The organism is Rickettsia canadensis str. McKiel, from assembly GCF_000014345.1.
Classification (GTDB): domain Bacteria; phylum Pseudomonadota; class Alphaproteobacteria; order Rickettsiales; family Rickettsiaceae; genus Rickettsia; species Rickettsia canadensis.
Map to the genome: position 1 here is coordinate 791,200 of NC_009879.1, position 57,671 is coordinate 848,870.

Below are 57,671 nucleotides of genomic sequence, written 5' to 3' on the forward strand. Positions count from 1 at the left end.
AATAGTAGAATCGCCGGCAAAGGCAAAAACAATAAATAAATATTTAGGTGACGAGTTTAAGGTTATTGCATCATTCGGTCATATAAGAGATTTACCTTCTAAGAAAGGATCAGTATTACCTGATGAAAATTTTGCAATAAAATATGACATTTCAGACAAAGCCAGTAAATATGTAGACGCAATAGTTAAAGATGCGCAAAAAGCCGATGCGGTATATCTTGCAACCGATCCGGATCGTGAGGGTGAATCTATCTCATGGCATGTTGCAGAGGTAATAAAAGAAAAAAATAAGGTTAAAGCCGCTGATTTTTTCAAAAGGGTAGCCTTTAATGAAATCACTCAAAAAGCAATTATTCATGCCGTTGAGAACCCTAGAAAACTTGACACTAATTTAGTAAATGCTCAACAAGCAAGAAGAGCTTTAGACTATTTAGTCGGCTTTACCCTTTCACCTCTTTTATGGCGTAAGTTACCCGGATGTAAATCAGCAGGACGTGTACAATCTGTGGCTCTGCGATTAATATGTGAGCGAGAAGATGAAATAGAGCGTTTTAAGGCCGAAGAATATTGGGATATTAGCCTTAAAATGCAAAATAGTAATAACGAACTATTTACTGCTAAATTAACTCATATAAACAATCAAAAACTAGAAAGATTCTCAATTACTAATAAAAAAGATGCAAAAGATTTAACCAAAAAATTAAAGTCTCAAAATTTTCATATCGATCAGATAGAAAAGAAACAACAGAAACGTCAACCGCAACCTCCTTTTATTACTTCATCGCTACAACAAGAAGCAGCACGGAAATTAGGTTTTAGTGCTAAAAAGACTATGCAAATAGCACAAAAACTTTATGAGGGGGTTGACATAGGTAAAGAAACTATAGGGCTTATTACCTATATGAGAACCGACGGTGTTACATTATCAAATGATGCAGTAGCAGATATACGTAAGTTAATCGATAAAAATTATGGCGATAAATATTTACCGAGTAGCCCTAGAATTTATAAGTCCACAGTAAAAAATGCTCAAGAAGCTCATGAAGCGATAAGACCGACAAATATAACGTATACTCCTGATAGCTTAAAAGAAAAACTAGCAAAAGACTATTATAAACTCTATGAACTAATTTGGAAAAGAACTATAGCCTGCCAAATGGAAAATGTTATAATGGATTTGGTAGTTGCAAATTTAGCTTCAGAAAATAAAGAATATTTGGCAAAAGCAAATGGATCAACTATAGCCTTTGATGGATTTTATAAGGTTTATCGTGAAAGTGTAGACGATGAAGCAGAGGAAGAAAATAAGATGCTGCCGCTTTTAAAAGAAAATGAGCAACTAAACACTAAAGAAATTATTCCAAATCAGCATTTTACAGAACCGCCTCCAAGATATTCGGAAGCAAGCTTAGTGAAAAAACTTGAAGAGCTTGGGATCGGTCGCCCATCCACCTATGCTACTATTTTATCAGTTTTACAAGATCGAAAATACGTTTCTCTTAAGAAAAAACGTTTTATGCCTGAAGAGCTGGGACGTTTGGTAACAGTATTTTTAGTTGGTTTTTTCAAAAAATATGTAGAATATGACTTTACCGCAGGTCTTGAAAATGAATTAGATGAAATAGCAGCCGGCAAGCTTGAATGGAAATCTGCCTTAAGTAATTTTTGGAGTGGTTTTAACCATAATATTAAATCGGTAAACGAACAAAAAATAACTGAGATTATTAGCTATGTACAGAAAGCCCTTGATTATCACTTGTTTGGTGAGAATCAAGAATCCAAAGCTTGTCCTTCATGTAAAACAGGTGAACTTAGTTTAAAGCTCGGTAAATTTGGAGCGTTTTTAGCATGTAACAATTACCCTAAATGTACTTTTAGAAAATCTATTGTTAGCGGTAACAATAATAACGAGAATGAGGATAAGCTTTCTACTACTCCTAATGAGGAGAATAAAGTTTTAGGCACCGATAAAGATGGAATAGAAATATATCTGAAAAAAGGACCTTACGGACCTTATATTCAACGCGGAGAACATGAAGGTACAGTAAAACTGAAACGTAGCCCCGTACCTGCTAGCCTGAACCAAAGCGATATCACACTTGATATAGCATTAAAGCTTCTAAGCTTACCGCTTAAAATTGGTACTCATAAGGATACTCACGAGGAAATTATGATAGGATACGGTAAATTTGGTCCTTACATAAAATATATTGGTAAGTTTATTTCAATCCCAAAGAAATATGATTTTCTAAATTTAAGCTTAGATGAGGCAATACAGCTAATCGAAGACAATAAGACAAAATTAGAAAAGAAACAAGCGTGATCAGTGTCATACCGTGGCTTAACCACAGGATATCCAGTACCTCTAATGTCATCCTAGCTAACTTGATCGCAGAGGATATCCATTAAGTTATTTTTTTGATACCGTGTGGTCAAGACACGCTATGGTATGACATATGTATTTTAATAATTTAAATACTACAAATAATGACAAAAGTTATAACACGATTTGCTCCGTCACCGACTGGCATGTTACATGTTGGTAATATTAGAGTAGCACTACTTAACTGGCTATATGCAAAGAAGCATAACGGGCAGTTTATCTTGAGGTTTGATGATACGGATTTAGAGCGTAGCAAACAAGAATATAAAAACGCTATAGAAGAAGATCTAAAATTTTTAAAAATTAATTGGGATCAAACATTTAACCAATTAAGCCGTTTAAGTAGATATGATGTAATCAAAAAGCTATTATTAGACAAAAAAAGATTATATACCTGCTATGAAACTCCTGAAGAGCTAGAGCTAAAACGTAAAGTTCAATTATCTAAAGGATTACCGCCGATTTATGACCGAGCTAGTTTAAATTTAACGACAGAACAAATAAAGAAATATATAGAACAAGGAAGGAAACCGCATTATAGATTTTTGGTAAATCATGAGCTGATTAGCTGGCATGATATGATTAAAGGCGAGGTTAAATATGATGGCAAAGCTTTAAGCGACCCAATAGTGATAAGAGCTGACGGTAGTATGACCTATATGCTTTGCTCGGTTATTGATGATATCGATTATGATATTACACATATTATTAGAGGGGAAGATCATGTTGGCAACACTGCTATTCAAATTCAGATGTTTGAAGCTTTAAATAAGATTCCGCCGGTTTTTGGGCATTTGAGTTTAATAATCAATAAAGACGAGAAAATTTCTAAAAGAATAGGAGGATTTGAGATTGCAACTCTTAGGAAACAAATTGGGCTTGAAGCTATGGCAATTGCCAGCTTTTTTAGTTTACTTGGTTCTTCATCACAAATCTTGCCTTATAAAAACATGGATGAATTAGCAACGCAGTTTGAGATAAGTAATTTCTCTAAAAGCCCGACTATGTATCAGCCGGAAGATTTAGTAAGATTAAATCATAAATTACTTATCAGTGTAGATTTTGATGAAGTAAAAGAGCGCCTCAAAGAAATAGATGCCACGTATATTGATGAAAATTTTTGGTTATCGGTAAGACCTAACTTGCAAAAATTACGTGATGTAAAAGATTGGTGGGATATTTGCAATCAAACTCCAAATGTAGAAAATCTAAATTTAGATAAGGAATATTTAAAGCAAGCAGCAGAGTTGTTACCACAAGGTGAAATTACTAAAGATAGCTGGCGCATTTGGACTAAAGAAATAACAAATATAACAAGCAGGAAAGGTAAGGAGTTATTTTTACCTCTTCGCCTTGCTTTAACCGGTAGAGAATCAGGACCGGAAATCGCAGGAATATTACCTTTGATCGATCGGAAAGAGATAATAAAACGATTAACATAATTCCCTTACAAGTACTTGGTTGTGTGGATTCTATGTCATTTCATGTAGGCATTGTTGTATGGATCGATTCCACATATGTCATCCCGCGCCTTGATCGCAGGATCCATTAAAAAAATCATTAGTGTTTTAAATTATTTTTTAGATACAGTGGTCAAGCCACAGTATGACCTAGAGCACATTTTTCGATCTATGCAACAAAGCGAATGCCTAGGTACAATGACGCTTTAGTATGACAAGAATTTTAGTAATACTGTATCATATTGGTATTAATAGCACCGGCAAGTTCTGCTCTATCACTGTAGAATATTATCAACAATAAGAGCAATTATGTCTGCTGTTCCTTCTACTAAACCTTCCACAGTTTCACAAGCTACATATCCTACAGTTAGCCCTACTTTTACTGTATTTTTACACATTCGATAGAATCAGACGGCAAAATTAAAATTGCTCCGACAGTCAAAGCCCTAATAAGAACCGGAAGTGTTATAGTAAGCAATACTCTCAAGACCAGCTACCATTGCTTGAACATTAGCACTGCTTACATCAGAAGCAAGGTCGAACCTACAAATTTTGTACCGTTCATCACTATTATTAGTAACATATATTATTGCTGAGTTAGCATATGTTGTGCAATCTGCTTCATCTTTGTTAACATTTTGTAAATAAATTGCAGCACTATCAAAATAGCTAGATGTTTTTTTGAGGTTTGTAATCCCGTATAGTTTTTTGAAACCATTTCCTCTTAAAATTAAATTGTGACACAAATTAAATGTTAGATTATGTTAATGGATATTATTAATAAATGATTAGGAAATTAATAATATATTAAAGTGGAGTAATATTTAGTCATTAAAAAACTTTTTAATTTTTTGCTTATCTTCTTTAGCTAGATTAGGCTTGAATCTGTATATATATCAGCACTGTCAGGTCTAAATTTAAACTCACCTTATAGTGGTTTTGATTATAATAATCTGATCAGGATCATTACCTATCAGGAAAGCCATAACGTACGACTATATCACCATTTTACAAACCTGCTTTATTAAGTGTTACTATTTGTGTCAATATTCTTTATTGTATCATTATTGACTAAAGCATCTCGATTAAAACCACGATCATATACGCCCATTTTTACTTTCTCAATCGGCAGAACTTGAGAGCTATGTCAGTTAGATCTATAGTTTTGCTTTATTCTATATATTTGTTTATTGCTTTATCTATCGCTTTTGGAACATAATTTTTAACTATTTTTTTTAAATAATTTCTTGAAAATTCTTGCTTTTTTGAGGTTATAAATAAATCAAGCATAATATTATCTAACAATTTACTCTTATTACTATCTTTAATGAGATTATCTAAATAAAGTATAAAAACAAACCCACGATAATAAGGTAATTTCTTTATACCATGATCTTTACAAAAAGTACTTTTAAAGTAGAGTGATATAACGATATTTATCTAAACCTTTTGGAATAAAGGCAGTAAAACTATTTGTTAAACCTGTTCTGCCCATATGCTGAGAGTTATCACCCTCAATTAAACTTATTAGGTAATAAGAAAAATCATTATCACTAAAAAATACCCGCTATCCTTTTTAATAATTTTATTAAGAGAATAGATAATTTCCTTATCCGTTAAATCAAACTAACCTTGCAAAAAAAGATATACCGGATTTTTCTTATAAACAATTTTGTACCCTGCTACATACAAAGTACTAAATAGCTCTTCCTTTTGAACTTTAAATTTAAAGGATTTACTGATACCATAATCTGATATTGCTTTCCAGCTATCAGAAATATTATTCCATTCAATATTAAACTCCATTTTATCATTAATACCTTCGTGGTAAGGTAAAAAGCCTATAACCCGGTACATGCATTATGTCTAATGATTGTTTCGCAGACGTTTGAACGATTGCAAGTTTTTTGGTATATCTCATAACTTAAACAAATAATATTGATTTTTCCTGTATTTAAAATAGTTTGATTCCCATTGCGATTTCTAAACTGTAACTATCCAATCGGATATTCAAGCTTAACATTATTCATAATATGAAGCACTTGCCCATGCATAAGGTAAATCTAAAATAACTTCACCATCCATAACACTGATTATTTCTATTTCAACTTTTTGAATGATTACCCGTTATAAATATCCCTGTATAAAAAATATTGTCCCGAATTATAAGCTACCAATGCTTTACTATCAGAAAACTCTATACCAAGTTCTTTTAATCCTTTATATCACCAATCTTACATAGAAAGCATACCAAATTCTCCGGTATTCATCTGTGTAAGATCATAAACTCGATAATTTGCTTTTAGATCATTTAAAACTTCTACCTACTCTTCATTAATTAATATTACATTTCGCTGTAGGCTCCAATTACTAACAATTTCTTCATAATTATCATAATTACTTTTACTTTCCTTAATTCTATCAATCAGTTGATTATAAGGTACTGCTCTAAAAGTTTTTGATTTAGGGGATAATATATCGTCTATATCAAGAAATATTAAAGTATTAGAAGATGCATTTTTTATTATTAAATCATTAACTTTTAATGCACTATCAGCAGTTGCACAATTTTTATAAGGTTTTTACTTTATATTACTAAAATCAATACCAAGCTCATCAGCCAAAATAATTATTAATTCAAGCCCTGCTCTATTTCTCCATTTTCCTTGTTCATAAAAAAAGTGATAAGGACCACTAACCGGCGACGATAACCAAATTTCTTTAGCTGCACTTTGTTTATTTATTACATATATACCTTTATCAGTATCAAGATTTAATATATCACCTTGTAAATCTACGTCTATACTCGCTTCTTTATCTTGCTCTTCTATCTTTTCTACTATATATGCAATTGTTGTTTCGGCTATTTTACTAAATTCGGCGTTATTCATAATATTCATAATCAGTATATATATCATTTGTCATGGTCAATTTCCGGCTCAGGCATTTTCATCAAACTTTTTCGATAACTTTCAACAAATCTATTATGATCATTAAGGTTATTGGAAAAATTATGCCTTCCTTTACCGCCAACTACAAAGAACAAGGCATCTGTTTTAGCAGGTTTTACTACTGCTTCTAAAGATTTTAATGAAGGACACGAAATCGGACCCGGCGGTAAACCTTTAATATAGTAAGTATTATATGGCAGTTCTTGCAATAAATCTTTTTTTGTTAAAGCTCTTGCTAATTTAAATTTTCCCTTAGTCAAAGCATATATAGTAGTCGGATCAGCTTGTAGCTTCATATTTTTCTTTAAACGATTAATGAATACTGCTGCTATAATAGGCTTTTCTGCATTTGAGCCGGCTTCTTTTTCCACTATAGAAGCTAGAGTTAATACCTCAAGTCTAGTTTTTAATGGAGAATCCGGTGGAAGATTTTGCATTACCTTATCTAAATTAGCAGACATTAAATTTCTCATTTGATCGATTATGTGTTCTTTTTGATCTCCATAAGAAAAAAAATACGTTGCAGGCATTAAAAAACCTTCCGGTATTATACCTTTTATTTCTCCAAGTAATCGACTTTCTTCATTAATTTTCTTTATAACCTCACTAACGACCGTACCTTCCGGCACAATTATCTTGTGTATTATAGATTGACCGCTTGCTAATATTCTTAAAGTTTGCAAAGGTGATATATTACGTGTAAACACATATTCACCACTTTTAAGAGGGTTTTTTATAGAATAAATTTTAGCAATTACTGTAAAAATTCTTGGATATTTAATTACCTCATTAAGATACAGTTTTGTAACTATTTGATTTATAGATAATTTAGGTTCAATAATTATCGTTTTATTTTGAGTAAGATTACCAGGCACAAAAAGATAAAATATACTAAAATTTAGTAAAGTAATAAATACAATTAGAGATACTATAACTAAAAAAAGTTTAGTTTTTAATAGATCTTTTAACATAACGACTATATTTTTTATACCACGAAATATGGTTTTTTCTTGACATTTGAAATAACATATAGTAAAGCTAACTTAAAGTCTGGTTGAAGTTAAATAGTTTTTGCTAAATAAATCAATTTTAATATTTAGTAATTAAAATATTAAAACTAGATAACCAATGGAGCAACAAAATTAATAACGCAAACCAATTTACTATAATAATAGTATACTACTATGAAATGAAAAGTTGAAATTTTTATTACAAACAAAAAATATAATTCATAGTTCATATTACTATACCGGCGTTAATACTGTATAATGTGCATTATATTATGATACAAGATCACAATACCCATCTCAAACACGAAGAGCATACTGAAAGGTTAAAAGCTTTACAAAATAAGTTAGGATACTTATCCGGTTTCTTGACAACAATGCGTTCTGATAACAATGAGGACTACAAAAAAATTTCCAATGATTTAAAAACTTTAATGAAACAAATTAATACTATAAGAAAAAACATGGAAATATATTTTATTATTATATTAATATTAATGTTTATTATAATTAAAAAAATGTTATGGACTAATGGTTTAAGTACTAAACTTTCTCTTTTTACAACTTTATTTTAGGTTCTAAGAACTCCTGTTTAATAATTTCTGCAGCTATATAAGAAGGTAATTGATTTGATTTAAATCTTAATTTTTGTAAGATTTTTTGGCTTTCTATTACCTGTTTATAAGCTTTTTTAGAACTAAACAATAACTCTTGAAGCTTATTACTAATAAGAGTAGCACGACAATTATGTTGTATAAATTCTGGAATTATTTCGCTACCGGCTATAATATTTATCAACGTAACATATTTTATTTTTATTAATGCTCTAATAATAAGAAAACTTAAAATATTAACCTTATATGCTACAATCATAGGGGTACCAGAAGCAGCTATTTCTAAAGTATTAGTACCGGATTTTGCTAGAGCCAAATCAGAGAGAGCATACGTTTTAAGTCTTTCACTTGAAAACAAATAATTAAACTTAACATTTTCTAAAAATGGTTTTATTATTACCTCATTAGCAGGATTTACAAGAGTAAATATCACTTTAAGATTCTTACAACTCTCAAATATTTCTTCTATTGAAGCAATAAAAACCGGTAAATGCCTTAGAATCTCTCCTCTTCTACTGCCAAGAGTAACACATAGAACTTTTTCATTCTCATCTATTTTAAACTCTTTACGTAAAGCTATTTTATCACTATAAAACTCTTGCTCCATAATCGGATGACCTATATATCTACAATCAAGCCCTACTTTAGTAAAATATGGAGATTCAAACGGTAATACAGCAAATAAACAATCATAAATTTTAGCGTATTTTATTGCTCTACCCTCTTTATATGCCCATACTGACGGAGCAACTATATGAATCATTTTCAGCTTTGGTAAAAGTTTTCTTACCTGCTTTGCAACACGATAAGTAAACCCGGGTGAATCTATGGTAATCAACAAATCAGCTTTACTATTTATTATATCCTCCACAGTTTTATCAATTAATTTCTTAAGCTTTAAAATATGAGGTAAAATTTCTACAAAACCTATTAAATTTATTGCAGATATAGGAAATAAGCTTTTAAAGCTACCGGCTTCTTCCATATATTTACTTCCAACACCAACAAACTGTACTCCTGTATTGTTTTTTAAATGCTGAATTATGCGTCCACCGATAAAATCTCCTGACATCTCACCAGCTATAAAGTAAATTTTTGCCATTGTGTTTAAGAATTCTAATTGTGAAGATAGTTATTTTTGAAGGTTTTCAATTTCTGCTTGTAATTGCTCTATTGCTTTTATAGATAATTCAGTAATCTCATGTATTTCTTCTATTGATCTTTTTTTAATTAATATCTTTTTTGCTATGTTTATACTTTGTATCACTTTCCCTTCTTTTTTACCTTCTTCTATGCTTCTTGCTATCCCTTGTTCTCTACCTTTTTCTTCTCAGTAGAAGCTATATAATCACGTTCTTTAAAGCTTTTATTAAATATACACTCGATAAGCTATATGCCTCTTAGACGTAACCTTAAGTATATTAAAGTCAATTTGCAACTTTCTTCATATAAGGTGATTTAAAATATTTCTTAACTTCAGAATGCTTTACTATAATACAACCCATTCATCTAACTCATTTCTTATAATATCATCAAATAATGGAACAGATATTATGCTCAAATATCCGCTATAACCTGTATCCTTAAGTATTGCTGAAATAAATCCTTCAACTATCTTGTAATCACCTTTATCCTTAAGCAAATATTTTATAGCATAATCAAAACTTATTAGTAGTACTCATATTTTTCTATCTAATCATATATTATTAAATTACATTTAACGGTAACTCAAAGCTTCCAGCAATATGCATGTTCAAGACCTTATCGGCATTCTCAAGATCAGCAATTGTACCTGCTACTCTAAGTATTTGATTATAAATAAGCCCGCATTGATAAACAAAATTTATTTTCATTCAGTAAATCTCTTCCTTCATCCACAGGCGGTATAGCGTATAATCTATTAATAACTGACAAACTGACCGCCTAATCTGTTATTTGTTTTAATATTATAACCCTCATATCTCTTATATTGAATCAAACGCATTGTCTTAACTCTTGCAGCTATATCCCTAGAATTTTCTTCAGAATTATAAGTAATGAGATCATATAAACATTAATACTAGATACTTCTATATGCAAATCCAATCTACCAATAATAGGCCCTGATACTTGCATTTGATAGTCGCTAACATATTTTGGATTTTATACATATCTTTATAAGAATCACCTAAATAACTGCATTTACAAGGATATTTTATATGGGCGTTTGATCTTGAGATTAGTTTCACCGTTTTCCATAGGCTGTCTTAATGCATCAATAACAATTTTCCGGCAATACTTGTAATCGTGCTGCATTCTAAAATTTCTTGTATAGACATTTTAGATAAAATACTTGGAATATAGCCAGCAAGACTTGATTTACTGGTTCCAGGAGGACCAAACATTAAAAGATTATACCATTTTGATGCTACAATTTCTAAAGCTCTTTTAGCAATTTTTTGACCTTTTATATCTTTAAAATCAGGATAATTTATCGACTTATCTTGCAGCTTAGCTTCTGGAGTAGTTAAAACTTGTGTGAGACATTTACTAGTCCAATGCAACAAGTATATTATCGTTACCCGACCAAGCAACTGCCGAGCTGTGTTTACTTGAACAAATAAGTCCTTTACCTCTAGCAAAAGCACTCGTTTACCGGCAAAGCTCTACTTACCGGTAAGATTGAACCTTCTAACTATAATTCTCCTATTATCAAATATTCCGATATTTCAAGCTCCGGTAAAATATTCATTGCGGTAAGTATTGAGGAGACAACTGCAAGATCGAAATGACTTCCATCCATTACTAAATCTGCCAGAGCTTATTAAAATCTTTTTATTAGGTAGTCCAAGGACTATATAGAAAATAATGTCTCTTTAACTCGTTCTTTACTCCATCTATAGTTTTATCACCCCTACTATAAAAAACAGGAGTACCAGGTGATATTTATACCTGTACGTTAACATCGATAATATCAATTCTATCAAACGTTAGACTAGCCATATGAATTAGCATGAAATTTTTCTTAAAATGCTATCCTGCAATCTTGTAAGTATTTTTGTATGACTCTCAAAGACTTCTAAGCATATCATAGCGTGGCTTGAACCACAGTATCCAGCAAAATAACTTATAATACTAATAATTTTAGTATTGTTCACTAGAACTCGTGGTCAAGCCACGTGGTAGCAGAGAAAAGAGCCATACAACAATCTTATCTCAATTATTAATCAAAAAAGCATATTATAAAATAAACTTAGCTAGGTCAAGATTAGTTATTATTTTTGATAATTGATTTTCTACGAATTGATCATCGATAGTTATTTTTTTGCCTTTCATTTCGCTAGCTTCAAAGCTTATATCCTCAAGCAAATTCTCAAGTATAGTATGCAGTCTTCTAGCCCCTATATCTTCAACTTCTAAATTAACGGTAATAGCATAATCCGCTATCTTCTCAATAGCAGAAGCAGTAAATTCAAGATGCACGTCTTCAGTACCTATTAACGCCGAATATTGCTTTATTAAACTAGTTTCAGGTTCAAGCAATATCTTAATCATATCATCTTTAGTTAACGAATTTAATTCTACTCTAATCGGTAACCTGCCTTGTAACTCTGGTAATAAATCAGAAGGTTTGGCAATATGAAAAGCACCGGAAGCAATAAATAATATATGATCGGTTTTAACCTGTCCATACTTAGTATTAACTGTCGTCCCTTCTATCAAAGGTAATAAATCTCTTTGCACTCCCTCTCTACTTATTTCGGCATTTTTTGCACCGGAACTAGGAGCAGAAGCTATTTTATCAATTTCATCAATAAAAACTATACCGTCATTTTCAGCTAAAGTGATAGCTTGCTGAATAATTTTTTCTTGGTCTATTAATTTTTCTAATTCCTCAGGTATAATAATAGCCATAGCCTCTTTAACTAGCATTTTTTTTGTTTTAGTCTTACTGCTGCCAAGCGCTCGTCCAATCATATCGCCAAGATTAAGCACACCCATTGATGATCCAGGCATGCCCGGTATTTCAAAACTTCCACCACCAATAGGTGCAGTATCAGCAACGCTAATTTCGATTTCCGTATCGTTAAGTTCACCGTTTAAGACTTTTTCTTTGAACTTTTCTCGAGTCTCACTACTAGAAGTTTTACCTACCAAACTATCTAATATCCTCTCTATTGCTTTTTCACGGGCATTAATATCTACTTCTGTTTTTGCTAAAGTTTTTTCAGTATTAACGGCTATTTCAACTAAATCACGAATTATTGATTCTACATCACGCCCTACATACCCAACTTCAGTAAATTTAGTTGCCTCTATCTTATAGAAAGGAGAATTAGTGAGCTTTGCAAGCCTTCTAGCTATTTCCGTTTTACCAACTCCGGTTGAACCGATCATTAAAATATTTTTCGGTACTATTTCATTACGCAAATTACCTTCTACTCTTTTACGACGACAACGATTTCTCAGTGCAATAGCAACAGCTTTTTTGGCCTTTTCTTGACCTACGATAAATCTATTAAGTTCATTAACTATTTGAGCAGGGGTAAGACCCATAGGGTCTTTTTTATAAGTAATTTTAGTAGCTTTCATACAACTTTTTCCATTATAATATTACGATTAGAAAATACACACAAATCTGCAGCTATATTCATAGATTTTAAAGCAATTTCTTCAGCAGTTAAATTATTCTCACAAGACATTAGGGCACGAGCAGCAGATAGTGCAAATAAACCGCCTGAACCGATTGCCGCAACATTATTTTCAGGTTCCACAACGTCACCGTTACCAGTTAAAATTAATATATGACTACGATCGGCAACAATCATCATTGCTTCAAGTCGTCGTAAATATTTATCGCTACGCCAATCTTTTGCAAGTTCAACTGCACTTCTAAGTAGATTATACGAATATTTCTCTATTTTTGCTTCAAGTTTTTCAAATAAAGCAAGCCCATCAGCCGTAGACCCTGCAAAACCGGCAATAATTTTATTGTTGGCTATAGTCCGTAGTTTCCTAGCACTAGACTTTAATATCGTATTACCATGAGAGACTTGTCCATCTGCTGCTATAATGATGTCTTCGTTCTTTTTTAAACAAAGTATTGTAGTGCCATGTAAGGCTAAATTGTCTGACATAATATAAAATTTATTGATATTAAGTTGTTAATTAAGTACTATATCCATAGTATTAGAATAAATTATATACTCCTGATAAAGGGATTAGTAGGTAAACGAGTATACTTGACTAATCCAACTTAATTAATTATTGTCCCTTGAATTTTCAAGACTTAAACTTAAATAATGCATATATACACAATATATATTAACTCTACACACAAAAATAATAATTTTATTGTTATTGAAGAAAGCTTTTCATGGACAGCTGCTCTTTTAAACATATTGTGGGCTTTATACCATAAAATGTGGTTAGTATTTGCTATTGCTACATTAGCAAATATAATTATTACAGCAATCAATATTGAAGAGTTAACGTTTACATTTAAGATAGTCGTAATATTAGGTTTCGGCTTTTTTGCTTCAGACATTAGAGAGAATTATTTAAAAAGAAATAATTACCGACTAGAAGATATTATAGTTGCAAATTCTAGCATTGAAGCTGAATTAAAATTTCTAAAACGTAATATACTCATTTAATAGGAGTGTTGTTATATGAATAGGAAAATGCCCTTAAATGTCATTCCTGCAAAAGCTAAAACCTATAAACAACTTATTTTTTGCTTTATTTTGTCAATTAATGTGTAATTTCTGTGCTAGTATTAAGGTTATTTTGGATTTCCCCCTGCAAGAGAATGACATTCGTCCATGCAATCAAGCCTTTAACAGGAGTAAATGATGTACAATAAAGAAAATGTTTTTGCTAAAATTATAGATAAAAACCTTCCGGCAGCAATAATTTACGAAGACGAACAAATTTTAGCATTTAAAGATATAGCACCTGTAGCACCTGTGCATATTATCGTTATACCTAAAAATGAATATATAGATTATGCTGATTTTATCTCTAAAGCTTCCATAGATGAAATAAAACATTTTTTTGCTAAAATTTCTGATATAGCAAATGAAGCAGGTTTAGATAAAGACGGTTATCGTTTAATAACTAACAAAGGGGAGAAATCAGGACAAACTATTTTTCATTTTCACTTTCATATTATCGGCGGCAAAAAACTCATCGGATTAATAAATAAAAATGACTAAAAAATACAATATTGCAGTAATTGGAGCTACAGGAAATGTAGGGCGTGAAACTCTAAATATTCTAGCTGAGCGTAATGTCCCCATTAATAAAATTCATGCTATAGCTTCAGATAGCTCTCTTGGACAGGAAGTAAGTTTTGGAGAAAAAATACTACAAGTTAATAGTCTAAAAAATTTAGATTTTCAAGGGTTAGATATTGCTTTTTTTTGTGCCAGTTCAGAAGTCGCAAAAGAATTTATACCGAAAGCTACTGCTAGTAATTGTGTAGTTATCGACAAATCTTCACTTTTTAGAGTTGACAATCAAGTACCATTAATTGTACCTGAAGTTAATTTAGCAACACTCAAAGAGTTTAATACTAAAAATATCATAGCTAACCCTAACTGTATCGTAATTCCGCTTGCAGTAGCATTAAAACCACTAGATAATGAAATAAAGATTAAAAGAGTAGTGATATCTACTTATCAATCGGTATCAGGAGCAGGTAAAGCAGGAATGGATGAACTATACAACCAAACGAAAGCTAAATATGTTTTTGGAGATAACGATCCTACAAAGTTTCCAAAACAGATTGCATTTAATCTATTTCCTCATATAGGCGATTTAAATAAAGATGGCTATACAAGTGAAGAAGCAAAAATTGCTTTTGAACTAAACAAAATTATAGGTGATCACTTTAAAGCTAGCGTTACTTCTGTCAGAGTACCGGTATTTATAGGTCATTCTATATCCGTGAATATAGAATTTAGCGACAAAATGGACGCTAACATCGCTGAAGAAATACTAGAAGATGCTGACGGTATTGTTACAATTTCTAATAATAACAACCTTGCTTATATCTCACCTGTTGAAGTGGTAGGTGAAGATGCAGTATATGTCTCACGCATTAGAAATGACGCAAGTAGACCTAATACGCTAAATTTATGGATCACATGTGATAACTTACGTAAAGGAGCCGCTTTAAACAGTGTCCAAATTGCTGAAGCACTAATTAATACTTATTTATAATAATAAAACTAATATGGATAATAAAAATAATAATTTAAATAAACAAACCCCGTTAGTAATAGCATTAAGCGAATGTAGAACAGCTTTTTGGATAGTCTTTTGGTTTGCTTTTGTAATTAACTTACTAATGTTAATTACTCCTCTTTACTCACTACAAGTGCTCGATAGAGTGCTTGGGAGCGGTAATCTACAAACATTATTATTTTTATCGATGATAATCGCATATATTTATTTTGTTTACGGATTACTACAAATTGCTCGTTCTTTTACACTTATAAAGGTAGGAGAATGGCTTGATAGAACAGTAGCCCCCGTGATTTTTGCTACTTCAATTTCTGCAGCTGCAACACGAGCAAATATGGGTTCTAGCCAATTATTACGTGATTTTCAATCCGTCAAAACATTCCTAACAAGTACTGGCATTAATACTTTATTCGATGCCCCATGGAGTCTCATCTATATTGCGGTTATTTTTTCAATTCATCCATATATCGGTCTTATTACCATTTTTGGTACAATTATCATAGTTTCAACCGCTTTCTTTAACGCAGTAGCTACTAATAAAATGCTCGGTGAAGCTACCGAATTTTCGATAAAAGGCATGACCCAAGCTGATATTGCAAACAGAAATGCAGAAGCAATTGAAGCAATGGGAATGATGAAGAATGTAACAAAAAATTGGCATAAATTTAATATATCAGCCCTTAATAAGCAATCGGTTGCTAGCTATCGTAACGGTGTTATTTCTAACTTTTCAAGGTTTATCCGTAACATAATGCAAATGGCTGTTACCGGTGTCGGTGCTTACATTGTTGTAAAATCTCACAGTGCAGATATGACTCCCGGTAATATGATTATGAGTTCTATTATAGTTGGTAGAGCTCTTGCTCCTTTCGATAATGCTATTGAGTTATGGAAAAGCATGAGCGGTGCTATCAAATCATATAAAAATATTAATAATTTATTTAATACTTATACTTCTAGAAATGCAGCAATGCCAATTCCGAACGTTGAGGGCCATCTTACCGTTGAAAATGTTTATTATGCTCACCCTATACCAAAATATTTACCTCAACCTCCTGTACCGAAATATATCTTAAAAGGCATTAGTTTTGCAGTACAATCAGGCGAAATTTTAGCTATTATTGGTCCTTCAGCTACAGGAAAATCAACTTTAGCTAAAATCATAGTCGGGGTATGGAAAGAGTCATCAGGTTCCGTACGTTTAGATAGTGCTGAAATTTATCGTTGGAATAGAGAAGATTTTGGTAGACATGTTGGCTATCTGCCTCAAGGAATAGAACTTTTTAGCGGTAGTATTAAACAAAATATAGCTAGAATGGAAGAAAATGCCGATCCACAAAAAGTTATTGAAGCAGCTAAAATAGCTGGTGCTCATGAGATGATATTAAGATTTCCCGATGGTTATGATTCTGATATCGGTCCCGCAGGCTCTAATCTATCAGGCGGACAGAGACAGCGTATCGGACTTGCTAGAGCTTTTTACGGAAACCCAAAACTCATCATTTTAGATGAGCCTAACGCTAATTTAGATGAGGCAGGTGAAGTTGCGCTTGCAAATGCCTTAAAACAAGCAAAACTTAAAGGAATAACAGTTCTTGTAATTTCACATAGACCTTCCGTATTATCCGTTGTTGATAAAATTCTAATATTACAGGATGGAGCCGTTGCAGTTTACGGAACAGAAGAAGAGATTCAAAAACACTTTAAAGCTTTAAAAAGCGGTACAATTCATATTAATGCCGACCAATAATGTCATATCATGGTTTGACCCTATGTTGTACAAACACGTTCAATGATGTCATTCCTGCTTCCGCATGCATGACATCACAAGCAACGCTGACAAACACTGACTAAATTATAATAACGACTAAATTTTATGCAGGATTTAAAACATAATCAACCTCAAATTACTCCAGAACAATTAAAACAATTATTATCTTTAAAAGAAGATGCGTTAAGCCTTAAAGGTCAAAGCTCTAAATGTAAAACTTTAATAAACACTACATTAAAGAAAACTTCTAATGCTATAGAATTTCTATTAGTAAAACTTGATAGGTTTGTTAATTTTATTACAAAGACAATCGATAAAGATCGTAATAACGTAGTACAAACTGCAAGATCACCTATACTTTTCGGTATTTATGTTATTATCTTTTTAGTATTGATAGGCGGATTATGGGCGGCTCTTGCACCTCTTGATAGCGGTGCCGTAGCTATCGGTATAGTAATACCAAGCACAAATAAAAAAATAATCCAACATCATGAAGGCGGAATAATTAACAATATTTACGTCAAGCAAGGTGATAAAGTCAAAGAAGGCGATAAGTTAATAGAGCTTGAAGAAACTAGAATAAAAAGTGAGCATGAAAATATTCTTGGTCAGTACCGTCATTTTTTAGCAACTGAAAATCGTTTAATTGCCGAACGTGATAATTTAGAACAAATTGAATTTTCTGATTTTCTAATGCAAGATATAAACTTGCCGGAAGTAGCTAAAATAATTCATACCCAGGAAAATTTATTTAGATCTAGAAAAGAAATATATAACTCAGAGAAAGATGCATTATATCAACGTATTGCTCAACTCGAGAAAAAAATTGAAGGTTTAGAAGCAAAAAAAGTTGCAGCTACTAAAACAACTGAAGTTTATCAAGACCGTTTAAAAGCTTTAAGAACGCTAAAAGAAAAAGGCTTTGTACAAAAAGCAGCCTTATTAGACCAAGAGGCAAAAGTTGCAGCTTCAAAAAGCGAGATTGCAACAACTGAAGCCGAAATAGCAGGAACACGTCATACTATTACTGAAAGCCAAATTAGTATTATAAACCTACAAAATAAATATACTGAAAAAACTTTAACAGAGCTTCGTGATGCACAAGTACAAACCGCAAGCCTTAAAGAAAAATATAATGCCCTGACGGATTCGCTGAATCGTGTGATAATCAGATCACCTGTTGACGGTGTAGTTAATAATTTAAAATATCACACAATTGGCGGTGTTATAGGTCATGGACAAACTATTATGGAAATTTCACCGATTAATGATCCATTAATAATAGAAGCAAAGGTATCTCAAAAAAATATTGATTCAGTACATGAGGGATTAGTTGCAAAAATACGTTTCAGTGCATTTAAATCAAGAACAACTCCAACATTTACCGGTAAAGTGGTTAGTATATCCCCTGATATAGTACAAGATGAAAGACAGCATCCGGGGCAACAACAAGATAATTATTATGTTGCAAGAATTGAAATCGATATGGATAAATTTAACAAAGTTGCTAAAGTTAAAAATCTTGCACTACACCCCGGTATGCAAGCTGAAGTACAAATCGTAACAGGTACAAGAACACTACTTAGATATTTACTTGATCCCGTTACCGATACGGCATTTAAAGCTTTCAGAGAAAAATAGATAATTTGAAAATTTCATCCAATAGTAATATATTAAGAATTTTTAATGAATATTATCATTAAAATTTCTTAATAATTTATTGACTTTTAACCAACAAAGTGTAACGCTTATTGTACAATACTAATTATATAAATGCTATGTTAGGCTATGAACAAGAACAAAGAAGTTTAAATAAAGAACAAAAACAAGCTGTTGGATTACTGTCTATAGGTACATTTCTAGAGTATTTTGATCTTATGCTTTATGTACATATGGCCATCCTTTTAAATAATTTATTTTTTCCGGAATATGATCCTTTCACTTTTTCATTGCTTACTGCCTTTTCTTTCTGTTCTACCTATTTGCTAAGACCTATAGGAGCATTAATATTTGGGTATATAGGCGATCATTTTGGACGTAAGATTGTAGTTGTTTTAACTACCTTATTAATGGCTATTACTTGTGTGATTATAGGTAGTATGCTAACATATGCACAGATAGGTATAACAGCCTCTTGGGTTCTTACTATATGTCGTATAATTCAAGGTATGTCGGCAACTGCAGAAGCACGAGGTGCAGAGTTATATTTAACCGAAAATTCAGCTCCTCCTATACAATATCCATTAGTAGCAATTATAACGGTATTTTCTGCCATAGGCACCACTGTAGCACTAGGTATTGCATCAATTTTTACTAATCAAAATATTTATCAACATGAATCAAGTTGGCGTATAGCCTTTTTCGTTGGGGCAACTATCGCTTTTGTCGGTACTATTGCAAGGACTAGTTTAAAAGAAGCAGATGCATTTTCAAATAAAAGAAATAAATTAAAACTAAGACTTCAAGAAAATAATATTATGCTTGAAGAAATTGACACAGATATTCTAGATCCAAAAGTTCCGAACGCCACTTCTATTTGGTATTTCTTTATCCAGTGTGCTAGACCTCCGTGTTTTTATTTTGTGTATATATATTGCGGTGATATATTAAAAAGAGAATGCGGATTTACTCCAAATCAAATTATAAATCAAAATTTTTGGGTATCTATAGTAGATTTACTCGGTATTATCAGTCTTGCATTCATTAGCTATAAAATCCATCCTTTAAAAATATTAAAAATAAAATTATATCTATTTTTTACCTCTCTCATTTTTTTCCCTATAATGTTAAATTATAATCCTACCCCTTTATATATTTTTATTTTTCAATGTTTAGCTGCATTATTCGTATTTGATCACGTACCAGCAGCTCCTATATTTTATAAATATTTTCCAGTTTTTAAGAGATTTACATATACTAGCATGCTAAGTGCAATAGCAAAATTATTTACTTATATTATAACGTCATTTGGTTTAGTTTATATTACTAATTATTTAGGATACTGGGGATTGTTTTTAATTTTCATACCGGTAGGTATAACTTTCTTCATGGGAGTAACTTATTTTGAGAAAATGGAAAAGCATCGAAGTTTATAAGTTTATGAAAAGCAGAGTTTATATTAAACTTTAAATTATTTTTATAACATTCAGCATACATAAGCTCTGAAACTAAAGATATTTCAAGCATTTCACTTAAAACTAGGAAGCTTTTTAATGTCTCTTTAATTATTTTATGAGCTTTTTCAGGCGATTGAGCTCCTAAAGTTTGTAAATTATGTATTCGATCGAAAAGTTTTATAAGAGCAGTATCATATCTTTTTTGTTTAATTAATAAATTAAGATTTTTTGCTGCACTAATTTTTCCACAAGGTTTTATTCTAGTTAGACCTTCTACATGCCTTGCTACTTCTTCATCAAAAATATTGCTAATCATTTCTTCAGTCAGTTCAGTATCTTCAATAGTGTCATGAAGTAATGCAGCTTGTAGCATTCTAAAAGTAAAGAGTTTAGGAACTTCTTTTGCTACAAATTCTGCTACCATAATTGTTACTGCGATTGGATGAGAATAATAAGGGTCACCCGATTGACGCATTTGCTCCCCATGATATTTACGAGCATAATAAATACCTTTTTTAACTTCTCTAATATCAACAGGTTGTTTTACTTGGGTATTTAAAAATAAAAGCCTTTCAATTAATTTATCTGAATACTTACAGCTTACAAAATTTTTTTCCCAAAACTCTATATCTTTCATAAAATCTTCCAATGCTATATTTATTTTATTGGTCTTTCTTATGATTATCTTTTATGTTTTCTTTTTTCTATTTTTAATGTTAAATAATAATTATATATTAAAAATAGTTTTTTACAAAAGGTTTTTGCTATCCTTAACTATCCCTATATTTTTCCAACAATCTGAATATCTTTATTTTGTCGTGATAAAAGACCTACATATTTAGGCATAAGCATTATACGATTTTCACAGCTTGTTATCAAGGTATGTTATCAAGGTATAATAAATATTATAGGGGTTTCTGCTATTACTTATGTCCTATTTTAATTTGCAACTAAATAAGATAATAAAAACATTATAATTTATATTAATCTCGTTAGGTTTTACTATATTTGCCTTTCATAAAGTTCTAGAATTCTTTTAACATACTATTAATATAAGTACAGTTACCATTTACTATGTATCTAAATTTTGATAAGGTAATGCCGACTTTAATAATTTTCTCTATCAGTGATTTGTATATTTTAGCAAAGAATATTACAAACTCTTTTACCAAAACAGCAAATTTTAACTGTTATTATAGCATCTTTAGTATTTGGGGTCGTACATATTTTCAAGGCGGACTAATATATATTCTTAAGTACTATATGCTGGTTCTTCTACGGTTATACATATAATACAATAGCAAAAATATTACGCTCTATGATAGTCTATTTTGGTCTAAATCTATGCCATTTAAGTTATAGAGTTTTTGTTTATTTATAAAATAAATGATAAATATAATAACTAGGTTTTATGAACAAAGACACCCCAACCAATTTATTACCTTCTAAATATAAGATAACAAGTTCAATAATGCTACTTTAACTTTATTTTTAATAACATCTCGAATACTAGTTATTTTACACTTCTTGCAAAAGGAGTATGTAATACTACTTTTGAAAGAAAAGCAGTATACACCCTACAACTTACTCGGATCAAAGCTAAAATTAATTTCTTTCCAGTGGTTAAAGCGTCCAGGATCAAGATTTTCGATAGGGCTTGCCTGCCATACCGCTCTAATTGCATTATCCGCTAAAGCTTCACAAACGCTAGCCGTAATATTAGGACAAATTTTTTCTTGAACTTTTACCTGCTCAACGTTACCCGCTTTATCTAGCGTAATGCTAATAATGACTTTTACTTTATTATTACCTCTAACCCCTGCCGGTATGTTACTCCAATGTCTTTCAATCTGTCGCTTTATTAGCGCACTTTCACTATCGGAAAGAGGCAGCCCTTCCGTATAAATACCTTTAGCTCCTTTTGCATTATCAACTTTTTTTGATCTTTTATGCTTATTGGATTTGACATTATCCCCTTCTGAAGATTGCTCTAAATTCTTAAGTAACGAATCCAGCTCATCAGTTTTAGGTTCTTTTTTCTTTACCTCCTTTGGCTTTTTTTTAGACTTCTTCTTTTCTTCTGCTTGTTTTTTTTCCTCTTTTTTAGACTTTTCTTCTTTGATCTCTTCTTTCTTCTCAGACAATAGCTCTTTTACCTCTTCAGACTTTGGGTCTTCTATAGGTTTATTCTCTTCTACTTTTGGCGTTTCTTCTAATGTTTTAGTCTCGATTTCTTGTGCTTTTTCTTCTTTAGGCGAGTCTTGTGGTTCTGCTTTAGGCTTACTCTGCTCAGACTTTTTAGCATCTTCGTTTTCTATATGTGCTTCTTTTTGTTTTGTCTGAGTGATAATATTGGATTTATCGCTAACAGGTAATATTTCAAAAGTGATAGTTTGCTCTTCTGGTAATTTTTCAAAAAGCGAGGGCATACCGAATAGAAAAAAATATAAAAGAAGTAAGTGCAGAACAATAGAACAACTAAGGAAAATCGTAAAATTATCACTATTTTTTTGATCGTTACTTTTCATTATGTTTAATATTTGAAATAAGAGCTACACGAGCAAATCCGGCAGCATGAATTTCAGCAACTATCTCTACTACCTGCCCATAAGAGATATTTCGATCGCCTCTTACAAAAATTCTAGCATCCTTTTTTTCTTTAGTGATATTTGCAAGCTTGTCGGCTAAATATGCTCTCTCTATAGGAGTTTCAAGCAAGAAAATTTCACCTTTGTTATTGATGGTAACGACTAGCGGTGCATCCTGCCCTGAAATCGGGCTAGAATTTGTATCAGGTAAATCTACGTTTATACCTGAAACTAGCATTGGAGAAGTGATCATGAAAATAATTAATAGCACAAGCATCACATCAACAAGCGGCGTAACGTTAATTTCGCTAACTACCACTCTTTTGCTTTTTCTATTACTTCCGGCAAGCTTTATAGCCATTACATTTTCTCCTGATCAATTGCCTTGGAAAGTATAGAATTTAACTCACTAATAAAATCTTCAATTTTATTGTTGATAAGAATAATACGGGAAATAAGATAGTTGTAAAAAATTACTGCCGGAATAGCTGCAAATAAACCTATAGCTGTTGCAAGTAATGCTTCGGCAATCCCTGGTGCTACTACGGCAAGAGAAGTATTTTTTGAAGTAGCGATTGACTGAAAGCTGTGCATAATCCCCCAAACAGTACCGAACAAACCTATAAAAGGACTACTAGACCCAACAGTTGCCAAAAAGCTTAAATTTTTCTCAAGCTTTTCAATTTCTCTATTCTGAGCTAAGTACATTACACCAGTTATACGCCCTTTATGATTATTTTTAAGTGCATCGGAAAGCCCTTTGCTATTTAAGCTTTTACACTCATCCATAGCTGAAACAAAAATTAAAGCTAACGGATTATTAACAGATCTTTTTATACTATCATATAACTGTTCTAGTACTCTCCCTGACCAAAACACATTTTCAAATGCCCTCATTCTTCGCTGTACTTGCATTAGCTTAAATATTTTATTCAAAATAATAGCCCATGACCAAATAGAAGCAATAAACAAAATCAACATAACCGATTTACCTATAATGTCGGATGAGCTTATTAAAGAAAAAATCGACAAATGATCTTGTGTAACGACTTCTAAACTGCCACTAATATTATTAATATCCGTACTCATAACTTCCTTAAGTAAATATATGCTAAAATAATATATAGTTATTTTCTTTTTGTCATTAGGTTATGTGAAATTTTTTAGTGGTCAATTCAGTGTTTTTGTATGGCTCTTAAAAAAACACTGCGGTGTTGTCATATTGTAGCTTGACCACTGTATCTAGAAAAAAATAAAAAAAGACTGGACCTAGTGCACAAGTCACAGAATGACATATACTGCTTTAAACTATTACTTAACCTACTTCGATCTTTTATATAAAGCGTCGCTCTTAAATTGAACTTATGGTTGCATATGGAATTAATTCAATATTTAATCTATAGCGTTTGGTCCATGACTTAATAAATACAAACAATTATTTACCTCAGAAGAAATTAGAAACTGAGATGTTTGATATAATCATTCAAGCTAAGCACCATAAACAACATTCTAATGAAGAATTAGTAATATTATCTAATGACATTATTAAAAAAAGATAAGAAGAAATAAAACCTTAAATATAAATCAATTAAAAGTTTGTCTTTAAACTATAGAGAAATTTATATTAAATCTTCTAAAAAATTATAAAGATTATGAACATTATTTTTGACACGAAGAACAAAAAGATAGATATTCAAAAATTAAAGCTTGTAATGATGTCTAAGATTAAAACTACTGAGCAAGAAAATATTTCAATTTATCAAAGCACAAATCATCAAATAATTACCAATTGCTAAAAGAAAATACTTTAAAATTGCAAAATTTATCATCTCCTTATGAATATAATACTGCATTTATAAATCTGATTTTCTAGGTTCTGTAGATAACTATTATAATTATTTTGGTGATAATTTATGAATAATCTTGAGCATGGGTGGTATATACTTGTATGTCGTTCCAGCAGAAGCAGTATTGTTAAGTGGATTGATTCTACCCCTATCATCCCACGACTTAATCGTGGGATCCTTATAATATTAAAAGTACTATAGGCTGTTTTCTAGATACTGGGATCAAGCCAAGGTATAACAACCGAACGTGTTTTCAATCCAAGCAACAATGCCTTGCTGGAATAACATCGCAGCTAGGACTATCTCAAGCAATTCTTGTTAAGTAATAACCTATTTTAAATTAAACAGTCTATTAAAATGTATTCTTAAACTTCTTTATTATTATTTTTAGAATAACCTTTTAATAGTAAAATTTTACAATCTTCTCATCACATTGTAACAGTTCTAAAGCCAAACTAATACTAAAAAAAATTTTAGGAGAGTACTATTATAGAACAGCTTATGCTTATGAGAAAACGGTATATTATAATACATCCCCCAAATATTATGAATATGCTTTCGCACTGCTACCAAACAACATACAGCAATAATAATTTATGTAATTTATGTTCTAATTATAAAATACAAGGGAAATTTAGTTTAATACAATATGTACCGGAAGGATATATAAAATACTTCTTAGAAATTTCTTACAAAAGTGAGAAGTGAATTTCAATTAATAAAAATACCTTACTCCTTCTACTCATCGCTATATGCAGGTTGCGAATATATGGAATATATGGCTTTTTATAACAAAATTTCACATAAACAAACAATTACAAAAAAAACAGCAATCAATATTAAATGAAAAACTAAAAGCACTTAGTGATTTCTCAGGTAATATACTTCTAACATTATAACTAGCCATATGTACTACACAATTTAACACGGCTTCTAATCTTTTAAAGATACTGTGGTATCAAATAAGTTAATATGGCAAGGCTCTTACAAAACTTCATAGTTACATAGAGCCAAATCATATGTTACCTCAAATAATACTCTCGAACCCAATGAATCGAACCCAATGAAAAAGTAGAAGTTCTTAAGTACTACTTTAATAGCAGATAACGAGTCTAAATTAACTGCTGAAAAATTTGAAAAGATTTTCCAAAATGTTGAAAGTGCTTTGCAAAATGAGTCTTAGAATATTCCTAAAGAAGCTAAAATTACAGTTGATAATCAAGAAGTAGCAGAGGGGGTAAGGGGGTATGGCTATATTCCTAGGTAAACATAGAGAATTCGATTATTACGGTACAATTTCTAAAAAAATTTATGATAGATTTGATAAAAGTAAAATTTTGTATTTTTGCTTCAAAAAAAGCATAATACACTACAAACACGTAGTAAACGGGATTAAGCTTATTAAAAAGAATACTGTTAAAGTTAAATATGATGGCGCAGGGGAAGTTATTATTAAATATTGATGAGTACGGTAATCATGATGAAGTAAAAAAAATTTGTTATTCATCATCAACTGGAATTTTATTATATAGCATAATATAAAACTTAAGACAATCGTTGTGTGGTATATTAATCTCACTAAAAACCAGCTCTTCTTTTTTATTTTAAATTTTAAAAAAGTTGTCTTACCTGCTCCATTACTACCTACAAGACCATATCTTTTATTATTGTTGATATACAAATTCACATAGGTAAATAATATTTATGTACCATAACTCATGGCTAAATTATTTATAATTTAGATGTTAGGTTAAATTTAGAAATGATTGAGAATATTTAATACTTCTTCAATAACTCAAGAGTTTTCGCAAAATCAAGTATATATTCTTCTTGTGTTTCTAAATCTTTAAGTTTTAAATTATTATTTGCTTGCTCTTCATCACCTATGAAAATAATAAATTTAGCATTTTCATTTAAAACACGCTGCATTCTTTTAGCTATTTTACCAGTGGGTTCTATAATAGTAGCAATATTTTTTGTTCGCAATTTATCTACAATTTCTAGAGCATAACAAATATTATTTTTACCTATAGGTAATACAACTACTAGACTTAATAAAGATACATTATATTCTCGCATTAAAGCAATTCGCTCAATACCGGCAGCAAAACCAATAGCCGGCATATCATCGTTATTACCCATGATTTTAGCAAGCCCGTCATAACGTCCGCCGGCCAGAATAGTAGATTGCGTTCCAAGCTTTAAAGTCGTGAATTCAAAAGCAGTATGGCAGTAATAATCAAGCCCTCTAACCAAACGTGGATTTATTCTATATTTTACACCTAAAATATTGAGATATTTTATTAAATCCTCAAAATATTCTTTGGATTCATCGGTATAATATTCAGACAAGATCGGAGCAGCAGCTACTATTTTTTGATCAATTTCGTTTTTAGAATCAAGAATCCGCATTGGATTTTTGATCAGCCTTACTCTACTCTCTTCTGATAACTGATTTTTAAAATCATTTAGATATTCCACCAATTTTTGTTGATAAACGCTTCTTGATTCACTACATCCAAGAGAGTTAAGCTCTAAGGTAGTATCCTGCTCTATTTCGAGTGCTTTAAGTATGTCTACCGCTAACTTTAAAGTTTCGGCATCAGTCATTGCTCCTTTAGCACCGATATATTCGTAATTGAGTTGGTGGAATTGTCTTTGACGTCCTGCTTGCGGCCTATCATAGCGAAAAATAGGGCCAGTAGAGAAGAACTTTAAAGGTAATTTATGTCGTAAGTTGTTTGAGATAAAACTTCTTATAATACCAGCCGTGAACTCAGGTCTAAGCGCTACAGATTCATTGCTTTTATCTAAAAAACTATATATTTCTTTACTGATTATGTCAGAGCTTTCGCCCATTGAACGATTGAAGACTTTAGTATACTCGAGGATAGGAGTACTCATTTGTTTATAGCCGTATAATACTCCAACATCTCTTGCTTTATTAATTATATAGTCGTGAACTTTATAATCATCCGGCAAAAGATCTTTCATGCCACGAAGTGGCTGGAGTTTATCTAGCATTTGTTTAATTTTGTTTTTGTAGTATGAGTTTTCTATATCATTCCCACAGAAGCGGTAATCCAGTAACTTTTATTGTAATCCCGTGACTTGATCACGGGATCCAGTCTTTGTTAATTTTTAACTGGATACTGTCATCAAGATACGGTATATGACATGTAACACTTAATTTTGTTTTTTTTTCATAAAAAATGATCTTACAATATATAAAACAAATATTGTAATAAACCAATATATTAATGCACGACCTGCCGTTAATAGATTAAGTTCACTGTCATATATTTGAATCAATAATAAATATGCACAAGCAATCAAAATAAACGGTACAATAATAAATACTAAAGGACATTTAAAAGGTCTTTGTACATCAGGTAACTTTATCCTAAATAATACCACTATTATTGTGACTGTGATATAATCAATAAGTGCTCCCATTGAAGTAAATTGCGTTAATAATTCCGTAGCACAAAAGCCTCCAAGGATAGCTGCAAGAGATGCAAATATTATAATCGTAATATATGGGCTATCATATTTTGGGTGTAGTTTTGCAAAACTTTTCGGTAATAAACCGTCACGTGCAATCGCATAGAAAATACGTGACGTTCCATATATATTCATCATTAACACCGTCATCATACCGCAAACAGCACCAGTTGCGACTATAGCAGAACCAATCTTGCTATGATTAATAGTTAAAGCATAAGCAAGCGGTTGATCGTTATTTAACTGATTAAAAGGCGCAATACCGGTAACAAGTCCTGCCATCGTTACATAAACTATAGTCGTTAAAACAAGTGAGCCTATAATACCAATCATTATATCACGTTTTGGATTTTTACATTCCTCAGCTGCGGTTGCAATCGTTCCAAAACCTGTGAAAGCTAAGAATAAAATAGATGCACCCACTAAAACATTACTAAAACCGAACGGTATAAAATTGTTCCAGTTAGTAGCATCGAAATGTGGAACAGCAGCAAGTATAAAGACAAATATTGCAGCCATTTTTATAAAAACTAAAATTGCATTTAGTCGCTTACTGTCTTTAGTACCTAAATATAAAATAAACCCAATAAATACTGAAATTAAAAATGCCGGTAGATTTACTATCCCCCCGTTTGTCGGTACTGTAGTTAGCTCTTTCGGTAAGTTAATTCCACCAGCCGCTAGTATTCCCTGTATGTAACCAGACCAACCAGCCGCTACTATTCCCGCAGCAACACCAAGTTCTAATATTATAACACTACCGATCATCCAGGCGAATACTTCGCCAAATGCTACATAGGAGTAAGTATAAATACTTCCGGAAGTTGGAAGCATTGCAGCAAGTTCGGTATAAACAAGTGCTACGAAAATACAGGTAATACCTGCAATCGCATAAGATAGCATTACTGCAGGTCCTGAGTATTTAGCAGCAACTATACCGGTAACAACAAATACACCGGTACCTATCATTGAACCAAGCCCTAGTAATATTAAATCGAACGCTCCAAGCGTCTTGCTAAGACCGTTTGAGCTGCTGCCTATCTCCTTTATAGATTCAAAGCTTTTCTTCTTTAAAAAACTCATTAGTTTCTCCGTACTGTTTTATTATATAATTATTAGTTTGATGTCATTCCTGCGTATGCGAGAAGCCAATTCTTTTTGGTGTCATACCGCGACTTGATTACGGGATCCAGTCTTTTTTATTTTTTTGGACCCTGTGAATCAAATCACAGTGTGATAATAATATCCCTAGTAATCCAGCCACCGCCAAGTACCCTCTCGCCATCATAAATAACGCATGCTTGCCCAGGGGCAACGGCTTTTTCTTCGGATAAAAATTTTACTTTCATTTTATCGTCACCAAGTTTACTTATTTCGGCTAAACTAGGCAGTCTTGTTGAGCGAATTTTAACGGCTACTTCTAGCTTCTCATTATCTTTAATCTCATCTGCAAGCCAATTCACATCTTTAATTATAAATTCCTGCATATTTAGTGCGGATTCCGGTCCTACATATACTATATTATTATTAGGATCAATCTTTATCACATATAAAGGTTCATTATAAGCTATACCAAGCCCTCGACGTTGCCCTATAGTATAATTAATTATACCGCTATGCTCTCCTAGCTCAAATCCGTTTACGTGAATAATCTTACCTTTTTTACTACTACCTGGACGTATTTTATTTATTACATTCTTATAATTTCCATCAGGTACAAAACAAATATCTTGGCTGTCAGGCTTATTTGCTACCTCAAGCCCGAATTTACTAGCAAGCTTTCGTGTTTCATCCTTAGTAAACCAACCTAGAGGGAAACTTAAATAGTCTAATTGCTCTTTAGTTGTTGTAAACAAAAAATAACTCTGATCTTTTGCCGGATCAATCCCTATATGTAATTCAGCTCCGTTATCACCGTTTATTTTTCGTACGTAATGACCGGTAGCAAGCTGAGCTGCTCCAAGCTCTTTAGCTGTTTTAATTAGATCCTTGAACTTTACCGATTTATTACATTGCACGCACGGAAGCGGTGTTTCACCTTGTAAATAGCTATCAACAAAATTTTCTATTACCGACTCTTTAAATTTGCTCTCATAATCAAGTACATAATGAGGAATACCCAGCTTATTCGCTACCATTTTAGCATCGTAAATATCCTGACCGGCACAACAGGCATTTTTTTTGCCTACTGCCATACCATGATCATATAACTGCAAGGTAATACCTATTACGTTATATCCTTGTGCATGCAGCATTGCTGCAACTGCCGCACTATCAACACCGCCAGACATTGCAACAACTATGATAGACTGCTTATCACCTAAATTAATCATAAGAACCTAAAATAAACAAGGAGTTATACTAGATTTATAATTAAATTACAACACTATCTTTTGATATATTAAAATGCTATAATTAGCATTGTTTAATAATTATCAATTGCATCATTGCGAGCATTTGCTCGGAGCCATGGCAATCCAGCAAAAAAATAAAAAATGTGAATTTATAGCATTTGTAACTGATGTAGCCTAAAAAATTTTAAAAAATATGTTATTTAAAATATTATACAAAACAGTTGTTACATTAATACTAATTTATTTAATACTGATTATTTTAGAATATGCACGACAAGGTTTTATTAATGACTTATCACTACAAAAAGTAGATTTATCTATTCAAAATTCTATAAAAGAACCTATTTATTTAGTTTCTTATACTGATGGCCCTGAATATATTTATCGTAATCAGAATGCAACAAATCATTATGCAATTAATAAAGGTATAGATTTCATATTTAACTATAAGAAAAAACACCTTAATCAAATATTTATAGAAAAAAACCAAGAAATTTTTAATGAACCTACAGGAGCAGGTTTATGGCTATGGAAGCCTTATATTATACTTGAAACAATGAAAAATGCACCGGAAGGAGCTATTATAGTATATTTAGATTCAGCGTTTGTTATTAAAAAGCATATCAGTAATTTAACAAATCTTTTAGGCAATAATGATGTATTACTGGTACATGATCGCAATCGTAAAAACGGTAGTTTTGTTAAAGGGGAAACTTTTGCTTTAATGGATTGTCTTACTGACGAATGCAGAAATGACGATCACATTTGGAGTGCTGTTATTATTGTGCGTAATACCGAGCTTTCTCGTTCTTTTATTGAAAAATGGCTAAAAAGTTGTGAAGATATTAGAATTCTTTCAGGTAAAAATTATAACATTTACCCTAATTATAATGAATATAAATGGCATCATGCCGATCAATCAGTACTTAGCCTTATATATCACAAAAATCCACAAGCGGTTAAAGTAATAGAGTATAAAGAAACAATGCCTTTTTTATCTTGGTTTCACCGTAAATATTCAGATAGCTCACCGTTAAAACATTGGTATAGCATATATGGTATAGAACCTATAATTAATTTTAATACTAATGGCAAAGTTTTACCTTCTACTGCTCTTATAAATACTCCGCCGATTGTTAGACTTCGTAAATGGGTTATCGAGAATATTAGATTATAAAGACTATGGATAAGCCTTCTATAGTCTAAGAGTTATCATAAAATTTCAACATCATTATCATAATTTAGCATATTAGAAATAGTTAAAAATGATTACTTATTTGTGATTCCAATAAAATTTTAGGCATCCAATTCTATTGTTTTGATTCTGTGGTATTTTTTGTGTATTACTATAACCTAAGAGATAAATTTTATAATAAGCAATATATGGACATACTTCCTGAATGTTGCCTTTATGTAGTTTCTTAATTCCTGCACTATAATATCGAAATTTAAGATTTTCATTAGAACAAATATCTTCATAAGATCTATCACTTTTTAACTCATCCCTTTTATTTAATACTTCTGGTTTAGTAAGACCTTTAAGTTAATTTTTAGATTTCTTATAAATCCAACCAATGTTTACTCATACATTTTTGTGTATATGTAAATAATTAATAATAGCCATCTTAGATATAATATATTTTGGATGTCCTGAATCATTGTTAGTTATCCATTGTGCTTTTGCAGTACTTTTAATACTCTCACATATATTTTCATAATCTATATTGTCTTCCAAGTCTTTATCTTCTATTTCTGTATCTTCTTTCATCTTTAGCACATATCTAGCAAGTTACTAAGAGACTTCTTATAGACTTCAATACAATACAACTCCTTAATTCATTAATATCTTCTCCGCTCTTCTTTTACCATACTATTAGCAAGAATAATAATTAACTTTGAGTTATTACCTTGATTTTTGTTAAATAAAATTTGTAGTAGTCATTAACATCTACATTACATCGATAGGTGGTAGCCCGATACTTAATCCATTTTTTGACCACAGGCTTAACACGTACATTATATTTGACTTTTCTTGTAAAAGATTAATATTATAACTAACTAGTGATAGAGCATTTTCTATGGAAATATTGTCTTTAGTTATACAAATCTCTTATAATTTTTAAGTTAAAATAAATTGTTTATTAATATTTTTGCCGGACAATACAAATATGCTCTAGCATTTCATACAAACTACAGTTGACTACTGCTATTTGACCCTGTGAAGGAATTTACCTCAACACCCAAAACTTTCACAGCAAATCCATCAGATATAATGTTTCCTGTAATAAATAATTTACTGACGCATTAAGATATTTTAGCATCGTGTAAAGCATTAATGGCCCCTACAATTTCAAGTGCATTAGTGCGATAAGAACATAACCGTTTTTTCATGTAATTAATTCTTGCTTCTGAAGCAACGATATAGCCCATGCGAAGCCCTACAAGACCATATGCTTTTGAGAAAGATGGTACTAAATAATGTTTTCATGAATTGCATAATTAAGAATATCACCTATAAAATCAGCACATGCCTCTAAAATCAGCAGTGGGACAGTCAAATCAGAAATTAATTCACTTAGATTATTAGGGTTGCATATATGTATTAGTGCAATATCCAGTTCTAGTCCCGTAAATAAGTCTTTTAAATCTAAAGTGAAATCAGTTTTAAGCAGAATAGTTTTTGTATCCACACCAAGGTTTGTAATTATATGCTATAGATTCAGGAAAAGTGACTAACTGGTGGCACAATAATACCTTGATTTAAAGAATATATTTTCCATCTTCAAGTAGTTGATTTGCTCCTGCCTCAACTATAACATTAGTGCTACTGATATTATAATGTTTAGCGAGAGCTTCAATTAACCTATATTCATTCGGATAAGTAATTAATAACTGATGCAGTTTTAGTAATAGCAGTAATAACTTTAGATGATGCACCTAAAGGATTTTCAACAAGTGTTAAATAATACTATTATAGCTAGTTACAAGCAGCATAGGTATGCTCTTAGAGTTTTTTATAAAATTCATATTAAATCTTATAAAAACTTATAAAAAATAAGGAATAAAAAATTAGAATTTATAAAGATTGCTTATTGATTTGCTATTTTGAGGTATTTGAAAATTAATAAGATTTTTGAAGGAATAGTTACTCCTATTTCAAAAAAAATCTTATAATTTGCAGCAAAAAATAATCAAAATTAAATCTTTTTAGAAATCTTCATAGAGACTTAATAATTAAGATTAATTAGCAGCTAAATCGTCTAAAAAACAGAGATTTATAAAAAAATGTAGAAGTAGTAACAAGTTGATATAAGAAAGAAATAATAGAGTAAATTAACTTAGAAATACGGTTATTTTTATGATTTAATATTATTTTTTGCATAAATTAGTTACATTATTTATCATAGTTAAAGAAAGCTCTGTTAATGAGCAAATTCTAAATTGATAAAAAGATTTAATATTTATGAAACTCCTGATATTATTAAATTCTATGTACAAAACTAATTCTTAATTTTGCGAAATGTAATACAAATAAAAAGTAAATTATAAAGATTGCTTTTAGGATTCAATATTATTTATTAAATTTAACATCTCGAACTTTAAAAAAACTATAAGATAAGGTAAGTATTTTAACGTCTTGCATTTCAGGATCAAGCTCAAAATCTTTATCTATATAAAACGTAACCGGCATTAAGACTTTTTCACCGGCTTTTAATAATTGTTCTTCAAAACAAAAACAATGAATTTTTATGAAATATTTTCCTGCTTTGTTAGGAGTGACATTATATACGGATGTCCCTATTATATCGTTATTGCTTAAATTTTCTGTTTCATAGAACACTAGAGTATTCTGCCCTGGAACAATTTGCACTCTTTGTTGCCTTGGAATAAAACGCCAAGGCAATTTTTTATCAACATTAGAATCAAACTCGATAATTATAGGCTTAGTGCCTTTTGTCTTAGAATATACACTCACCGTTTCTTTGACAGTAGTGCCACCATATCCTGTAACTTTACAAAATAAATCATAAATAGGTACGGAAGCAAAACTTAGTAACACCATACTGATTATTAAGCCTAGTAAGGAAAAAGCAAAATTTCTATTAGATTTTTTAGACATTATTGGATTTTATTTAAAAATACTCTAGAAAAAGTTTATTTTAGATCATATATATGTTAGTATAAAGAAAATAGTTTTTTAAGGTTAGTATGACTAATAATATTAATGCATTAGCAATCTCTAGCGAATCAGGATTTTATAGCTATTTACAGAAAATCAATAAAATCCCTTCACTTACACAAGAAGAAGAATTTTTATTAGCGAAATCCTATTTAGAGGAAAATGATTTAAAAGCTGCACATAAATTAGTAACTAGCCATCTTAAGCTTGTTGCGAAAATTGCAAGCGGCTATAGGACGTACGGTCTTCCTATTACCGAATTAGTTTCAGAAGGTAATATAGGTTTAATGCAGGCAGTAAAAAAATTCAACCCTGAACTTGGTTTTCGCCTATCAACATATGCGATGTGGTGGATTAAAGCCGCCATACAAGAATATATATTAAAATCTTGGTCATTAGTAAAGATGGGCACAACAGCCGCACAAAAAAAGTTATTTTTTAGCCTTAACAAAGTTAAGCATAAAATTACTAATTTATATTCAAGGGCTATTACTACTGATGATTTTGTACAAATAGCAGATGAGCTAGGTGTTTCAGTTAATGAAGTTTCCGAAATGAATACTAGAATTTCAGGTCCTGATTTATCGTTAAATAACTCTATAAATAGTGACGATACAGAATCAGGAGAACTAATAGAATTATTACCGGAAACACGCCCTACTCCCGAAGCTATGGCTATTAATAAGCAAAATTATACTACTAAAAAGCACTTACTAGCAAGTGCTATGAAGATTTTAAACGATAGGGAACTTCGTATTTTAACAGAGCGTAAATTAAAAGATACTCCTAAAACTCTAGATATTTTAAGTAGTGAGTATAATATTTCTAAGGAACGTATTAGACAAATAGAGAATACGGCGTTTGAAAAAATAAAAAAGTTTATTTTAAAACATAGTAGAGCAGTAAATGTCATGCCGTGACTTGATCACAGCATCCAGACAAACAACTTAAAACACTAATAATTTTAGTATTTTCACTGGATCCAACGATCAAGTTGCGGGATAACATTAAAACGTTTTCCAATCTATGCAACAATACTTATTAATTAATTCAGTACCATAGACCATTCTGGATCAGAAGCATCTTCAGGGGTTATAATTTCTCTTTCATTATGACCTGTTAGGTCAATTGCAAAAATTTTGTTTTTGCCTGGAACTTTAGCTCTTGACGGCCAACCTTTAGCAAACATAATAACTCGTCCGTTAGGCGACCAACAAGGGCTTTCGACTAAATATCCGCTTGTTATTATCCTTTCACTATTCTCATCATCTTGTGGGTATGCTTTCATAATTCCGATATTAAAAGTTTTGCTTCCGTCTTCTCCTCTAGTAATCTTAGTAAATGCTATATAGTCTCCTCTAGGCGACCAGCTAGGAGCAGCGTAAGAACCTCCGCCAAAACTAATACGCTTAACATTACTACCGTCTGAATTCATAATATATAATTGAGGAACACCGTTTCTATCGGAATTATACACAATTTTTTTACCATCTGGTGAATAGCTAGGAGAAGTATTAATACCGAAACCGTCAGTTAATTTATGCAGCTGTTTAGTAGCAAGGTCTATTTCATAAATATGGGTCGAGCCGTTTTTAGCTATTGACATTACGGCTTTTCTACCATCCGGTGAGAATCTAGGAGCAAAAGAGATACCTGCAAAATCACTGACTATACTTTCTTTTCCTGTTTTTAAATCTTTTTCATAAATAAGTGCTCTTCTTTTAGTTGCGTATGAAACATAAAAGATCTTATCCACTGAACGGGCAAACCTTGGGGTTAGTACTAGTGACGTTCCATTGGTAAGGTATTTATTATTAGCTCCGTCATAATCCATCAAAGCGATTCTTTTTATTTTTGGTAAAGAACTGCTTTCTGATACATACACTATTTTGGTATCAAAATAGCCAGCATCACCAGTAATTTTTTCATAAATTTTATCAGCAATTTTATGTGCGGCTCTTCGCCATAAATTTTCCGGTACCTCAAGAATTTCACCGACGAGTTGTTTTTCAAGCAACGTATCCCATAATATAAAACTAATTTTAAGCTTGCCGCTTTCTAGTTTTTTAACTTCACCGTTTACTAAAAGACTAGCATTAATTTGACGCCACGCAGCAAAAAGCGGTTTATCTTCTATTCCTGTCTTGTCTTCTATAAAAGATGCAGAGGAAATAGGATGAAATAATCCTGAAAGCTTTAAATCATTAGAGATAACTTTAACCACATCATGACCTACTATATTATTAGTAGAAGTATCAGCATCAAACTTATTTACTGCTATAGGTGTAGGGTCAGCTCGCCCACACTCAATGTTTATTGTTTCAAGTGCATAACCAGTACAACTAAATAATAATAGTATAAAATATATAATATTTCTCACTCAAAATACTCCTTTTTATCAGATTCCGTTGAGGTTGTTAAATAACCTTATGTCATTCTCGCACAAGCTTTTTTGTGTAGGACGGTAAATCAGTTGTAATCCCATAACTTGATCGCCGGAAAAATCCAGTCTTTTTTAATTTTTAACGGATAGCGTGGGTCAAGCCACGGTATAACATCAAAAATCAACTACCAAGAAAAATCGTTCTTAACTCTTCCCATTCTCTTTTAGTCATACCGCTAGTTTCATGAGTAACTTTTTCACCTTTTATCATTCTTTTAATTACGTCCAAACCTTTACGTGAAATAGTTGCTCCATGCAAACGATATTCTTCAAAAGCCTCATAAGTAAAAGGTACCCAAACTTTGACTATCTCAAGCATTTTTTCGGCATAAACCCTAATTTCATATTGAGCGTGAGAATCGGCACGCAACCTTAAAAAATGAAGCAAATTATGTAAATTAATCTTCCAATACCATTCAGTATAATAATTTAAAGTTAAATTCATACGGGCAAGTTCTCTTGCTATACCTATAGCATTCTCATCTATAATATTACCCTCTGCATCAGTATTCATCAGCTCCGTATAATGCCCATAGCACTGCCTAGCATCCTTTTCAAGAATCATTAATACTTTTTCTGCTATTGCCTTTGGTACACTATCACCCTCTCTACATTGTTTATTTACGGCAGATTGCGAAGCAATATTTGCCGGTTCAGGTAGATAAAACTCATTGCCTACAATAGAGTATCTTGCCGAATATTCGTTAACACTAGCTGTTCTGTGCCTAATCCATTGCCTTGCAATAAATATCGGTAACTTAATATGAAATTTGATATCACACATCTCAAAAGGGGTGGTATGATAATGTCGCAGTAAGTAATGTATTAACCCTTTATCTTGGTTTAACTGCTTTGTCCCCTTACCGTAAGAAACACGTGCTGCTTGTACTATAGCACTATCATCTCCCATATAGTCAATAACTCTAATAAAGCCGTGATCTAACACTTTTATAGGCTCGTATAAGATTTCTTCTAGTGCCGGGACTACTAATCTTTTTGTGGTGTTGTGCATTCTATCCTCTGTATTTTTTGTTGCAATTATTACGTTGTTATGTCATGCCTACGAAAGTAGTGATCTAATATCATCCAGCAGCTTGATCACGTGATCTAGTCTTTTTAAATTATTCTTTTGATACCGTGGTCAAGCCATGCGGTATGACATCCTGTACTTTTTGATCCACATAGGCAAACCTTACCCCTTATAACAAATAACTATATAAATTCTTATCTTTTCTTTTCAGCCATAATTTTGCCGGTTGGTATCCTAAACTAGCTACCAAAAATTTTCTCTATGGTTCATGTCTTTCAAATGTGCCATTTTATGACCTACTAAATATTACAGTACTTCACAAAAGGGAGCAAAAACTAATCGCCAATTAAAAGCAAGGTTTCCTCTACTATAACAAATTCCCCAACAAGTAATATTTTTCATTATTCTAATATTGGAATAAGTAAAATTATGTTTTTTGGATATATTCTCTACTATTATTTTTATTTCTGCTAATAATTGCTTTTTAAAGAATAGTTCTATACTAAGTTTTTTAGTATCCTACTCAATACACTTCTAATGTAGAATCATTTAGTTTTACCTGATTTTTATATTTCATAAGATTTACCTGAAATAAAAATCTTATCTTCATCCTTTGGTATCTCAGTTACATTACGACGTAATTTTTGCCTAACCCAATATTCTTTACTTAACAGAAAAATTATAATCTTTTTCATCTTTTACCTTAAGTAGGTAATACAAGCTCTGCCCCTTTAGACGTATAATGCGGATAGCTATATTTTTAGCTTTACACTTCTCCTTACTATAACATTTTGAGGTTCGCCATATTTTTTGGTCATAGTAACAAAATCTTCCATTTAAAATACTATTATTATTCATTTAGGCTAGGTATATATTTGCTTGGATCAACTGCTACTTTGTCTTTACGCATAGCAAAATATAACTGATGTTCTACATGCCCGATAACACTATTTTTAGCAACCTTATCACCTTTGTTAAGTAATAAATCGTCTAAATTAGCATATGCTACTTCTAGATCGTCTTTATCTAATTTAACTATTACTAAATTACCGAATTGTTTATTAAAACCTGAATATATTACCGTTCCTGCAGCTATAGATTTAACTTCGCTATATTCTTTAACTGCAATACCTATCCCTTTACTTTTACCAGCTTTAAACTCGGTAATAATTACCCCGTTTAACGGTTTTGCAAAGTTTAATTGTTCTATCACTTCTTCATCTTCGTTTTCATGCTGAAATATAGGGATCTCAATATTATCATTATCATCTTCTATAATTTTTGCCTTTGGTTCTTCAAGAATACCACTAACTTTTTCTGATGTAGTAGTATCTTCTATAGTTCTTTGAACTATTAATCCTTCATCGTAATCTTCATCGTAATCTAGTTCGGTAGGATTATTATTTGCAGTAATAGCACCCACTTTATAATCAATTGGAGCAGGTGGTTGATCAACGCAAGCAATTAAACAAAAACATATAATAGTACTAAGTGCAACAGGATATTTCATATATTTAACAAAACTATTATTTACATTAGAAAGCAAATCTTACATAGTATATAATTTTATCATTATTTTACATCAAAAAATACACTATGAAAACTTATAATTATTGTTGCTAGTGACCATTCAGGTTACAAGCTTAAATCTTAAATTATCGATTATTTAGAACATAAATCTTTAAAAGATTTATGATTGCGGAACAAATAATACACAAACCGTTGATTATCCTGATTACGCTAAGAAAGTGGTAGATACTATTATTGAAAATTTTTTAGCACCTATCGGTATTTTAATTAATGATACGGGGGTAGGTATGTCTATCACTGCTAATTGCAGCTCAGAAATAAGAGCCACTTTATGCAATGATATATAACTGCTGAAAATGCTAAAGCTCATAACGACGCCAATATCCTAATACTTGATGTAAAAACCATAGACCATGAAATAGTATTTAATATTAAAGATAGGTTTTTAACCATTATTTTAACCATTAAATTTGAAGGAGGCAGACATAGCACCCGCTTATCAAATAAAGTAATTTTATAAACTATTAAACATTGTTAGGTTGCTTGCAGCTTTATCAACAGTAACAGTATAATTACAACCATTAAATATATTTAGCTTACCTATCTAATATATTGGGAAAATCTGTTGTATAATTTTCGTATTTTAAAACAAATAACCATAAGATTTGGTGATTCTCAAAACTAAATTCAATTATACTAAAAATTTCTTTTTAGTACTAAAATTATTTGCTCTTTTGAATATTGATAGCCTTCTTCTAATACCTAAAACTAATATCGTCTTCAGTTAAGTAACGAATTAGAATATGTATCTCAATGCCTATCATATGCAACTTTAATAATTGCATTCATTGCATCTATAGTTAGAGTATTTTGGTAAAATATGTTTCAAGTTTTTAACTGATTTATTTATAGGTATAAAAGAATTATCTTGTACTATTAGTGCTAGCTTACTTCCTGTAGATAAATTTAATTTCTCTCTAATATAACTTGGAATTGTCATTTGCCCTCTATTAGTAAGAGCGACAAGCTGTGTGTTCATAATGATCTAATTTAAATATTTTCAGTATAAATGCAGAAATCATTTTATAATGCAGCATTATTAATTAAATTTCAGTTATTTAATTTTTCTCCAAAAATATATCTTTAACTTAATGAGACATTCCTATATGATTTTGATAAAACAATATGTACTCCGAATAAGAGTATGATACTGCTTAATATGAATCTTCAAGAGTTTAAACAAAAATATAATTATGATGTTGCGACGAAAATGATGCAGCAATATCTAGACATTAAATTTGCTCATTTAGATTGTTTACTATTATTTAGAATGGGTGATTTTTATGAAATGTTCTATGAGGATGCAACTATTGCAAGTAAAGTACTTGGCATAGCTCTAACAAAAAGAGGCAAAAACGGTGAAGAAGAAATTCCAATGTGTGGTATACCTTATCATGCTCTTGAGAACTATTTAACTAAGTTAATCAAAGAAAATCATAAAATTGCTATTTGTGATCAACTCGAAACACCTGAAGAAGCAAAAAATAAAGGCGGTTATAAAGCGGTAGTTAGTAGAGACGTTACAAGGATTATAACTCCAGGTACTATAATTGAAGAAAATTTCATTGCTTCAGACGAACCTAATTATTTAGCAAGTCTTGTAATACCACAAAATAAAGAAACAGCTAGCCTTTGTTATGTTGATCTTTCTACTTCTGAAATTTTTGTAGTTAATGTACCGGAAGCCGAAATTCTTAATGAACTTGCCCGTTTAAAACCTCGTGAAATTTTACTTAGTGAAAATCTAAGATCTTCCAATCTTGCAGATAATATCTTCAAACAATTAAATTTTCGTATTACCTATCAAGTAGATAGTTTTTTTGCAGTTAATAAATGTGAAAAAATTATTTTAGATTTTTATAAAATGAAAGATATTAAAGGAATTGGCGAGATATCTAGCGGTCAAATTTGTACTATAGGTAGCATTTTAGAATATTTATCGTTAACGCAAAAACAAAATATCCCTCATTTGCCGATCCCTAGGATTATCAATTTTCATAGCTATATGGCTATTGATGTTGCAACTAGACGCAACCTTGAAATTGTAACAAACTCACAAGGCGGCTCGAAAGGAAGTGTACTAAGCACCATTAATCATACAGTTACTAAACAAGGTGGACGTTTATTATATAATTTTCTTTCGAGTCCTTTAACCGACATTACCAAAATAAATCAACGTTTAAATATTACTGATTTCTTTTATTCTAATCCGGCAATAGTTTCAAAAATCCGTGAATACTTAAAAAGAATTAGCGATATAGAACGATGCTTAACCCGTATTACAATGAATAGAAGCTCAGGTCATGATTTACTGAGTATTAAATATACTTTAGAAACGGCGACGATTATTAAAGGAGTATTTTTTGATGTTTACGGTGTTAATTTACCTGATTTTATTGAAAAAATTATTAAACCTCTCACAGGCAACGAAGAATTATATAATTTAATAGAGGCAACAATACGGGAAGATGCTCCACATAACTTAAATGAAGGCGGTATAATAAAACATGAATATCATCCGAAAGTAGCACAATTACATGATTTAATTAATAACGGGAAATTACATATTGAAAAGCTAAGAGATCAATATCGTAAAGAAACAGGTATAGATAGTTTAAAAATATGCCATAATAATGTTATAGGTCTTTTTATCGATATAACTGCTAAAAATGCTAATAAAATTACTGATCCTAAATTTATTCACCGTCAAACAACAGTTAACAGCGTACGTTATACTACTAATGAATTACAAAAGCTTGAAAGTAACCTAGTCAATGCTAAGACTTTAGTAATAAGCTTAGAAAAAGCATTATACGCCGATATTTGTAGGCAAGTAATTGTAAAATCTTCTTATTTACGAATGCTTGCAATCTCTTTAAGCAGACTTGACGTATTTTGTAATTTTGCTTATGTTGCTGATGAATATGATTATGTTAAGCCTGAATTTACCAATGATTTAAGTTTTAATATCGTTAAAGGACGACATCCTGTAGTAGAGAAAGCACTGCAGCGAGAAAGCAAAAGCTTTGTATATAATGACTGCCGATTATCGGAGTTTGAGCGTATTTGGTTAATTACCGGTCCTAATATGGCAGGTAAAAGTACTTTCTTACGACAAAATGCGATTATTGCAATAATGGCTCAAATAGGGTCGTTTGTACCAGCAAAAAGTGCCAAAATAGGAGTAGTCGATAAAATATTTAGCCGAATAGGTGCTGCCGATGATTTAATTAAGGGACAATCAACATTTATGGCAGAGATGCTTGAAACTTCGGCAATTCTTGCTCAATCTACCAAAAACTCACTAATCATACTTGATGAGGTAGGTAGAGGCACGTCTACTTACGACGGCGTATCTATAGCATGGTCAGTACTTGAATATATCCATGATAAGCTGAAATGCCGCTGTCTTTTTGCTACACATTATCATGAACTAACCTTTATGAGTAATTTTCTACCGGCTTTACAAAATTATACTATCGCTATTGAGGAGTTAGGTAAAGATATTCTGTTTTTACATAATATTATCTCAGGTGCTGCGGATAGGTCATATGGTATTCATGTTGCAGCCTTAGCAGGTCTTCCTGCAAGTGTTATAAATAGAGCGGAGCAGATTCTGCTTAAATTTGAAAAAACTTCTACCATTAAAGGCAAAAATATCTTATCGACGGAATCAAATAACTTCAGTTTGTTTAACCTCAAACCTAATAAAACTACTATAAGCAACAAATTATACGCAAAATTTAGAACTATTGATCCTGATAAATTATCTCCTAAAGAAGCACTTGAGCTAATTTATGAGTTAAAGAAAATGGTTTAATGTGAGTTGGCAGTGTTGCATGGATTCAAAAAAAGCATTTGATGTCATTCCTACGAACGCGGGAATCCAAAAATGATTGTCATTCCACGACTTGACCGTAGTAGGATCCAGTTAAAAATATTGCTTTTGGATACCGCGGTCAAGCTACAGTATGACACTTTGACACTTTTTCCAACCAATATTTGCTACAGGCGAAAAAATTAGGATTAGCAAAATTTTCTTTACCGTAAGTAATTTCTTTTCCATCGCAATCTAAAATATTACCGCCACCGGCTCTAATTAAAGCATGACCTGCCGCTATATCCCACTCCATAGTTTGACCGAATTTTGGATATATATCAGCTGCTCCTTCAGCAATTAAGCATAATTTGATTGAGCTACCTACGGCATTTATTTTACCGAATGAATATTTGCTTAAAAATTTTTTAGTAGCTTTATTTGAATTATAAAAACCTATTACTGCATTAAATTCCTCTCTTTTAGATTCGTAGTTAATAGGTATTTCTAAAGAATTTTGTTCGATTTTTAATTGTTGTTTCGCATTTGTATAATATAATTTATCCGCTGCAGGTTGGTATACTAAGCCAATGGTCGGAATATTCTTTTCAATAAGCCCTATATTTACTGTATATGTACTTTTACCGTTTACATAGCTTCGTGTCCCGTCAATAGGATCGATTAACCAAAAAGTATCACTACTTAATATAGGTAGCGGCTGCTCTTCACATACTATAACTATTTGTGGGGTTAAGGTTTGTAGAGTTTGATAAATTATTTTACTAATTTCCTTATCGGCATTAGTAACGAAAGAACCGTCTGATTTAATATCAGTCAATATTCCTGCCTTTTTTATATCTAGTGCAATCTTACCAGTATTAATAATTAAATCTTTTAAAGCAGCTATTAAGTTATTGTCCATATTATTTATTTAACATTTTTGCAGCGATATCATCCTCTAACCACTGACCGGTATTTAGAAGTACAGCCTGCTGCAACTCAGCGATTTGATGATCAGGTGACCCAGGTAATTGGGTCCACCCCAAATACTCAATTCCATAATATTCTATATCAACCATTCTTAAATAAGAGTCCATATTTTCTAAATCTTTTTTATTATTTGCAAAAATTACTATTTTTGTAGGTTGTGTTGGTATAATTTTCAAGAACTCTATAAGAGTTTTTACTTTATTTATATTACCAGTAAATATTATACCTAAATAAAAAATAGGGGCTCCAGCATCACTTGGATTAAATCTAAATACATCTTTATCATTAACTTTATTAGTAAAATTAATATTAAGTCTATAAAGTAAGGTATATAGCCATCCTTCATAATTTTCAATTAAATTACACGGAGTGGTTATTTCCTGAAGTCCTAAAACCGTTGCTCCTTGCTGTTTCATCTTATTAATTAAATCTACCCATTTAGATTCAACAAGCATCATTTGACGTTGCTCTATCAATTGTGCAATAGTTTTATTAACTGATGAGTTATCCACTGCAAGACTATATAAATATTTAGTAAAATTTATATAAGAATTATCTTGGTATCGAAATAATTTTGATTTCGGTGTTATAATAGTATTATCTATATTTACAAGTACCAGTGTATCTGCATCTATCTTCGGTAATAAATTTTTCATTGTTACAGAATCTACGGAGTAAGTAGGAATAATTTGACCATAGCCTGCATAGGAAATAACTAAGCAAAGTAAACTCAATACAACTTTACCTCTTAAATAACCTACCTTATAAAGAGGAATTTGAAGGAAACACGAAACGTAGCACCGCAGCGTACAAAAAAGTACGTGAGGATGTGAGTACTGAATTGACTTACAAATTACCTTTAGAAGAAGGTTATTTAAGAAGTCTACTTTTGTCATAAGGATTTTTACCTTTTGTACTATTATTCTTTAAAGGTGGATTATTTCTTTTTACTTTATTTATTTGAGGTATTAAATCATTAATGAGTTTAGTATAATTTGCTACATCTTGATCTTCTTGGGTATTTTTATTATTATAATGATAACCGATAAATAATATATTAGAACTATAACTATTAAGTTGAAATTCCATTGATTTTAATAATTCTATGTTACTACTAATCATTATAAAAGCTTTAGGCATAAATCTTATTTGAATAAGAAATTTAAAAATCATCTCTGCTTCTGGTATATTATTATTGGTCAATATGCCTTTATAAAATACTGGATAAGTATTAGCAAAACTGTTGAAATTATTAAAAATAATATAATTATTGTTTGGAAAACTATTTGAAAAATCAATATCGAAATTTTTCTTTAAGTAATCGGCAAACCATATTTCAAATTTAGGAATATTATTAAAATTACCGGTAAATCCTTTATTTACAGCTATTATAGGGATTTTACTATTACTAATTTCACTGACAAAATTTGGAAAATCCGATTCTTGTAACTCTTTATTATATTTAGCATTAGTTAAAATCAATTGCTCTATATAAATAGCTTTTGGATTTGTATTAATATTATGCAAAATAGGAGTGATTTTTAAATAAATATCCTTATCAAGGTGTTTACCGATAGGAACTAAAGACTTAAACAGAAATGCATCTAAAACTATTACTACTAATAAATCCTGCGGTACATAATTTTTATTATAATTTTCATTAAAATCTTGCTTTATTTTATTCAAGCTATCTACTTCTATAATCTCTGCACGAACTATAGACGCAATAAATAATATTAAAATAAATATATACTTTTTAAACATTAATACCATTTTGATTGTCATTCCTAAGGCTTTTTATGTCATTATTCCCGCGTATGCAAGAAAGTGTTGTTGCGTGGTTCGGTTTCCGCCCTGATCATTGTACGGCGACTTGACCACTAAATCCAGTTAAAAATACTAAAATTATCAGTAGTTTAAGTTGTATTTCTATATGTGTGGCCAAGCCACGGTATAAAACACTGCACGCGTTTTCCACTCCACACAACAATTTGCTTACACAGGAATGACATAGATCCACACCGCTCGCAATGACGAAATTTAATATATTAGTGTTACCACATCATAATGCTAATATCAATGCATATTAAATGGATTATAATATGATAAATATGTTTGGAAGTTTTTTAGCATGCTAGGTAGTATTGTCGAAAATGCATTTTGGGGTAGCACATTTTCAAGTTTAGGAAGATTTGCAGCAAAATGCTTGGTGAGTTATTTAGATCAACTAAATCATGCACCAACAGAATATGATAATATTAAAAATTTTAAAGAAAGCTTTAAATATACTACAGCACGTTACGGCGAACCAATACTACTAATTTTTGCAAGAGTTAACTACAAAAAATAATTTGGGCAGATCAAATTAAAAAGATAACAAATAGTACCCATCGTTAAAAAATATTTCCCATATTCCGACAACCTAAAATCCGTTACTAATTTTACTAACGAGAATATAGCTATTTCTTTTCATCTGCTGTGTCAGTATTTGTGAGGGAGAAATTACTGAGATTAATAGAGTATAGGCAGGATGATGAGGTAATAAATTTAGGCAAGTATAATTTTAATTATAAAAGGATCAGACACACAATGAATAACCCGATCTTTTAATTAAAAGCAACTAAGCATTGATAACACTCCAGCTTTTAGGTCACTTAGTTATATAGTATATGAAGAATTGCCTTTAGAAGATTTCAACAATATTAAAGTTTCTCATTTGAGATAAAAAGAAAAGTTAATATTTAACCTAGCAATTATGCAAAGGTTGAAAATTGAATCAGTAGCATTAATAACCCGGATCAGGTGAATTTATTTTACAAAGGTTTAATAATAAAACAAATAATAAAACACATGAAAGTTCTTACAGCTACATAATAAGCTATAAGTCTATTAACTCCTATAATCATTATAATATTCGCCGATAGTGTATTTCAGCCTCAATCAGCTACAAAATACCTGTCCTAATACTAAATACCGTAGTCCCTATAGTTCGGCGATAGTTTAGACATAAGCTATTGCAGCATAAACCGGCTATAGAGTTAACGACCCTCTCCTCTACCCTCATATTCATAGTACTTGGCAATGCAGTCGTTATAATAGCGAGCGATTGCGGCAAAATTAAATTTCTACAACGAGGAGCATAATTAGAACATATAAGCAGCGAGAGCGCTTAATAAAACTGATCGATAATAGTTATATTTAAAGCAAATAGAAATACCGAAAGAAAACATTATTAGCAAGCTTAGTATTCATTGATCAATCGATTTAATAATTAATTCTTATTGTTACATAAGTAATGAAACAGACTTAAATAGTCCAAACCTTAAGTCAATCGCTACCTTCAAATAGAGAGAATAGGAAGTTTCATCTTTAAAATGCTTCTATTGAAAGTAAGGTAATTAAATTCTTAATACAATTTTTCATAGGTTTAAACCCTAGGATTGCTTAATACTTAGTGCGTTCAGGAAATCCTGTTAGGTCAACCTACGTCCTTGCGGCTAATTTCTTTATTTCCTTTATTAATCCAATTCCATACTGCTAATTATTTCGGATAATAAATATTCTATATTATCTTCTTTAATAATCTGTAAAGCTTTAATACTTTGTAACTTAACTACATTTAAAAAGCACTATAACTAAACAGTAATATCTTCAAGTTCTGTTTTCCAAGATCCTTGAGTTTTATTTTTTAGTATTTATTTTATAATAATCAATTTTGTTTTCTTCAATAATACGATCTCATGATAAATGATTTGAGTGAATAACCATGTTTTAGAAGCAATAAATTTGTTAGTAATCTACTTGTTCTACCATTAAAAAATAAAATTAGCAATAAGGATGAGCGGATGTTTGGATTTATCGTTAAACTGCTAGATTATACTAATCTATTAACTCCTACATTTCCTTTTTTACCAAATAAGGAGCAATAGGATCAAATATTATACACCTACTACATTACTGTCATAATCTTTTGCTTCTACTCGGTTTAAGGTAAATTTATAATTTCCCTTATGACACATATTATCACTATAAACCAACATATCGCTATGTAATTTTAATATAAGCGATTCTGTAATATGTATTTCTTTATAATTATCAAAGATCAATTCAAGGCATAGTACAAATCCCCTACTATTTCTTACTCATCTCGTGTTTTAAATTTCTGAACATTTAAATTGCTATAAAGATTTTCTAAATCATCGGTAAGTTTATTACCATCAATACGGTTAGAAGAACCGGTAGAAGTTAATTACGTAGCAAGTTAAGTGATCTAGCGTTGAGGTAACAATTGCTTAGTAATGTGCCAGCTATTTTTTACTCCTTCAATTTCAGAAATTATAGTATAAATTTCTTGAACTAGTTCAGGATTTAAACTTAATCTTTTATGCAATGGTCACTATGTGAGATTATGTGATAAAGCTCATAATTTATTTAAATAAACTTATAGATTGACTTTTAGCCTTCAAGAGGCTTGGTTACCTATATATTGTTTTGCAAGGGATACATTATGTATCTAACACCAAATTCTATCATATCATTTTTAGTAGAAAAACTCTCACCTAAATTATAATTTAGTTTTACAGGTTTAAATCTCACTGTTGTAAGCAGCTCATCTATTCCATCAAGCTGTGCATTGGTATTTGACAATTTTCCTCTAAAATCATAATTTACAAAACCGTGTAATTGCGGTTTTACTTTTACGTCTTTTAGCCCCACTATACCTTTTATTTTTAAATGTAGCATAACAAGCTCCAACCATAGGTTTTATAGCTGTAAGGTTAGATATTACATAATTATCGCCACGTAATTCACCACTATAAATTTACCGATTGCAGTTTGATCACCTATAGAAAACCTGACGTCTTTCATAATTCTTAATTTTACTTCTACCGTATGAACCTATAGACTCAACAAAGAAATTACTTGTCTCACAATTATAAAGCCAGCAGATAGAGTATATATCGCCTATAGCTTTAGTCTTTCGACTTTACAACAATATCTCGATGGCGTAATTTACTATCAGCTCTAGTATAAAGCAGCACCAAGTATTATGCTGTCACTTAAAGCATAATCAAAACCTATTATTCCTCTTTGGGATTTAGACTTATATCACCTTGCCAAATTATTATGGAATTTTTGCATAGCCTTACACCATAGAAATGAACTACCCAAATACCCGTAACGATATTATCCTCATCACCGGTAGCTAATACCGCTTTGGTTAGTACGGCTCTCACGATTCTCACCGCTATTAGCTTTATTTAAAACACTTAACCGTACTTTCGTCCTTATTATCTCACCGAGTCTATTTGTTGATAACCGAAGAAACAAAACTGTCCATATTGATCGAAATATCAGTTAATATATCCTCTACTTCTCATTGATTAAACTCTCCAAGCCTCTCACTCACTTCTCACACATCTGTTCTTCCACCTAAACTATCTAAAGTTTCCAATACATTTTTTGTCAATCTTAAATCATTTAATACGGTAGCTGTATAGCTTTTATTACCTAATAAATTCAGCACATTGTTCAATTAATTGATCTATAATGCCTAGGGGGACCCCGTAACCTCATCTCTTATCAGGTTTGGATCAAAAATAAGGTATTATTCCTCCTCAATCGTCTTTATGACTACTTCCGCCGTTATCACCAGGATCAGAGTTTGTTGCATTACCACCACCATCACCATTATTATTCAGTAATACAACTCCATGCTCATCGCTTACCAATCTTATCAACCTGTTTAATTCTCTGCCTGTATCAACAGTAACTTTATCTTGAGTAACAGGAAGTAACACTTCCACCTGCTTCTTTCAATATTATTTCATATTTAGTATCAGGAGTAATTTGAGTAATATCAGAGCATGATTTAACTTTAATTACTTATATTAAACTATAATATCTAAAGCTGATATATCAACATTAGCCCTGTGACCGACAATATATAAGCGCCTGATTGCGCGTCTGATTGCAATGTTGTACCAAAATATAATAAATATAGAGAGGACCGTTATATGTAACATTTCCAGTATGTTTTAATTCATAAGTAGTTAAATCTAAACAGTATCCATAAATTGTGAATCGACATTTATCTCTCAATTAGAGAGCAACACTAAATGTGCTTTATTTGCTACTAAATTAGCTGCTTAATATTCTTCTTAAGAATAGTAAATTTCTCAGAACCAAACTCTATCTGCTCTATATGTTTAATTTCTTATTTTAACCAAACATTTTCATCAAATTTTGTAATACTACCATCATCAATTTCAGCATTTACTAAAACTATATATTTAAATATGTGCAGAAGCAGCAGCCGGTACAATGTAATTTATCTGCATTAATATTGGTTAAATAAGTAAATAGCTGAAGTGAACGAGGAAGGAGATCTATATCTACTAGAACTATTTTGTATAATAATATTCTTCTTAGCATTCCTATTATTATCTCGTTCAAAATATATATTCTTACATACAGCAATATTAATCTTGTTAGAATATACATCTCATTTAACAGTACTATTTTCACACTTGTACACTAACTAAACTATTATGTTTACTTCCTAAACCATAAGTAATACCATTGGCAATATTAAGTTTTACGTTACCGGTCATTAATCCTTTAACTGTAACATTAGCATTAGCATTTGCTATGGTAAAAGTTTGAGCATAAGTGACACCTTCTATAGTATCCACTCCATTAAATATTATTTCTTCTAAAACTGCACCGTTTACTCCTACCGTACTGCCAACAGTTCCATCAGCTACAAATACTAGCTTACCGCTATTTATTCGGCTGTAGTAGTAATATTGCCAGAATTATACTTTGATGTTCTAATTTTAATACTGATGCTTTATCTGTAAGAACTTGTTGCTCCCACATATACTTCGCTTCCAAGACTAGTCACTCCTGCCCATATCTCTATTCTCTTTCAGCTTGCACCCATTTTTGCACCTCTATGCCATATCTGTCACGCCTACATATTATCCATACGTACTTCTAGTACTTACACTACGGGTTAATTTAACACCCTTTGCTAAAGTCAAACTTGAGACCTGTTCAAATTAGGATTACAAGGAGCAATACATTAGCAGACAATGTCACAGGATTTGCTCGAATATTCACGAATTTTAAACTATTCATCTCTATTGTTCCAATAACATTACAGCTATTTATAGTCAAGTCCCATTGATTATTTGCAGACGTCGTGATTGAACAGGTCACTCCGTTTACTATTAATTCAGCACTATATAATACATCTCCTATCAATAATCTACTTACCGTAACATTTGCATCCGCATTATTAATATTAAAATTAGTAGCATTAACCTCTCCATAAAAATTTCCTATACTATTAATATTTACTTCTGATAAAGAATTATCATTATTTCCATGGAACCGGTGATTCCGTTTACTACTAAGCATACCATCTGCTCAAAAAGCGATATTACCACCTGCTCCTAAATTTAATACTTGGTTAAATGTTACTTTACTGCTATTTATTCATGCTTAGTAACTTTGTAAATACTGATATTATCTATTCCCTTAACTTCAAACTCTTTAAGACGATGTGTGTTATCTTGCCCTATGGTGTAAGGTCCTCCATTATTTGCTATACAGTAAGACCGTTTGTAATTGCCTCTACTCTTTTACTATCCCATATTCATCTTTTAGATCTAACGGATTTAAATTAGCGTATAATGTAAACTGCTTTTATCCATATTACCCATATTTGATATTTATTAAATCTAATTCCAAATCTGTCCCTTCAAATATTATCTTTGCAGTGTTATTTAATAAATCTACTGTTTTTAGCATCAATCGTATATTTTACGTTATCAGCTATTCTGATCTCTCTTATATCTCCAGCAATTGGGGCACTAATTGTAAAATCAGCATACAGAATTATCATACCGTTATTAGGATTTACTATAGCATTAATTACAGATAGTGCATTTATTACTAATATACCTCCATCTGCATGCTGATCATTGAAAACTACCATTTGCGCAATTAACACGCTCTCAATATTTACCTCTCTTTAATTTATTAATTTTGAACTTTAAAGATTTTTTAAATTTTAATTTTCTAAAAAATTATCTATTATCTTTTTTATCTATTTTTGAATTTTCAGATGATGTTTGACTATTAGATAATTTGTTTAACTGCACTATTAAGACCTAACTTATTTAAGGTTTCAGTAACGTTTTTAGTATCTATTATATTATTTTCATTTTTATGCAGCCGTAATACATAATAACTCATCTTCAAACAAAATAATAAGCTTAACTATTCAAAAGCAATAATGATCTCTTCCTTTAAAAGATACGAAAACCAATTACTTATACTAATCTGCAATTTTATCAAGTCAAGGAATTATCGTATCTTTCCATAAAGCAAGGTGTGATTCTTGCATATTGCTATAGGTATTATCACTGTTTATACCAAGTAGCTCTACAGGCCGGTACTCCAAATGCTAGTGCTATTTCTCTTGCTACCAAATTTGTAGATTCAATAAAATCCATATACTTTGGATTAATACTCATTTCTTGCAAACAAGCTCTCCTTCAAGCAATAAAGGCTTACTGGCATTACTATTACCACTACATTTCTCTGACAATATGAGTTTGCAATCTTTTAAATTGTTCATTGTTAAGATAACCGTATGTTGTAATAATGAATGATTCCAATAAGAAGATTGCTAAATGTGAGTCAATTAAGAAGAGAAGTGGCGTCTAAACAAGATAACATGTAATGCTAATCTAAAGGATGATAGTTTTTTAAATGCAAAACTCTACTCATCGTACAAATAGGATCAATCTTATAAATTCTATCACCGGCTGCACTTTTATATTTATATACAACTAAGTTGCTATGTTCTATAACTAAGTTCCGTAGCAAGAGCCAGTAGAGTAAATAAATCTCTTTAGGATACGAGTCTAGAGTTGATAAAATATAACTATTACCGAATAATAATTTGCTTGCAATTAGCCCACTAAAAAATCCGCTCCGGCTTTTTCAGGATTCGGGCTTTTTTAGTAAATAATGTATCGTATGGTCTGATATTATCTTTAGACTTAGCTACTAATAAACCGGCAATGCTTAAATTATAAAATGACTATAAAAAGCGTTATGCATTTTCTACGGTTTCTCAAGATCAAGAGCAAAAATATCAAAAAATATACGCTATAAGTTGTTTCTTGGATCCCGTTGGTCACAAGCTACACGGGATGACACAAAGTGCGTTTTTCGATCATCAACGTAACAATGCCTTTAAGGAATAACATAGTAGTCATATAGCAACACCTAATCGCTAAAATTATGACTAATATTCTTTCTAGCAGTACTTATATCTTTTAAACGTTCACAAACCTTTTCAAAGACTTGTTTAGGCAAAATATTTGAAGCATTAATTTGTAAAAACTTATCATCTTTTAATTTAATCGAAAAAGAAGGTTCTTGGAATTCCGGTCCATCAATTTCTCTAGCAATTTTTATATAATAACCGATTATATGACTGTTGTAATAATCGCTTGTACTAATCATTTTCTTAGCTATTTTATTAATCTGCATGTCAGTTTTAGCAGTATAAGTAACGGTAAGGGCAATGCATAACATAAGACGCTGTCTATGACTAAAAGGAATATCTGACGATAATATAAATTCCGAAACAAAATTTGCTCTAAGCGTTTTATCAATATTTTTATTATATTGTGCTAGCATTATAGCAAGTTCAATAATAATAAGAGTTGTGGAATCGGAATTAATTAAAAGATATTGTACTGCTTCAATATATTTTTCAATTTTACATATATTTTTATCAAATTTTACTAATCTCCTTACCCTCTCATAAATAATATCTTTTGCTGTTTCATGTGTTGGCAACGAGTCAAATCTTACTCCTTCTTTTAAACCATAATTTGAGATAATAATTTTTTCTGGTGAAAATACCTTAATCATTGCTTTTATTACTAAAACAGCATTATAATTTATGGCCTTCTGCTCGTAATAACTCAACTTTAATTTATCGATTTGCGATAATTTCTCTAAATATAACTCAAACTCTACACGATTTATTTCAAAATTATGTAAATGTTTAAGAGGATAATTTATAGAGTCCATATATATACGGCTCATTAGACGTAATGCACCGCCAATTAAATATAAATTAGGATAATGTTCAGCTCCAAATTCCTCCTCTAGCATTTTAGTAATCAGCCCGACATCACAAAAATTGCTCCTAGCAATAATTTTAGTACCAAGCGGCAATGATTTTAATTTACCAACCTTCTTATTTCCAATCTGTGCAAGCTCAAGACTTCCACCACCAAGATCCGCTACAATACCGGAAGCATCACTAATACCGGAAATTAATCCGGCAGCAGCTAAATAAGCTTCACGTTCACCTGAGATAATTTCAATATCAATATTGAATCTCTTTTTAATTATAGCTTTGAATTCATCTGCTTTAGGATGTCCTCTAAGTATAGCTGTTGCAACACATCTAATATTAGTAACAGAAAGCTTGGTAAAAATATGAATAAGATATTGTAGAGATAAATATGTTTGATGTTTTACATCTAAACTATCTAAATTAAGTAAATTTATAAGATAATTTCTAAATTTATAATTAAAAATTTCTGGAGCTCCAAGCTCATCACTTTCATAAACTACCGCTCTTAAAGCATTTGAACCGATATCAATAATAGCTGAACGCATTTGTGGATCTTACTCATTATTTTCCGGAGCAGTTGTTGTTTCAGTCTCTTCAGAATCCTCATTATTATTTGCCCTAGGATCAAAAGGTACTTGAATAGGTACAAAAGTAGGCGGTAATAATCTACTAGTAAACAACTTATCTTCGTAATACTTAATTTTACGAGATTTTATAGGTGGAAAGGATTCTATTAAAACAATTTGCTCATCTCTCGGTAACTGTATTACTTCTTGAGGTAAAAGTAAAGCCCTTTGAACTTGAGAAACATTTTGTGTTCTAGTAGAAATATTAAGATCAAAAAATAAAGGTTTACTAAATGATCTTTGTTCTACCGTCTTATTACCAACAAGCTGCGATATTAAATTTGCTGTTTCATAGTTATTAGCAGCAAAAGTAATACGGTATGTTGCATTAGATAAGAATGAATTCATACCGGCATCTTCATATGTTCCTTTTAATTGCTGCGTATCTTGAATAATTAAAAATAAACGTACTCTATAACCTCTAAAATATGCTATACCGGCTTTAAAAGTATCCATCTTCCCAAGAGTTGGGAACTCATCAAGTAAGAACATCACACCATAAGGTTCTTCTTTTACATCGGGTATTTTTCGGCTTAAAAATTCTGTAGCTTGCTGATAAAATACCTGCATTAATTTCTGCAAGCGTTGTATATTATCTGGAGTAAGTCCTACATATACAGTTGTTTTGACTTTTTTAAATTCTTGTATATTAAAATCAGAGGTAGCGGTAGCAGAATCGATTAACGGATTTGCCCATAATTCAAGAGATGAGTTCATTGTAGATATTACACCTGAACGCTCTTTATCAGCTTTTTGCAGAAACGCAGCAATATTCATATATGCAACAGGATGTATTACACTGCCTAAAGTATCAAGTACGACTGCTAGATTATAAACTACATCGTCACTTCTCATGGTACGCACTACTTCACCAAAAGATTTAGTTTTAGTATGATCAGCTATTAAATATAAAGTTACACCTAAAAATAAACTGCGTGCTTCATTATTCCAAAAATCCTTTTCAGGCATTATAAGGTTTGAAATTTTTTGAACGTCATCAACCATTTGACCAGGCTTAGTACTAACCCAATCAAGCGGATTGTAACAATGAGTTATACCATCGGGATTAGAAGGCTCCCACACAAAAACTTTCTGACCTTGTTTCTCACGCCAACCGCTCGTCAAACCGTAATTTTCGAGCTTTATATCATGTACTACTACAGAATCACTCCAAAATAACAAGTTAGGTATTACAAAACCCACACCTTTACCTGAACCGGTAGGAGCAAATAATAAAGCATGTTGGAAACCATCGGCAACAAAATATCCACCGGCATCAACACCTATTAACATACCTTTTTTAGATCTAAGACCTGCGGCCTCTATATCTGATGGTTTAGCCCAACTAGCATCTCCATATACTTTTTCCGGTTGCTTAAAAAATTGTAATGATTTTATTTTTCCAAAATTTTTAATGTAAAATATTATAACAATAATAGCAGGCCCAAGAAGAGATGCGAGTAGCTTTAATTTTAAATAATTATAGTCGACAATTTTTAACTGCCACCAAACATTAATAAGCCAATAAGCCCACTTATAAGCAATATTTATAGCATTTATATCTACGCCTAAAGCTCCAACTTCATTAGTAAAAATTGCAACAAATGCACCGCTTATCCACATGGTACAAAAAATAACAACCGGATAAATTATAGCATGACCAAATATATTCCTAGTAACTTTAAGTATCTTATGCCATTCCATGAATTGATATTCCTAGTTTTTACTTATTACTTAATATTTTATTATGAGATGGTAGACGAAGTTCAATTTGAAAAAGAGCAAGACACTTTGAAGCTTATAACTACAGCGTAGAATTACTACCTGAGGATTATAAGCAAAAAGTAACATAGCCAATTTTTCAAATTGAACGAGCTTACACCATTCTTTCAGCATTTTTGTTCTTCTTATAATATACTTCCGAAACATATCTTTTCCCGCTGCTACCACGTTTTAACTGCACAATGATATCTACAACGGTTAAAATATACTTCTT

Annotated in this window: 55 protein-coding genes and 3 pseudogenes (2 of these 58 only partly in view); 15 read left to right on the forward strand and 43 right to left on the reverse strand. The window is 31.2% G+C overall.

Features of this window, described 5'->3' with window-relative positions:
* Both topA and gltX read left to right on the forward strand, forming a co-directional pair.
* Nucleotides 1–2,323, forward strand: partial view of a type I DNA topoisomerase gene (gene topA / locus A1E_RS03445; RefSeq protein ID WP_012148895.1) — the 3' portion only. It extends 11 nt beyond the left edge of the window; the window shows 2,323 of its 2,334 coding nt (coding positions 12–2,334); its start codon lies beyond the left edge, outside the window; its stop codon occupies nucleotides 2,321–2,323.
* Between the two features lie 164 nt (nucleotides 2,324–2,487).
* Nucleotides 2,488–3,825, forward strand: coding sequence for a glutamate--tRNA ligase (gene gltX / locus A1E_RS03450; RefSeq protein ID WP_012148896.1), 1,338 nt, complete (start codon nucleotides 2,488–2,490; stop codon nucleotides 3,823–3,825).
* A 293-nt stretch (nucleotides 3,826–4,118) separates the two neighbouring features.
* Here the strand turns inward: gltX and A1E_RS07170 are convergent, their stop codons facing one another.
* The 6 genes from A1E_RS07170 to mltG form a co-directional block, all read right to left on the reverse strand.
* A complete protein-coding gene (locus tag A1E_RS07170) occupies nucleotides 4,119–4,241 on the reverse strand; it encodes a hypothetical protein (protein ID WP_012148897.1) in 123 nt (40 codons plus the stop codon).
* 48 nt (nucleotides 4,242–4,289) lie between these two features.
* Nucleotides 4,290–4,589 carry a hypothetical protein gene (locus tag A1E_RS03455; RefSeq protein WP_012148898.1) on the reverse strand — a complete coding sequence of 100 codons (300 nt, stop codon included), beginning with the start codon at nucleotides 4,587–4,589 and terminating at the stop codon, nucleotides 4,290–4,292.
* 424 nt (nucleotides 4,590–5,013) lie between these two features.
* On the reverse strand, nucleotides 5,014–5,148 hold the full coding sequence (locus A1E_RS07175; RefSeq protein WP_012148899.1) for a hypothetical protein: 135 nt from the start codon (nucleotides 5,146–5,148) through the stop codon (nucleotides 5,014–5,016).
* A gap of 321 nt (nucleotides 5,149–5,469) precedes the next feature.
* Entirely contained in the window at nucleotides 5,470–5,700 is a 231-nt protein-coding gene (locus A1E_RS06910) for a hypothetical protein (RefSeq protein ID WP_012148900.1), read from the reverse strand.
* Nucleotides 5,701–6,425: 725 nt separating this feature from the next.
* Nucleotides 6,426–6,734: an iron donor protein CyaY gene (gene cyaY, locus A1E_RS03470; RefSeq protein WP_041405286.1), complete on the reverse strand. Its 309-nt coding sequence runs from the start codon at nucleotides 6,732–6,734 to the stop codon at nucleotides 6,426–6,428.
* A gap of 23 nt (nucleotides 6,735–6,757) precedes the next feature.
* Entirely contained in the window at nucleotides 6,758–7,765 is a 1,008-nt protein-coding gene (gene mltG, locus A1E_RS03475; RefSeq protein ID WP_012148902.1) for an endolytic transglycosylase MltG, read from the reverse strand.
* A 311-nt stretch (nucleotides 7,766–8,076) separates the two neighbouring features.
* On the opposite strand from mltG, the gene A1E_RS03480 reads away from it, so the two are divergent.
* On the forward strand, nucleotides 8,077–8,376 hold the full coding sequence (locus A1E_RS03480; RefSeq protein ID WP_012148903.1) for a hypothetical protein: 300 nt from the start codon (nucleotides 8,077–8,079) through the stop codon (nucleotides 8,374–8,376).
* Here the strand turns inward: A1E_RS03480 and lpxB are convergent.
* The 6 genes from lpxB to hslV all read right to left on the reverse strand — a co-directional run bounded on the left by lpxB (nucleotide 8,360) and on the right by hslV (nucleotide 13,532).
* On the reverse strand, nucleotides 8,360–9,517 hold the full coding sequence (lpxB, locus tag A1E_RS03485) for a lipid-A-disaccharide synthase (protein WP_012148904.1): 1,158 nt from the start codon (nucleotides 9,515–9,517) through the stop codon (nucleotides 8,360–8,362). The genes A1E_RS03480 and lpxB overlap by 17 nt on opposite strands.
* Before the next feature lie 30 nt (nucleotides 9,518–9,547).
* Entirely contained in the window at nucleotides 9,548–9,682 is a 135-nt protein-coding gene (locus A1E_RS03490; RefSeq protein ID WP_012148905.1) for a hypothetical protein, read from the reverse strand.
* Between the two features lie 439 nt (nucleotides 9,683–10,121).
* On the reverse strand, nucleotides 10,122–10,268 hold the full coding sequence (locus A1E_RS06915) for a magnesium chelatase subunit ChlI family protein (protein WP_012148907.1): 147 nt from the start codon (nucleotides 10,266–10,268) through the stop codon (nucleotides 10,122–10,124).
* 393 nt (nucleotides 10,269–10,661) lie between these two features.
* Complete coding sequence (locus tag A1E_RS03495) at nucleotides 10,662–11,036, reverse strand: ATP-binding protein (protein WP_231259261.1); 375 nt, start codon at nucleotides 11,034–11,036, stop codon at nucleotides 10,662–10,664.
* A 598-nt stretch (nucleotides 11,037–11,634) separates the two neighbouring features.
* Nucleotides 11,635–12,987, reverse strand: a complete 1,353-nt coding sequence (gene hslU / locus A1E_RS03505; protein ID WP_012148910.1) for an ATP-dependent protease ATPase subunit HslU — start codon at nucleotides 12,985–12,987, stop codon at nucleotides 11,635–11,637.
* A complete protein-coding gene (gene hslV, locus A1E_RS03510) occupies nucleotides 12,984–13,532 on the reverse strand; it encodes an ATP-dependent protease subunit HslV (protein ID WP_012148911.1) in 549 nt (182 codons plus the stop codon). The genes hslU and hslV overlap by 4 nt, the downstream gene beginning before the upstream one ends.
* Before the next feature lie 165 nt (nucleotides 13,533–13,697).
* On the opposite strand from hslV, the gene A1E_RS03515 reads away from it, so the two are divergent.
* The 6 genes from A1E_RS03515 (at nucleotide 13,698) to A1E_RS03540 (ending at nucleotide 20,511) form a co-directional block, all read left to right on the forward strand.
* Entirely contained in the window at nucleotides 13,698–14,051 is a 354-nt protein-coding gene (locus tag A1E_RS03515; protein ID WP_012148912.1) for a DUF2628 domain-containing protein, read from the forward strand.
* Nucleotides 14,052–14,249: 198 nt separating this feature from the next.
* Nucleotides 14,250–14,612 carry an HIT domain-containing protein gene (locus A1E_RS03520; RefSeq protein WP_012148913.1) on the forward strand — a complete coding sequence of 121 codons (363 nt, stop codon included), beginning with the start codon at nucleotides 14,250–14,252 and terminating at the stop codon, nucleotides 14,610–14,612.
* On the forward strand, nucleotides 14,605–15,621 hold the full coding sequence (gene asd / locus A1E_RS03525; protein ID WP_012148914.1) for an aspartate-semialdehyde dehydrogenase: 1,017 nt from the start codon (nucleotides 14,605–14,607) through the stop codon (nucleotides 15,619–15,621). Before A1E_RS03520 ends, asd begins: the two co-directional genes overlap by 8 nt.
* Nucleotides 15,622–15,634: 13 nt before the next feature.
* Entirely contained in the window at nucleotides 15,635–17,395 is a 1,761-nt protein-coding gene (locus tag A1E_RS03530; protein ID WP_012148915.1) for a type I secretion system permease/ATPase, read from the forward strand.
* A 126-nt stretch (nucleotides 17,396–17,521) separates the two neighbouring features.
* Nucleotides 17,522–19,057 (forward strand): HlyD family type I secretion periplasmic adaptor subunit, encoded by a 1,536-nt coding sequence (locus A1E_RS03535; protein ID WP_012148916.1) that lies wholly within the window; start codon nucleotides 17,522–17,524, stop codon nucleotides 19,055–19,057.
* Between the two features lie 137 nt (nucleotides 19,058–19,194).
* Nucleotides 19,195–20,511 carry an MFS transporter gene (locus A1E_RS03540; protein WP_012148917.1) on the forward strand — a complete coding sequence of 439 codons (1,317 nt, stop codon included), beginning with the start codon at nucleotides 19,195–19,197 and terminating at the stop codon, nucleotides 20,509–20,511.
* On the opposite strand, the gene A1E_RS03545 is transcribed toward A1E_RS03540, so the two are convergent.
* From A1E_RS03545 to tolQ, 4 genes are all read right to left on the reverse strand, one after another.
* Nucleotides 20,462–21,169 carry an HD domain-containing protein gene (locus tag A1E_RS03545; RefSeq protein ID WP_012148918.1) on the reverse strand — a complete coding sequence of 236 codons (708 nt, stop codon included), beginning with the start codon at nucleotides 21,167–21,169 and terminating at the stop codon, nucleotides 20,462–20,464. The two genes, A1E_RS03540 and A1E_RS03545, sit on opposite strands and share 50 nt — an antisense overlap.
* Nucleotides 21,170–22,109: 940 nt before the next feature.
* Nucleotides 22,110–23,060 (reverse strand): energy transducer TonB, encoded by a 951-nt coding sequence (locus tag A1E_RS03550; protein ID WP_012148919.1) that lies wholly within the window; start codon nucleotides 23,058–23,060, stop codon nucleotides 22,110–22,112.
* Nucleotides 23,050–23,481, reverse strand: coding sequence for a protein TolR (gene tolR / locus A1E_RS03555; protein ID WP_012148920.1), 432 nt, complete (start codon nucleotides 23,479–23,481; stop codon nucleotides 23,050–23,052). The genes A1E_RS03550 and tolR overlap by 11 nt, the downstream gene beginning before the upstream one ends.
* Entirely contained in the window at nucleotides 23,481–24,209 is a 729-nt protein-coding gene (gene tolQ / locus A1E_RS03560) for a protein TolQ (protein WP_012148921.1), read from the reverse strand. The genes tolR and tolQ overlap by 1 nt, the downstream gene beginning before the upstream one ends.
* Nucleotides 24,210–24,772: 563 nt before the next feature.
* Here tolQ and A1E_RS06260 point away from each other — a divergent pair.
* Entirely contained in the window at nucleotides 24,773–24,916 is a 144-nt protein-coding gene (locus A1E_RS06260) for a hypothetical protein (RefSeq protein WP_155799167.1), read from the forward strand.
* A 1,420-nt stretch (nucleotides 24,917–26,336) separates the two neighbouring features.
* Here the strand turns inward: A1E_RS06260 and A1E_RS07485 are convergent.
* The 4 genes from A1E_RS07485 to mnmA form a co-directional block, all read right to left on the reverse strand.
* The gene (locus A1E_RS07485; RefSeq protein WP_231259263.1) at nucleotides 26,337–26,654 is read right to left on the reverse strand and encodes an ATP-binding cassette domain-containing protein; all 318 of its coding nucleotides are present in this window, start codon (nucleotides 26,652–26,654) and stop codon (nucleotides 26,337–26,339) included.
* 89 nt (nucleotides 26,655–26,743) lie between these two features.
* Nucleotides 26,744–27,991 carry a histidine--tRNA ligase gene (gene hisS, locus A1E_RS03570; RefSeq protein WP_012148924.1) on the reverse strand — a complete coding sequence of 416 codons (1,248 nt, stop codon included), beginning with the start codon at nucleotides 27,989–27,991 and terminating at the stop codon, nucleotides 26,744–26,746.
* Between the two features lie 162 nt (nucleotides 27,992–28,153).
* The gene (locus A1E_RS03575) at nucleotides 28,154–29,554 is read right to left on the reverse strand and encodes an amino acid permease (protein WP_012148925.1); all 1,401 of its coding nucleotides are present in this window, start codon (nucleotides 29,552–29,554) and stop codon (nucleotides 28,154–28,156) included.
* Between the two features lie 143 nt (nucleotides 29,555–29,697).
* On the reverse strand, nucleotides 29,698–30,804 hold the full coding sequence (mnmA, locus tag A1E_RS03580; RefSeq protein ID WP_012148926.1) for a tRNA 2-thiouridine(34) synthase MnmA: 1,107 nt from the start codon (nucleotides 30,802–30,804) through the stop codon (nucleotides 29,698–29,700).
* A gap of 214 nt (nucleotides 30,805–31,018) precedes the next feature.
* Here mnmA and A1E_RS03585 point away from each other — a divergent pair, with 214 nt between their 5' ends.
* On the forward strand, nucleotides 31,019–32,002 hold the full coding sequence (locus A1E_RS03585) for a glycosyltransferase family protein (protein ID WP_012148927.1): 984 nt from the start codon (nucleotides 31,019–31,021) through the stop codon (nucleotides 32,000–32,002).
* 405 nt (nucleotides 32,003–32,407) lie between these two features.
* On the opposite strand, the gene A1E_RS03590 is transcribed toward A1E_RS03585, so the two are convergent.
* From A1E_RS03590 to A1E_RS03600, 5 genes are all read right to left on the reverse strand, one after another.
* The gene (locus tag A1E_RS03590) at nucleotides 32,408–32,593 is read right to left on the reverse strand and encodes a hypothetical protein (protein ID WP_012148928.1); all 186 of its coding nucleotides are present in this window, start codon (nucleotides 32,591–32,593) and stop codon (nucleotides 32,408–32,410) included.
* Nucleotides 32,594–33,129: 536 nt separating this feature from the next.
* Nucleotides 33,130–33,255 carry a hypothetical protein gene (locus tag A1E_RS07180; protein ID WP_012148929.1) on the reverse strand — a complete coding sequence of 42 codons (126 nt, stop codon included), beginning with the start codon at nucleotides 33,253–33,255 and terminating at the stop codon, nucleotides 33,130–33,132.
* Between the two features lie 41 nt (nucleotides 33,256–33,296).
* Nucleotides 33,297–33,515, reverse strand: coding sequence for a hypothetical protein (locus tag A1E_RS03595; protein ID WP_012148930.1), 219 nt, complete (start codon nucleotides 33,513–33,515; stop codon nucleotides 33,297–33,299).
* 70 nt (nucleotides 33,516–33,585) lie between these two features.
* Entirely contained in the window at nucleotides 33,586–33,762 is a 177-nt protein-coding gene (locus tag A1E_RS06275) for a hypothetical protein (protein ID WP_155799168.1), read from the reverse strand.
* A gap of 634 nt (nucleotides 33,763–34,396) precedes the next feature.
* On the reverse strand, nucleotides 34,397–34,945 hold the full coding sequence (locus A1E_RS03600; protein WP_012148931.1) for a cytochrome c oxidase assembly protein: 549 nt from the start codon (nucleotides 34,943–34,945) through the stop codon (nucleotides 34,397–34,399).
* 89 nt (nucleotides 34,946–35,034) lie between these two features.
* Between A1E_RS03600 and rpoH the strand changes: the two genes are divergently transcribed.
* Nucleotides 35,035–35,925 (forward strand): RNA polymerase sigma factor RpoH, encoded by an 891-nt coding sequence (rpoH, locus tag A1E_RS03605; RefSeq protein ID WP_012148932.1) that lies wholly within the window; start codon nucleotides 35,035–35,037, stop codon nucleotides 35,923–35,925.
* Between the two features lie 125 nt (nucleotides 35,926–36,050).
* Here the strand turns inward: rpoH and tolB are convergent, their stop codons facing one another.
* From tolB to A1E_RS03625, 4 genes and pseudogenes are all read right to left on the reverse strand, one after another.
* On the reverse strand, nucleotides 36,051–37,385 hold the full coding sequence (tolB, locus tag A1E_RS03610; RefSeq protein WP_012148933.1) for a Tol-Pal system beta propeller repeat protein TolB: 1,335 nt from the start codon (nucleotides 37,383–37,385) through the stop codon (nucleotides 36,051–36,053).
* A gap of 184 nt (nucleotides 37,386–37,569) precedes the next feature.
* Entirely contained in the window at nucleotides 37,570–38,460 is an 891-nt protein-coding gene (gene thyX / locus A1E_RS03615) for an FAD-dependent thymidylate synthase (RefSeq protein WP_012148934.1), read from the reverse strand.
* A 187-nt stretch (nucleotides 38,461–38,647) separates the two neighbouring features.
* Nucleotides 38,648–39,314 (reverse strand): annotated as a pseudogene (locus tag A1E_RS05760) (M48 family metallopeptidase).
* Between the two features lie 14 nt (nucleotides 39,315–39,328).
* A complete protein-coding gene (locus A1E_RS03625) occupies nucleotides 39,329–39,988 on the reverse strand; it encodes a murein hydrolase activator EnvC family protein (RefSeq protein WP_012148936.1) in 660 nt (219 codons plus the stop codon).
* Between the two features lie 86 nt (nucleotides 39,989–40,074).
* Here A1E_RS03625 and A1E_RS03630 point away from each other — a divergent pair.
* Nucleotides 40,075–40,528 (forward strand): annotated as a pseudogene (locus A1E_RS03630) (RpiB/LacA/LacB family sugar-phosphate isomerase).
* A 312-nt stretch (nucleotides 40,529–40,840) separates the two neighbouring features.
* Here A1E_RS03630 and A1E_RS05770 read toward each other — a convergent pair.
* Nucleotides 40,841–41,047: an AbrB/MazE/SpoVT family DNA-binding domain-containing protein gene (locus A1E_RS05770; RefSeq protein ID WP_012148938.1), complete on the reverse strand. Its 207-nt coding sequence runs from the start codon at nucleotides 41,045–41,047 to the stop codon at nucleotides 40,841–40,843.
* 180 nt (nucleotides 41,048–41,227) lie between these two features.
* On the opposite strand from A1E_RS05770, the gene mutS reads away from it, so the two are divergent.
* Nucleotides 41,228–43,888: a DNA mismatch repair protein MutS gene (gene mutS / locus A1E_RS03635; protein ID WP_041405248.1), complete on the forward strand. Its 2,661-nt coding sequence runs from the start codon at nucleotides 41,228–41,230 to the stop codon at nucleotides 43,886–43,888.
* Between the two features lie 139 nt (nucleotides 43,889–44,027).
* Here mutS and A1E_RS03640 read toward each other — a convergent pair whose 3' ends face one another.
* The 3 genes from A1E_RS03640 to A1E_RS03650 all read right to left on the reverse strand — a co-directional run bounded on the left by A1E_RS03640 (nucleotide 44,028) and on the right by A1E_RS03650 (nucleotide 46,639).
* On the reverse strand, nucleotides 44,028–44,807 hold the full coding sequence (locus tag A1E_RS03640) for a 3'(2'),5'-bisphosphate nucleotidase CysQ family protein (protein WP_012148940.1): 780 nt from the start codon (nucleotides 44,805–44,807) through the stop codon (nucleotides 44,028–44,030).
* Nucleotide 44,808: 1 nt separating this feature from the next.
* A complete protein-coding gene (locus A1E_RS03645) occupies nucleotides 44,809–45,651 on the reverse strand; it encodes a DUF2608 domain-containing protein (RefSeq protein WP_041405287.1) in 843 nt (280 codons plus the stop codon).
* Nucleotides 45,652–45,745: 94 nt separating this feature from the next.
* Nucleotides 45,746–46,639 carry a DUF2608 domain-containing protein gene (locus tag A1E_RS03650; protein WP_041405288.1) on the reverse strand — a complete coding sequence of 298 codons (894 nt, stop codon included), beginning with the start codon at nucleotides 46,637–46,639 and terminating at the stop codon, nucleotides 45,746–45,748.
* 367 nt (nucleotides 46,640–47,006) lie between these two features.
* Between A1E_RS03650 and A1E_RS03655 the strand changes: the two genes are divergently transcribed.
* Nucleotides 47,007–47,225, forward strand: a complete 219-nt coding sequence (locus tag A1E_RS03655) for a hypothetical protein (protein WP_012148943.1) — start codon at nucleotides 47,007–47,009, stop codon at nucleotides 47,223–47,225.
* A gap of 2,129 nt (nucleotides 47,226–49,354) precedes the next feature.
* On the opposite strand, the gene A1E_RS03665 is transcribed toward A1E_RS03655, so the two are convergent.
* The 10 genes and pseudogenes from A1E_RS03665 to virB11 form a co-directional block, all read right to left on the reverse strand.
* Nucleotides 49,355–49,618: a hypothetical protein gene (locus tag A1E_RS03665; protein ID WP_041405249.1), complete on the reverse strand. Its 264-nt coding sequence runs from the start codon at nucleotides 49,616–49,618 to the stop codon at nucleotides 49,355–49,357.
* Between the two features lie 338 nt (nucleotides 49,619–49,956).
* A complete protein-coding gene (locus tag A1E_RS06280; protein WP_155799169.1) occupies nucleotides 49,957–50,121 on the reverse strand; it encodes a hypothetical protein in 165 nt (54 codons plus the stop codon).
* Nucleotides 50,122–50,493: 372 nt separating this feature from the next.
* Nucleotides 50,494–50,682 carry a hypothetical protein gene (locus A1E_RS03670; protein ID WP_012148946.1) on the reverse strand — a complete coding sequence of 63 codons (189 nt, stop codon included), beginning with the start codon at nucleotides 50,680–50,682 and terminating at the stop codon, nucleotides 50,494–50,496.
* A 717-nt stretch (nucleotides 50,683–51,399) separates the two neighbouring features.
* Nucleotides 51,400–51,570, reverse strand: coding sequence for a hypothetical protein (locus tag A1E_RS06590; protein WP_012148947.1), 171 nt, complete (start codon nucleotides 51,568–51,570; stop codon nucleotides 51,400–51,402).
* Between the two features lie 364 nt (nucleotides 51,571–51,934).
* On the reverse strand, nucleotides 51,935–52,300 hold the full coding sequence (locus A1E_RS03675; protein ID WP_012148949.1) for a hypothetical protein: 366 nt from the start codon (nucleotides 52,298–52,300) through the stop codon (nucleotides 51,935–51,937).
* A 364-nt stretch (nucleotides 52,301–52,664) separates the two neighbouring features.
* On the reverse strand, nucleotides 52,665–52,895 hold the full coding sequence (locus A1E_RS03680; protein ID WP_231259264.1) for a hypothetical protein: 231 nt from the start codon (nucleotides 52,893–52,895) through the stop codon (nucleotides 52,665–52,667).
* A gap of 272 nt (nucleotides 52,896–53,167) precedes the next feature.
* Nucleotides 53,168–53,947, reverse strand: a pseudogene (locus A1E_RS06925) (phage portal protein); the annotation flags it as partial.
* A gap of 234 nt (nucleotides 53,948–54,181) precedes the next feature.
* Nucleotides 54,182–55,594: a Ppx/GppA family phosphatase gene (locus tag A1E_RS03690; protein WP_012148951.1), complete on the reverse strand. Its 1,413-nt coding sequence runs from the start codon at nucleotides 55,592–55,594 to the stop codon at nucleotides 54,182–54,184.
* A gap of 9 nt (nucleotides 55,595–55,603) precedes the next feature.
* Nucleotides 55,604–57,379, reverse strand: a complete 1,776-nt coding sequence (locus A1E_RS03695) for a type IV secretory system conjugative DNA transfer family protein (RefSeq protein WP_012148952.1) — start codon at nucleotides 57,377–57,379, stop codon at nucleotides 55,604–55,606.
* 172 nt (nucleotides 57,380–57,551) lie between these two features.
* Nucleotides 57,552–57,671, reverse strand: the final stretch of a protein-coding gene (gene virB11, locus A1E_RS03700) for a P-type DNA transfer ATPase VirB11 (RefSeq protein ID WP_012148953.1). Its footprint extends 885 nt past the window's final position; only the last 120 of its 1,005 coding nucleotides appear in the window; its start codon lies beyond the right edge, outside the window; the stop codon is at nucleotides 57,552–57,554.

Bases quoted from the DNA above. Each gene is read 5' to 3' on its own strand.
- A1E_RS03600 (WP_012148931.1), bottom strand. From the start codon at position 34,945: ATGTCTAAAAAATCTAATAGAAATTTTGCTTTTTCCTTACTAGGCTTA.
- A1E_RS03655 (WP_012148943.1), top strand. From the start codon at position 47,007: ATGCTAGGTAGTATTGTCGAAAATGCATTTTGGGGTAGCACATTTTCA.
- A1E_RS03520 (WP_012148913.1), top strand. From the start codon at position 14,250: ATGTACAATAAAGAAAATGTTTTTGCTAAAATTATAGATAAAAACCTT.
- A1E_RS06260 (WP_155799167.1), top strand. From the start codon at position 24,773: ATGAACATTATTTTTGACACGAAGAACAAAAAGATAGATATTCAAAAA.
- A1E_RS03545 (WP_012148918.1), bottom strand. From the start codon at position 21,169: ATGAAAGATATAGAGTTTTGGGAAAAAAATTTTGTAAGCTGTAAGTAT.
- A1E_RS03640 (WP_012148940.1), bottom strand. From the start codon at position 44,807: ATGGACAATAACTTAATAGCTGCTTTAAAAGATTTAATTATTAATACT.
- rpoH (WP_012148932.1), top strand. From the start codon at position 35,035: ATGACTAATAATATTAATGCATTAGCAATCTCTAGCGAATCAGGATTT.
- mutS (WP_041405248.1), top strand. From the start codon at position 41,228: ATGAATCTTCAAGAGTTTAAACAAAAATATAATTATGATGTTGCGACG.
- hslV (WP_012148911.1), bottom strand. From the start codon at position 13,532: ATGTCAGACAATTTAGCCTTACATGGCACTACAATACTTTGTTTAAAA.
- A1E_RS03480 (WP_012148903.1), top strand. From the start codon at position 8,077: ATGATACAAGATCACAATACCCATCTCAAACACGAAGAGCATACTGAA.
- A1E_RS05770 (WP_012148938.1), bottom strand. From the start codon at position 41,047: ATGAACACACAGCTTGTCGCTCTTACTAATAGAGGGCAAATGACAATT.
- cyaY (WP_041405286.1), bottom strand. From the start codon at position 6,734: ATGAATAACGCCGAATTTAGTAAAATAGCCGAAACAACAATTGCATAT.
- A1E_RS07170 (WP_012148897.1), bottom strand. From the start codon at position 4,241: ATGTGTAAAAATACAGTAAAAGTAGGGCTAACTGTAGGATATGTAGCT.
- A1E_RS03590 (WP_012148928.1), bottom strand. From the start codon at position 32,593: ATGAAAGAAGATACAGAAATAGAAGATAAAGACTTGGAAGACAATATA.
- A1E_RS03535 (WP_012148916.1), top strand. From the start codon at position 17,522: ATGCAGGATTTAAAACATAATCAACCTCAAATTACTCCAGAACAATTA.
- hslU (WP_012148910.1), bottom strand. From the start codon at position 12,987: ATGAAAGCTACTAAAATTACTTATAAAAAAGACCCTATGGGTCTTACC.
- mltG (WP_012148902.1), bottom strand. From the start codon at position 7,765: ATGTTAAAAGATCTATTAAAAACTAAACTTTTTTTAGTTATAGTATCT.
- mnmA (WP_012148926.1), bottom strand. From the start codon at position 30,804: ATGATTAATTTAGGTGATAAGCAGTCTATCATAGTTGTTGCAATGTCT.
- A1E_RS07180 (WP_012148929.1), bottom strand. From the start codon at position 33,255: ATGGGCTATATCGTTGCTTCAGAAGCAAGAATTAATTACATGAAAAAA.
- A1E_RS06915 (WP_012148907.1), bottom strand. From the start codon at position 10,268: ATGAAAATAAATTTTGTTTATCAATGCGGGCTTATTTATAATCAAATA.
- A1E_RS03665 (WP_041405249.1), bottom strand. From the start codon at position 49,618: ATGCTACATTTAAAAATAAAAGGTATAGTGGGGCTAAAAGACGTAAAA.
- A1E_RS03695 (WP_012148952.1), bottom strand. From the start codon at position 57,379: ATGGAATGGCATAAGATACTTAAAGTTACTAGGAATATATTTGGTCAT.
- A1E_RS03515 (WP_012148912.1), top strand. From the start codon at position 13,698: ATGCATATATACACAATATATATTAACTCTACACACAAAAATAATAAT.
- tolQ (WP_012148921.1), bottom strand. From the start codon at position 24,209: ATGAGTACGGATATTAATAATATTAGTGGCAGTTTAGAAGTCGTTACA.
- A1E_RS03690 (WP_012148951.1), bottom strand. From the start codon at position 55,594: ATGCGTTCAGCTATTATTGATATCGGTTCAAATGCTTTAAGAGCGGTA.
- A1E_RS03550 (WP_012148919.1), bottom strand. From the start codon at position 23,060: ATGAAAAGTAACGATCAAAAAAATAGTGATAATTTTACGATTTTCCTT.
- A1E_RS06910 (WP_012148900.1), bottom strand. From the start codon at position 5,700: ATGTACCGGGTTATAGGCTTTTTACCTTACCACGAAGGTATTAATGAT.
- A1E_RS03625 (WP_012148936.1), bottom strand. From the start codon at position 39,988: ATGAAATATCCTGTTGCACTTAGTACTATTATATGTTTTTGTTTAATT.
- asd (WP_012148914.1), top strand. From the start codon at position 14,605: ATGACTAAAAAATACAATATTGCAGTAATTGGAGCTACAGGAAATGTA.
- A1E_RS03575 (WP_012148925.1), bottom strand. From the start codon at position 29,554: ATGAGTTTTTTAAAGAAGAAAAGCTTTGAATCTATAAAGGAGATAGGC.
- A1E_RS03585 (WP_012148927.1), top strand. From the start codon at position 31,019: ATGTTATTTAAAATATTATACAAAACAGTTGTTACATTAATACTAATT.
- hisS (WP_012148924.1), bottom strand. From the start codon at position 27,991: ATGCTAGATAAACTCCAGCCACTTCGTGGCATGAAAGATCTTTTGCCG.
- gltX (WP_012148896.1), top strand. From the start codon at position 2,488: ATGACAAAAGTTATAACACGATTTGCTCCGTCACCGACTGGCATGTTA.
- tolR (WP_012148920.1), bottom strand. From the start codon at position 23,481: ATGGCTATAAAGCTTGCCGGAAGTAATAGAAAAAGCAAAAGAGTGGTA.
- thyX (WP_012148934.1), bottom strand. From the start codon at position 38,460: ATGCACAACACCACAAAAAGATTAGTAGTCCCGGCACTAGAAGAAATC.
- A1E_RS03650 (WP_041405288.1), bottom strand. From the start codon at position 46,639: ATGTTTAAAAAGTATATATTTATTTTAATATTATTTATTGCGTCTATA.
- A1E_RS03540 (WP_012148917.1), top strand. From the start codon at position 19,195: ATGTTAGGCTATGAACAAGAACAAAGAAGTTTAAATAAAGAACAAAAA.
- A1E_RS03530 (WP_012148915.1), top strand. From the start codon at position 15,635: ATGGATAATAAAAATAATAATTTAAATAAACAAACCCCGTTAGTAATA.
- A1E_RS03675 (WP_012148949.1), bottom strand. From the start codon at position 52,300: ATGCTTAGTAGTAAACGGAATCACCGGTTCCATGGAAATAATGATAAT.
- lpxB (WP_012148904.1), bottom strand. From the start codon at position 9,517: ATGGCAAAAATTTACTTTATAGCTGGTGAGATGTCAGGAGATTTTATC.